This window comes from Stenotrophomonas sp. PS02301 (assembly GCF_029959485.1).
Classification (GTDB): Bacteria; Pseudomonadota; Gammaproteobacteria; order Xanthomonadales; family Xanthomonadaceae; genus Stenotrophomonas; species Stenotrophomonas maltophilia_Z.
This window is the reverse complement of the sequence record NZ_JASCOO010000003.1, coordinates 57,672-114,530: the sequence shown is the minus strand read 5'-3', so window position 1 is coordinate 114,530 and position 56,859 is coordinate 57,672. Positions and strand designations below refer to the sequence as shown.

General features: G+C 58.3%; 58 protein-coding genes (2 of these 58 running past the window's edge). 49 read left to right on the top strand and 9 right to left on the bottom strand.

Annotated elements, in window-relative coordinates:
- Nucleotides 1-809: the start of a bifunctional diguanylate cyclase/phosphodiesterase gene (locus QMX81_RS01815; protein ID WP_121043460.1), read on the bottom strand. The gene continues 1,255 nt to the left of window position 1, outside the view; 809 of the gene's 2,064 nt are visible here — the first part of the coding sequence; it begins with the start codon at nt 807-809; the stop codon falls past the left edge of the window.
- Between the two features lie 148 nt (nt 810-957).
- On the opposite strand from QMX81_RS01815, the gene radA reads away from it, so the two are divergent.
- The 3 genes from radA to QMX81_RS01800 all read left to right on the top strand — a co-directional run bounded on the left by radA (nt 958) and on the right by QMX81_RS01800 (nt 6,710).
- Entirely contained in the window at nt 958-2,337 is a 1,380-nt protein-coding gene (gene radA, locus QMX81_RS01810) for a DNA repair protein RadA (protein WP_121043463.1), read from the top strand.
- Nucleotides 2,338-2,498: 161 nt separating this feature from the next.
- On the top strand, nt 2,499-4,355 hold the full coding sequence (locus QMX81_RS01805) for an ATP-binding protein (protein ID WP_282257844.1): 1,857 nt from the start codon (nt 2,499-2,501) through the stop codon (nt 4,353-4,355).
- A 48-nt stretch (nt 4,356-4,403) separates the two neighbouring features.
- Nucleotides 4,404-6,710 carry a hypothetical protein gene (locus QMX81_RS01800; protein WP_121043469.1) on the top strand — a complete coding sequence of 769 codons (2,307 nt, stop codon included), beginning with the start codon at nt 4,404-4,406 and terminating at the stop codon, nt 6,708-6,710.
- Between the two features lie 43 nt (nt 6,711-6,753).
- On the opposite strand, the gene ccsA is transcribed toward QMX81_RS01800, so the two are convergent.
- Nucleotides 6,754-7,548 carry a cytochrome c biogenesis protein CcsA gene (gene ccsA / locus QMX81_RS01795; protein WP_121043472.1) on the bottom strand — a complete coding sequence of 265 codons (795 nt, stop codon included), beginning with the start codon at nt 7,546-7,548 and terminating at the stop codon, nt 6,754-6,756.
- 130 nt (nt 7,549-7,678) lie between these two features.
- Between ccsA and ffh the strand changes: the two genes are divergently transcribed.
- The 8 genes from ffh (at nt 7,679) to QMX81_RS01755 (ending at nt 13,772) form a co-directional block, all read left to right on the top strand.
- Nucleotides 7,679-9,058, top strand: coding sequence for a signal recognition particle protein (ffh, locus tag QMX81_RS01790; RefSeq protein ID WP_019184491.1), 1,380 nt, complete (start codon nt 7,679-7,681; stop codon nt 9,056-9,058).
- A gap of 76 nt (nt 9,059-9,134) precedes the next feature.
- Nucleotides 9,135-10,211 carry a nitronate monooxygenase gene (locus QMX81_RS01785; RefSeq protein WP_282257838.1) on the top strand — a complete coding sequence of 359 codons (1,077 nt, stop codon included), beginning with the start codon at nt 9,135-9,137 and terminating at the stop codon, nt 10,209-10,211.
- Nucleotides 10,208-10,996 carry an aminotransferase class IV family protein gene (locus QMX81_RS01780; protein WP_282257836.1) on the top strand — a complete coding sequence of 263 codons (789 nt, stop codon included), beginning with the start codon at nt 10,208-10,210 and terminating at the stop codon, nt 10,994-10,996. The genes QMX81_RS01785 and QMX81_RS01780 overlap by 4 nt, the downstream gene beginning before the upstream one ends.
- Nucleotides 10,997-11,123: 127 nt before the next feature.
- Complete coding sequence (gene rpsP / locus QMX81_RS01775; protein ID WP_017356068.1) at nt 11,124-11,384, top strand: 30S ribosomal protein S16; 261 nt, start codon at nt 11,124-11,126, stop codon at nt 11,382-11,384.
- A 42-nt stretch (nt 11,385-11,426) separates the two neighbouring features.
- Nucleotides 11,427-11,939 carry a ribosome maturation factor RimM gene (gene rimM, locus QMX81_RS01770; protein WP_121043481.1) on the top strand — a complete coding sequence of 171 codons (513 nt, stop codon included), beginning with the start codon at nt 11,427-11,429 and terminating at the stop codon, nt 11,937-11,939.
- A gap of 5 nt (nt 11,940-11,944) precedes the next feature.
- Complete coding sequence (gene trmD / locus QMX81_RS01765; RefSeq protein WP_282257822.1) at nt 11,945-12,703, top strand: tRNA (guanosine(37)-N1)-methyltransferase TrmD; 759 nt, start codon at nt 11,945-11,947, stop codon at nt 12,701-12,703.
- A 155-nt stretch (nt 12,704-12,858) separates the two neighbouring features.
- Nucleotides 12,859-13,266, top strand: a complete 408-nt coding sequence (gene rplS / locus QMX81_RS01760) for a 50S ribosomal protein L19 (RefSeq protein WP_019184486.1) — start codon at nt 12,859-12,861, stop codon at nt 13,264-13,266.
- A gap of 128 nt (nt 13,267-13,394) precedes the next feature.
- Nucleotides 13,395-13,772 carry a DUF6404 family protein gene (locus QMX81_RS01755; protein WP_282257814.1) on the top strand — a complete coding sequence of 126 codons (378 nt, stop codon included), beginning with the start codon at nt 13,395-13,397 and terminating at the stop codon, nt 13,770-13,772.
- Here QMX81_RS01755 and QMX81_RS01750 read toward each other — a convergent pair.
- Nucleotides 13,769-15,256 (bottom strand): MATE family efflux transporter, encoded by a 1,488-nt coding sequence (locus QMX81_RS01750; protein WP_282257811.1) that lies wholly within the window; start codon nt 15,254-15,256, stop codon nt 13,769-13,771. The two genes, QMX81_RS01755 and QMX81_RS01750, sit on opposite strands and share 4 nt — an antisense overlap.
- Before the next feature lie 133 nt (nt 15,257-15,389).
- On the opposite strand from QMX81_RS01750, the gene QMX81_RS01745 reads away from it, so the two are divergent.
- Together QMX81_RS01745 and QMX81_RS01740 are read left to right on the top strand one after the other, a co-directional pair.
- On the top strand, nt 15,390-15,662 hold the full coding sequence (locus QMX81_RS01745; protein WP_282257810.1) for a hypothetical protein: 273 nt from the start codon (nt 15,390-15,392) through the stop codon (nt 15,660-15,662).
- Nucleotides 15,655-16,059, top strand: a complete 405-nt coding sequence (locus QMX81_RS01740; protein ID WP_282257809.1) for a S4 domain-containing protein — start codon at nt 15,655-15,657, stop codon at nt 16,057-16,059. Before QMX81_RS01745 ends, QMX81_RS01740 begins: the two co-directional genes overlap by 8 nt.
- A gap of 68 nt (nt 16,060-16,127) precedes the next feature.
- Here the strand turns inward: QMX81_RS01740 and katG are convergent, their stop codons facing one another.
- From katG to mutS, 3 genes are all read right to left on the bottom strand, one after another.
- Entirely contained in the window at nt 16,128-18,362 is a 2,235-nt protein-coding gene (gene katG / locus QMX81_RS01735; RefSeq protein ID WP_282257808.1) for a catalase/peroxidase HPI, read from the bottom strand.
- Between the two features lie 199 nt (nt 18,363-18,561).
- The gene (locus tag QMX81_RS01730) at nt 18,562-19,176 is read right to left on the bottom strand and encodes a DUF937 domain-containing protein (protein ID WP_282257807.1); all 615 of its coding nucleotides are present in this window, start codon (nt 19,174-19,176) and stop codon (nt 18,562-18,564) included.
- Nucleotides 19,177-19,334: 158 nt separating this feature from the next.
- Nucleotides 19,335-21,890: a DNA mismatch repair protein MutS gene (gene mutS, locus QMX81_RS01725; protein WP_121043600.1), complete on the bottom strand. Its 2,556-nt coding sequence runs from the start codon at nt 21,888-21,890 to the stop codon at nt 19,335-19,337.
- A 221-nt stretch (nt 21,891-22,111) separates the two neighbouring features.
- Between mutS and QMX81_RS01720 the strand changes: the two genes are divergently transcribed.
- The 25 genes from QMX81_RS01720 (at nt 22,112) to QMX81_RS01600 (ending at nt 41,223) form a co-directional block, all read left to right on the top strand.
- Complete coding sequence (locus QMX81_RS01720) at nt 22,112-24,016, top strand: integrase family protein (protein WP_282257803.1); 1,905 nt, start codon at nt 22,112-22,114, stop codon at nt 24,014-24,016.
- Nucleotides 24,016-24,426 carry a hypothetical protein gene (locus tag QMX81_RS01715; RefSeq protein ID WP_282257802.1) on the top strand — a complete coding sequence of 137 codons (411 nt, stop codon included), beginning with the start codon at nt 24,016-24,018 and terminating at the stop codon, nt 24,424-24,426. The genes QMX81_RS01720 and QMX81_RS01715 overlap by 1 nt, the downstream gene beginning before the upstream one ends.
- A gap of 1 nt (nt 24,427) precedes the next feature.
- Entirely contained in the window at nt 24,428-25,168 is a 741-nt protein-coding gene (locus tag QMX81_RS01710; RefSeq protein ID WP_282257801.1) for a hypothetical protein, read from the top strand.
- A complete protein-coding gene (locus QMX81_RS01705; protein WP_282257800.1) occupies nt 25,155-25,646 on the top strand; it encodes a helix-turn-helix domain-containing protein in 492 nt (163 codons plus the stop codon). Before QMX81_RS01710 ends, QMX81_RS01705 begins: the two co-directional genes overlap by 14 nt.
- A gap of 1,015 nt (nt 25,647-26,661) precedes the next feature.
- Nucleotides 26,662-26,886 carry a hypothetical protein gene (locus QMX81_RS01700; RefSeq protein WP_282257797.1) on the top strand — a complete coding sequence of 75 codons (225 nt, stop codon included), beginning with the start codon at nt 26,662-26,664 and terminating at the stop codon, nt 26,884-26,886.
- Between the two features lie 58 nt (nt 26,887-26,944).
- Nucleotides 26,945-28,537: a DUF5906 domain-containing protein gene (locus tag QMX81_RS01695; RefSeq protein WP_282257795.1), complete on the top strand. Its 1,593-nt coding sequence runs from the start codon at nt 26,945-26,947 to the stop codon at nt 28,535-28,537.
- The gene (locus QMX81_RS01690) at nt 28,518-28,856 is read left to right on the top strand and encodes a hypothetical protein (protein ID WP_282257793.1); all 339 of its coding nucleotides are present in this window, start codon (nt 28,518-28,520) and stop codon (nt 28,854-28,856) included. The genes QMX81_RS01695 and QMX81_RS01690 overlap by 20 nt, the downstream gene beginning before the upstream one ends.
- A 142-nt stretch (nt 28,857-28,998) precedes the next feature.
- Nucleotides 28,999-29,208 (top strand): hypothetical protein, encoded by a 210-nt coding sequence (locus QMX81_RS01685; RefSeq protein ID WP_282257791.1) that lies wholly within the window; start codon nt 28,999-29,001, stop codon nt 29,206-29,208.
- A complete protein-coding gene (locus tag QMX81_RS01680) occupies nt 29,205-30,305 on the top strand; it encodes an ArdC-like ssDNA-binding domain-containing protein (protein ID WP_282257789.1) in 1,101 nt (366 codons plus the stop codon). Before QMX81_RS01685 ends, QMX81_RS01680 begins: the two co-directional genes overlap by 4 nt.
- A gap of 7 nt (nt 30,306-30,312) precedes the next feature.
- Nucleotides 30,313-31,311 carry a zincin-like metallopeptidase domain-containing protein gene (locus QMX81_RS01675; protein ID WP_282257788.1) on the top strand — a complete coding sequence of 333 codons (999 nt, stop codon included), beginning with the start codon at nt 30,313-30,315 and terminating at the stop codon, nt 31,309-31,311.
- 17 nt (nt 31,312-31,328) lie between these two features.
- Nucleotides 31,329-31,955 (top strand): hypothetical protein, encoded by a 627-nt coding sequence (locus QMX81_RS01670; protein ID WP_282257786.1) that lies wholly within the window; start codon nt 31,329-31,331, stop codon nt 31,953-31,955.
- Nucleotides 31,956-32,023: 68 nt separating this feature from the next.
- Nucleotides 32,024-32,410 (top strand): ankyrin repeat domain-containing protein, encoded by a 387-nt coding sequence (locus QMX81_RS01665; protein WP_282257784.1) that lies wholly within the window; start codon nt 32,024-32,026, stop codon nt 32,408-32,410.
- A 50-nt stretch (nt 32,411-32,460) separates the two neighbouring features.
- Nucleotides 32,461-32,958 (top strand): hypothetical protein, encoded by a 498-nt coding sequence (locus tag QMX81_RS01660; RefSeq protein ID WP_282257783.1) that lies wholly within the window; start codon nt 32,461-32,463, stop codon nt 32,956-32,958.
- Nucleotides 32,959-33,081: 123 nt separating this feature from the next.
- The gene (locus QMX81_RS01655) at nt 33,082-33,231 is read left to right on the top strand and encodes a hypothetical protein (protein WP_282257781.1); all 150 of its coding nucleotides are present in this window, start codon (nt 33,082-33,084) and stop codon (nt 33,229-33,231) included.
- Nucleotide 33,232: 1 nt separating this feature from the next.
- Entirely contained in the window at nt 33,233-33,616 is a 384-nt protein-coding gene (locus QMX81_RS01650) for a hypothetical protein (RefSeq protein ID WP_282257779.1), read from the top strand.
- A 13-nt stretch (nt 33,617-33,629) separates the two neighbouring features.
- On the top strand, nt 33,630-34,127 hold the full coding sequence (locus QMX81_RS01645; protein ID WP_282257777.1) for a hypothetical protein: 498 nt from the start codon (nt 33,630-33,632) through the stop codon (nt 34,125-34,127).
- 67 nt (nt 34,128-34,194) lie between these two features.
- Complete coding sequence (locus tag QMX81_RS01640; protein WP_282257776.1) at nt 34,195-34,386, top strand: hypothetical protein; 192 nt, start codon at nt 34,195-34,197, stop codon at nt 34,384-34,386.
- Between the two features lie 74 nt (nt 34,387-34,460).
- Nucleotides 34,461-34,787: a hypothetical protein gene (locus tag QMX81_RS01635; protein ID WP_282257772.1), complete on the top strand. Its 327-nt coding sequence runs from the start codon at nt 34,461-34,463 to the stop codon at nt 34,785-34,787.
- Nucleotides 34,788-35,236: 449 nt separating this feature from the next.
- Nucleotides 35,237-36,076, top strand: coding sequence for an ankyrin repeat domain-containing protein (locus QMX81_RS01630; protein WP_282257770.1), 840 nt, complete (start codon nt 35,237-35,239; stop codon nt 36,074-36,076).
- Between the two features lie 14 nt (nt 36,077-36,090).
- A complete protein-coding gene (locus QMX81_RS01625; protein WP_282257768.1) occupies nt 36,091-36,402 on the top strand; it encodes a hypothetical protein in 312 nt (103 codons plus the stop codon).
- A gap of 76 nt (nt 36,403-36,478) precedes the next feature.
- The gene (locus tag QMX81_RS01620; RefSeq protein WP_336619078.1) at nt 36,479-37,114 is read left to right on the top strand and encodes a fimbria/pilus periplasmic chaperone; all 636 of its coding nucleotides are present in this window, start codon (nt 36,479-36,481) and stop codon (nt 37,112-37,114) included.
- Complete coding sequence (locus QMX81_RS01615) at nt 37,111-39,342, top strand: fimbria/pilus outer membrane usher protein (protein ID WP_282257764.1); 2,232 nt, start codon at nt 37,111-37,113, stop codon at nt 39,340-39,342. Before QMX81_RS01620 ends, QMX81_RS01615 begins: the two co-directional genes overlap by 4 nt.
- Before the next feature lie 33 nt (nt 39,343-39,375).
- Nucleotides 39,376-39,924: a hypothetical protein gene (locus tag QMX81_RS01610; protein WP_282257762.1), complete on the top strand. Its 549-nt coding sequence runs from the start codon at nt 39,376-39,378 to the stop codon at nt 39,922-39,924.
- 110 nt (nt 39,925-40,034) lie between these two features.
- Entirely contained in the window at nt 40,035-40,430 is a 396-nt protein-coding gene (locus QMX81_RS01605; protein ID WP_282257761.1) for a hypothetical protein, read from the top strand.
- A gap of 109 nt (nt 40,431-40,539) precedes the next feature.
- Entirely contained in the window at nt 40,540-41,223 is a 684-nt protein-coding gene (locus QMX81_RS01600; protein ID WP_282257760.1) for a hypothetical protein, read from the top strand.
- A gap of 39 nt (nt 41,224-41,262) precedes the next feature.
- Here the strand turns inward: QMX81_RS01600 and QMX81_RS01595 are convergent, their stop codons facing one another.
- Nucleotides 41,263-42,552: a hypothetical protein gene (locus QMX81_RS01595; protein WP_282257758.1), complete on the bottom strand. Its 1,290-nt coding sequence runs from the start codon at nt 42,550-42,552 to the stop codon at nt 41,263-41,265.
- Nucleotides 42,553-42,810: 258 nt separating this feature from the next.
- Here QMX81_RS01595 and umuD point away from each other — a divergent pair, with 258 nt between their 5' ends.
- The 6 genes from umuD to QMX81_RS01565 all read left to right on the top strand — a co-directional run bounded on the left by umuD (nt 42,811) and on the right by QMX81_RS01565 (nt 50,286).
- Nucleotides 42,811-43,251: a translesion error-prone DNA polymerase V autoproteolytic subunit gene (gene umuD, locus QMX81_RS01590; RefSeq protein ID WP_282257756.1), complete on the top strand. Its 441-nt coding sequence runs from the start codon at nt 42,811-42,813 to the stop codon at nt 43,249-43,251.
- A 22-nt stretch (nt 43,252-43,273) separates the two neighbouring features.
- On the top strand, nt 43,274-44,149 hold the full coding sequence (locus tag QMX81_RS01585) for a hypothetical protein (protein WP_282257754.1): 876 nt from the start codon (nt 43,274-43,276) through the stop codon (nt 44,147-44,149).
- Nucleotides 44,150-44,212: 63 nt separating this feature from the next.
- Nucleotides 44,213-44,536, top strand: coding sequence for a hypothetical protein (locus QMX81_RS01580; RefSeq protein ID WP_282257752.1), 324 nt, complete (start codon nt 44,213-44,215; stop codon nt 44,534-44,536).
- A gap of 11 nt (nt 44,537-44,547) precedes the next feature.
- Nucleotides 44,548-45,810 carry a Y-family DNA polymerase gene (locus tag QMX81_RS01575; RefSeq protein WP_282257750.1) on the top strand — a complete coding sequence of 421 codons (1,263 nt, stop codon included), beginning with the start codon at nt 44,548-44,550 and terminating at the stop codon, nt 45,808-45,810.
- Nucleotides 45,811-45,955: 145 nt separating this feature from the next.
- Nucleotides 45,956-46,912, top strand: coding sequence for an IS1595 family transposase (locus QMX81_RS01570; RefSeq protein ID WP_154329546.1), 957 nt, complete (start codon nt 45,956-45,958; stop codon nt 46,910-46,912).
- Between the two features lie 65 nt (nt 46,913-46,977).
- A complete protein-coding gene (locus QMX81_RS01565) occupies nt 46,978-50,286 on the top strand; it encodes an N-6 DNA methylase (RefSeq protein WP_154329545.1) in 3,309 nt (1,102 codons plus the stop codon).
- 103 nt (nt 50,287-50,389) lie between these two features.
- On the opposite strand, the gene QMX81_RS01560 is transcribed toward QMX81_RS01565, so the two are convergent.
- Complete coding sequence (locus QMX81_RS01560; RefSeq protein ID WP_282257745.1) at nt 50,390-50,941, bottom strand: hypothetical protein; 552 nt, start codon at nt 50,939-50,941, stop codon at nt 50,390-50,392.
- A gap of 155 nt (nt 50,942-51,096) precedes the next feature.
- On the opposite strand from QMX81_RS01560, the gene QMX81_RS01555 reads away from it, so the two are divergent.
- Nucleotides 51,097-52,401, top strand: a complete 1,305-nt coding sequence (locus QMX81_RS01555; RefSeq protein ID WP_282257744.1) for an ankyrin repeat domain-containing protein — start codon at nt 51,097-51,099, stop codon at nt 52,399-52,401.
- Nucleotides 52,402-52,449: 48 nt separating this feature from the next.
- On the opposite strand, the gene QMX81_RS01550 is transcribed toward QMX81_RS01555, so the two are convergent.
- Nucleotides 52,450-52,785 carry a hypothetical protein gene (locus QMX81_RS01550; RefSeq protein ID WP_282257743.1) on the bottom strand — a complete coding sequence of 112 codons (336 nt, stop codon included), beginning with the start codon at nt 52,783-52,785 and terminating at the stop codon, nt 52,450-52,452.
- A 590-nt stretch (nt 52,786-53,375) separates the two neighbouring features.
- On the opposite strand from QMX81_RS01550, the gene QMX81_RS01545 reads away from it, so the two are divergent.
- The 4 genes in view from QMX81_RS01545 to QMX81_RS01530 are tightly spaced (at most 56 nt apart) and all read left to right on the top strand, a layout consistent with a single transcriptional unit that may run on beyond the window.
- Nucleotides 53,376-54,956 carry an LA2681 family HEPN domain-containing protein gene (locus QMX81_RS01545; RefSeq protein WP_282257742.1) on the top strand — a complete coding sequence of 527 codons (1,581 nt, stop codon included), beginning with the start codon at nt 53,376-53,378 and terminating at the stop codon, nt 54,954-54,956.
- A 56-nt stretch (nt 54,957-55,012) separates the two neighbouring features.
- Nucleotides 55,013-55,819, top strand: a complete 807-nt coding sequence (locus QMX81_RS01540; protein WP_282257740.1) for a hypothetical protein — start codon at nt 55,013-55,015, stop codon at nt 55,817-55,819.
- Complete coding sequence (locus QMX81_RS01535; RefSeq protein WP_282257738.1) at nt 55,816-56,640, top strand: hypothetical protein; 825 nt, start codon at nt 55,816-55,818, stop codon at nt 56,638-56,640. Before QMX81_RS01540 ends, QMX81_RS01535 begins: the two co-directional genes overlap by 4 nt.
- Nucleotides 56,637-56,859 carry the start of a hypothetical protein gene (locus tag QMX81_RS01530; protein WP_282257736.1) on the top strand. 581 nt of this gene lie beyond the right edge of the window, so 223 of the gene's 804 nt are visible here — the first part of the coding sequence; its start codon is at nt 56,637-56,639; the stop codon falls past the right edge of the window. The genes QMX81_RS01535 and QMX81_RS01530 overlap by 4 nt, the downstream gene beginning before the upstream one ends.

The window sequence follows — 56,859 nt, the reverse complement described above, 5'->3', positions numbered from 1 at the left end:
TGGGTCAGCGGGTCGTGCAGGGCCGCCTGCATCAGCTTCTCGTTGGCCTGCGCCAGCGAATCGGCGAGCAGGCCGGTGCGGGTACGCATCTGGCGATCGAACACCGAGGCGATCAGCGCGATGCCCAGCGTGGCCAGTGTCGTCACGATCACCAGTACGGCCAGCCATTTGGTATCGATGCCCTGGCCGTAGGCCGCGCCGCACAGCGCGCCCTCGGGGAAGTTGGCTGCGGCCATGCCGGTGTAGTGCATGCCGACGATGGCCAGGCCCATCACCAGCGAGGCCAGCCCGCGCAGCAGGAACGGCCGGCGCTGCTCCAGGCGCAGCCGGAAGGCGATCCACAGCGCCGCACCGGCCGCGCCGATCGCGATCAGGATCGAGGCGGCAAACCACACTGGGTCGTAGTCGATGCCCGGCTGCATCTCCAGCGCGGCCATGCCCAGGTAGTGCATGGCCGCGATGCCCAGCCCCATCAGCACCGCGCCCGCGCACAGTCGCGACCACGGCAGCTGCGCACGCGAGACCAGCCACAGCGCATACGCCGAGGCGCCGACCGACACCGCCAGCGAGTACAGGGTGATGGCCAGGTCATAGCCGACCGGGATCGGCAGGTGGAAGGCGAGCATGCCGATGAAGTGCATCGACCAGATGCCCAGGCCCATCGCACCGGCGCCACCGGCCAGCCACCAGCGGGCGACCCGGCCGCGGGTACTGGCCAGGCGACCGGCCATGTCCAGCGCGGTGTACGAGGCGAGGATGGCGACCAGCAGCGAGAACACGACAAGACTCTGGCTGTAGGTGCCGGTCATGGAGAAGCCTGGAAAAGGTTGAAGGAGGGCAGTGGCCCGCCGGAGTATCGGCATCGCGGCCGGAATCTTGAGCAGGGGCGCTCGGCGTCTCGGTTGCTGCGACGCGGCTCGGCTATCCTGCCCCATCGATTCTGAAGCGGAAGTGGACATGGCCAAGCGACTCACCGCTTACGTCTGCAGTGAATGCGGCGCCGAATACAGCAAGTGGCAGGGCCAGTGCACCGAGTGCGGGGTCTGGAACACGCTCAGCGAAATCACACTGGAAAGCGCGACGCCCACCAAGTCCTCGCCGGCGTCGCGCCGTTCCGGCTGGGCCGGCAAGGTCGATGCGCCGAAGATCATGGCGCTCAAGGACGTACAGCAGACCGAGCACCTGCGGGTGAGCACGGGCATCGGCGAGTTCGACCGCGTGCTCGGCGGTGGCCTGGTCGAAGGGGCGGTGGTGCTGGTCGGTGGCGATCCGGGTATCGGCAAGTCCACCCTGCTGCTGCAGGCGGTGGCGAAGATGGCGGCCAGCTTGCCGGTGCTGTACATCACCGGTGAGGAATCGCTCTCGCAGGTCGCTGGCCGCGCGGTGCGGCTGGATCTGCCGCTGGACAACGTCAACGCGCTGGCCGAAACCCAGGTCGAGGCGATCCTGCAGCATGCCAGCGTGGCCAAGCCGCGGCTGATCGTGGCCGATTCGGTGCAGACCCTGTGGACCGAATCGCTGACCGCCGCGCCCGGCTCGGTCAGCCAGGTGCGTGAGAGCGCCGCGCGGCTGGTGCGCTTTGCCAAGGAAACCGGCACCGCGGTGTTCCTGGTCGGGCACGTGACCAAGGAAGGCGGCATCGCTGGCCCGCGCGTGCTCGAACACATGGTCGACGCGGTGCTGTACTTCGAAGGCGAGAGCGGCAGCCGTTTCCGCCTGCTGCGGGCGTTCAAGAACCGCTTCGGCGCGGTCAACGAGCTGGGCGTGTTCGCCATGGGCGAGAAGGGCCTGAAAGAGGTCTCCAATCCCTCGGCGATCTTCCTCTCCGGCGGCAGCACCCAGCAGCCGGGCAGCTGCGTGATGGTCACCCGCGAAGGCACGCGCCCGTTGCTGGTGGAAGTGCAGGCACTGGTGGATGCCTCACCGCTGTCCAACCCGCGCCGGGTGGCGGTGGGGCTGGAGCAGAACCGCCTGGCGATGCTGCTGGCGGTGCTGCACCGCCATGGCGGCGTGCTGGTGGGTGACCAGGACGTGTTCGTCAACGTGGTGGGCGGCATCCGCGTGCAGGAGACCGCCGCCGATCTGCCGGTGCTGCTGGCGGTGCTGTCCTCGCTGCAGGACCGGCCGCTGGCCGAGAAGACGATCGCCTTCGGCGAGGTGGGCCTGTCCGGCGAGATCCGCCCCGTGCCCAACGGTGAGGACCGCCTGCGCGAGGCGGCCACGCATGGCTTCAAGCGCGCGATCGTGCCCAAGGCGAACGCGCCGAAGACCGGCAGCGTGAAGGGCATGGAGGTGATCGCGGTGGAGCGGTTGTCGGAGGCGATCGACGCGCTGTGACCGGGGCCGGGCCGAGGCTCGGTTGTCGCGCCCCTGTGAGCTGAGCCCATGCTCGGCTCACCCATGACGAATGGGTCTGCGGTCAGCCAGCCTGTGCTAGTTTTCCGGGCTCGACGAAGGCGCCCTCCGGCGCTTTTCCGTGGCAAGGAGTAATCGATTACATGCAGGACCCGATGTTCAGCACCCCCGCTGCCGAAATCCGCCGCGCCGGGGTCGATCTCAATGGACTGATGACGGTGCTGGGCAAGCACCTGTATTCCACCCCGATGGTGGCGCTGCGCGAACTGGTGCAGAACGCGCACGATTCGATCATCCGTCGCCGTATCGAGCAGCCGGGCATCCCGTGTGTGTCGCGCATCGACGTGCAGGTCGATGCCGCCGCCGGCGTGCTGCGCATCACCGACACCGGTGCCGGCCTGGCCCGGCAGGAAATCCACGATTACCTGGCCACGGTCGGCGTGGGTTACACCCGGGGCCTGCGCCAGGAGGGCGAGGACAATGACGGCTTGATCGGCATGTTCGGCCTGGGGTTCCTGTCGGCCTTCGTGCTGGCGCGCCGTGTCAGCGTGCGCACCACCTCCTACCAGGCGCCGGAGCTGGGCCACCTGTACGTGTCCAGCAACGCCGAGCAGTACACCGTCAGCGACGTGCCGGCACGGGTGATCGGCACCGAGGTCGAGCTGGAGCTGCATCCGGACTTCCTGCCGCTGGCCAACGAAGCGCGCCTGCACGAGGTGCTTGGCCGCTACTGCGCGCTGCTGTCCGAACCGATTTTCATCGGCGCTGCCGCCGAGGCCATCAACCCTGAACCGCCGCCGTGGCGCGGGCAGGGTGATGTCGCGCTGCATCCCGTGCAGGCGCGTCGCCAGGCGCTGCAGTTCGCTGCCCGTTTCGAACACGATTTCGAGCCCATCGTGACGATGCCGCTGCAGTCCGATGGCAGCAGCGATGCCATCGGCATGCTCTGGGTGCAGGATGGTGCCACCTACGGCACCAGCGACAACCGCAACCTGTCGGTGTTCGTGCGCGGCATGCTGCTGGACGACGATGCACGCGACCTTTTGCCGCCGTGGGCCGGTTTCATCGGCGGGGTGATCGAGTCGTCGAAGCTGACCCCGACGGCCAGCCGCGAGGATCTGCAGCGCGATGATCACTATCGCGCCGTGCAGCACGCCCTGCTGGAAGCGCTGATCGATGGCCTGGCCGACGTCGCACGCCAGCAGCCCGAGGCCTGGCGGCGTGTGCTCAGCCGGCACAATGAAGCCCTGCTGGGCGCAGCCCTGTGCGATGAGCGCCTGTTCGACCTGCTGCTGGAACACGTGCGCGTGCCGACCTCGCAGGGTGACCTGCCGGCCAGCGCGTTGCCGGCGCGTGGCGCGGTGCATGTGATCCTCGACAACGGTGGCGGCTTCGAGGAAATGCTGTTCCGTGCGATGGGCGTGCCGGTCGCGCATGGCCATCGCTATGCAGTGGTGCCCTTCCTGCGCCGCTGGGCCCAGGCCAAGGGCCTGCGCCTGGTTGAGCTCGGTACCGAGCAGGGCAATCGCGCACTGTTCCGCACTGACCACAGCCTTGACGATGCGCAACTGGCCTGGCTGCGTGAACACCTGGGCGATGGCGAACAGCTGCTGCCGGCGCGCTTCAGCCCCGAGGCGCTGCCGGTGGTGGTGGTGCCCGACCGCGAAGCCGAGCTGAAGCAGCGCCTGGAGGACGACGAGAACGACAAGCGCGTCTCGATGGCCGCCTTGCGCCTGGCGCGCCAGTTCACCGCGCGAATCGAGGCGCGTGCGCCGTCACGGCTCTACCTCAACCTGGACAATCCAGCGGTGCAGGCATTGCTGCAGGCCCAGCGCGATGGCCACCCGCAGGCCGCCTCGGCCGCACGCCTGCTGCGCTCGCTGAAGATCATCGTGTCCGCACAGGGCCGGCCGTTGCAGCGGGCTGCGGCAACGCCGGGCCCCGATCTCAATGGTGCATTTACCGATATTGCCGGTGCCCTGCAGCAGATGCTGCGCTGAGCACCGCCCCCTCTCATCCAGCCTTCGCTAGACAGGAGCATTCCCCCCATGGATATCTGGAACTGGGTTGAAAAACTGCAGGAAGACCTGCGTCAGGCCGGGCAGGCACAGAACGCCCACCTGCTGACCCGCCTTGCCGATGACGTCAGTGAACTGCAGGTCGACCGCGTCGATGCACTGCTGCCCGAAGCGCGCGCGCTGGGCAAGGCACTCGACAATCCCTGGGTCGACGTCTATGTCGGCCATTGGGCGCTGCGCAACCGCGTCGGCAACCGCATGGAAGGTGAAAGCGCACTGGGCGAGTCGGTGGCGCTGTTCGAGCGCGCACACCGTGCCGATACCCTGGACTGCCCACAGTCGATCTGCGTCACCCAGGATCTTGCCGCCTGTTACGGCAACATCGATGGTCCGGGCTGGGTGCCCGAGCGCATCGAGGTCTGCGACGAGACGCTGGGCCGCATCGACCCAAGCTGGGCCTGCTTCCAGTGCCTGAGCTGCGAGAAGGCGGACGCGCTGCTGGACGACGGCCGCGGCCAGGACGCGCTGGAGTACCTGCAGGTGCAGGCGGCGGCGATCCAGGCGCGTGGCAAGGAGGTGTTCGACAGCTTCCCGGAAATGCAGATCAAGATCCTGCTGGCCAGCGGCCGTGCGGAGGAGGCGCTGGCACTGATCGAGCAGCGCGAGGCCGAAGTGGCTGCTGCAGGCGACTACGAGCCGGCCAACTGCACAGTGCCGCGCCGTCTGTCCAAGGCCTGGGCGCTGGCGCAGCTGGGACGTGATGAAGACGCACTGCAGCAGCTGGTGGCATGGAACGAGCTGACGCCGAACCACTGGCGGTTGTGGGCCAATACCGCCTCGACACTGTGCAGCCGGGATGGTGCACGCAATACCTGGGATCTGGGGACGCGGTTCAACACGATCATCGAGCACTTCGCCGCGGTCGGCGCGCATCGCTTGGTGATCGAGATCGCTGCATTGAGCCTGGAACTGGCCCTGCAGCGTGGTGCGCGCTGGGTGGCGCAGCGCCAGCTCGGTCTGGCCCGGACCCATCTGGCGCAGCTGCGGCAGGATCGTGGCGCTGCCGCGCTGGTGGCCGGCTTGGCCGCACGGATCGAGGCACTGCCGGAGATGGCACCGCTGCCGGTGCCCGCCGATGAACTGCTGGCATGGCTGCAAGCGCAGGGCGAACAGCACCAGTCGCGCGATCCCGAGCGTGAAGCGCAGTGGCTGCTGCAGGCGCACGCCGAGCAGCCCGACGACGACGCACTGGCCGAGGTCGCAGCCTCGGCGCTGCACGCCTGCGGCGCTACCACCGAAGCCATGGCGCTGCTGTGGGACTTCGTGCGCGGCCACGCGCAGGAAGATGGCGCGGCGGCCTACACCCTGATGCGTTGGCTGGCCGAGCAGGGCGATGATGATGGCCTGCGCAGGCTGGCCGCGACCTATCGCGACAGCGTGCCGGTGTTCGCGCACTGGTGCGAAGTACAGCGTGCACGGCGCGCGTCCGACTGGCCGGCGATGGAACAGGCCGCGCAGGCGTTGTTGGCGTTGTCGCCGGGCTCGAACGGCGCACGCCGGACGCTTGCCAGCATGTACATGGAGACCGGCCGTTTCAGCGATGCGCAGGCCTGCTACGCGCAGTTGGTGGAGACGCTGGAGGAGCCGAATGCCGCGCACTGGGACCACATGAGTGCCGCCAGCGCGGCGCGCGACTGGGATGCAGTGCGCCGCTCGGCGGCCGCGATCGGCATGGAATTGTCCAGCCAGCAGGGCGTGGTCGAAGAGCCCTGGGGCTGGGTGATCATCCGCAGCGAAGACGGCGGCGAGCCGGTGGAGTACTACGCCCGCCGCAGCGGGCCGGTGACCGCGCGCATCGTCGAGAACGCACCGGCCAACCGCGCGCAGCAGGTGGGTGACTGGGTGGTGTTCGACGCCGGCCTGGTGCACCCCGCACCAGAAGATGAAGCCGAGCGCGAGCACTTCATTCCGACCTATGCGCAGGTGCACGTGCTGGAGCGGGGTGGATTCGCCCGCAGCTGGCTGGTCGACGGCGCGCATCCGGGCGAGGCGGCATGGAACGCGCTGGTGGAAGCGGCCGAGGCGCAGGGCTGGAAGGTGTGGTCGCACAGCCGTGCGGACTACACCGTGACCGATCCGGATGCCGAAGACGGGGCGCTGCCGGGGCTGCTGTTCACGGTCGCCCAGCCGCAGGATCACGCGCCGCTGGCACTGCATCGCTTCCTGCAGCAGGCGACGGCGGAGTGGGCGCACCCACACTGCTGGCTGCGCCTGGCCGAGGCCTGCGACCAGGACCGGCAGCCGCATCTGGATGCGATCGAACGGTACGGGTTGTAGTCAGAGGATAGCGGGTGGGTGCCGACCGTTGGTCGGCACGCCGCTATCGCGTGCGTCCGAACACCAGTTCGATCACGAACTGGCTGCCGAAGAACGCCAGCAGCAGCAACGCCATCGCGGTCAGGGTCCAGTGCACCGCCTTCGCGCCGCGCCAGCCGTAACGGCGGCGCCCGATCAGCAGCGTGCCGAACACGATCCAGGACAGGATGCTGAGCACGGTCTTGTGCACCAGCTTCTGCGCCAGCAGGTCATCGACGAACAGCACGCCGGTGACCAGGGTCAGCGTAAGCAGCGCAAAGCCGACCGCGATCACCCGGAACAGCAGCGCTTCCAGGTCCGCCAGCGGGGGCAGGGCGCGCAGCCACGGGCGGAAATCACGGCGGCGCAGGGCGCGTTCCTGCAGCCACAACATGATCGCCAGCAACGCGGCCACGCTCAGGGTGGCGTAGGCGAGCAGCGCCATCCACGCGTGCGTGGCCAATTGCCAGCCCAGCGGCTTGCTCGGCTCGTGGCCGTAGGCGTGATAGATCCACAGCACTACGGCGGCCATCGGGAACACCAGCACGCCAAGCGCCGCCATGCGCCCGCGCGCGGCGACCAGCGAGGTCAGCCACGCCATGCCCAGCCCGACCAGCGACAGGGCGGCGAAGAAGTGCATGTCCGGGCCGCCGCTGGTACGCATCGCCACCAGCACGTGATAGCCGCCGTGCAGCAGCATCGCCGGCAGCGCCGGCCACAGCCAGGCCGGGGAGGTCACCGCATCATCGCGGACGACCGCGCGCACCAGCAGGCCGGTGGCGGTCAGGTACAGCAGGGTCGCGATGAGAACGATTGTCATCGTGTCAGTTTCGCATACCCCCGGGGTGCTGGCGATGCCCGCAGCGCCGCCGCCGGGGCCGGTCCGGGAGCCGGGGCGGAACCGTTATACTGGCGGTCTCATTGTCTTTTGTTCTGAACAGGTCGCTTCCATGTTCGAGTCCCTGACCCAGCGCCTCTCCGGCACCATCGAGCGGCTGCGTGGCCGCGGTCGCCTGACCGAGGAAAACATCCGCGAGGCCACCCGCGAAGTCCGCATCGCGCTGCTTGAAGCCGACGTGGCGCTGCCGGTGGTGCAGGCGCTGGTCGAACGCATCAAGGTGCGTGCGGTGGGCCAGGAAGTGCTCAAGTCGCTGACGCCCGGCCAGGCGCTGATCAAGGTCGTGCGCGACGAGCTGACCGCGGTCATGGGCTCGGCCGCCTCGGACCTGAACCTCAACGTGCCGGCCCCCGCGATCATTCTGATGGCCGGCCTGCAGGGTGCGGGCAAGACCACCACGGTGGGCAAGCTGGCCAAGCACCTCAAGGAAAAGCGCAAGAAGAAGGTGATGGTGGTCTCGGCCGACGTCTATCGTCCGGCCGCGATCGAGCAGCTCAAGACCCTGGCCGACCAGGTCGGCGTGCTGTTCTTCCCGTCCACCGCCGACCAGAAGCCGGAAGCCATCGTCCGCGCCGCGATCGATGACGCGCGCAAGTCGTTCGTGGATGTGCTGATCGTCGATACCGCCGGTCGCCTGGCCATCGACGAAGCGATGATGGCCGAGATCAAGGCGCTGCACGCCGCGGTCAACCCGGCCGAAACGCTGTTCGTGGTCGATGCCATGACCGGCCAGGATGCCGCCAATACCGCCAAGGCCTTCGGCGATGCGCTGCCGCTGACCGGCGTGGTGCTGACCAAGACCGACGGTGACGCCCGCGGCGGTGCCGCGCTGAGCGTGCGCTACATCACCGGCAAGCCGATCAAGTTCGTTGGTGTGAGCGAGAAGCCGGACGGCCTGGATGTGTTCCATCCGGACCGTATCGCCAGCCGCATCCTGGACATGGGCGACGTGCTGTCGCTGGTGGAGCAGGTCGAGCAGCAGGTCGACAAGGACAAGGCCCAGAAGCTGGCCGAGAAGGTCGCCAAGGGCAAGAAGTTCGATCTGAACGACATGCGCGACCAGCTGGAGCAGATGCAGAACATGGGCGGCATCGGCGGCCTGATGGACAAGCTGCCGGGCCTGGGCCAGATCCCGGAGCACCTCAAGCAGCAGGTCAGCCAGGGCAAGGAAGTGCCGCGCATGATCGCGATCATCAACTCGATGACCAAGAAAGAGCGCCGCAACCCGGGCCTGCTCAACGGCTCGCGCCGTGCCCGTATCGCGCGCGGTTCCGGCCTGACCCCGGCCGACGTCAACAAGCTCATGAAGCAGTTCCAGCAGATGGAAAAGATGATGAGCAAGATGGCCGGCGGCGGCATGAAGGGCATGATGCGCAGCATGAAGGGGATGATGGGCGCCATGGGCGGCCGCGGCGGCATGCCGTTCCGCTGAGTCCTGCGCACGTGCATTCCGGGCAGGGGCGGTGCGGCGTATGCTGGCACCGTCTCCTTCCACAGGTGCGCCGCGCGTGAATGGTTCCCCGCTTCTCGAACGCGCCGACAACTTCTGTCGGCGTTTTGCATTGCAGGCCCCGATCCTGCTCGCACCGATGGCTGGGGCCTGCCCCGTGCCGCTCTCGGCCGCGCTGGCCAACGCGGGCAGCATGGGCGCGATGGGCGCGGTGCTGTCCCAGCCGCAGGACATCGTGGCGTGGATGACCGATTTTCGCGCGCAGTCCGCCGGGCCGGCGCAGGTCAACGTCTGGATACCCGACCCGCTGCCGTCGCGCGATGCCGATGCTGAAGCGGCGACACGCCGCTTCCTGGCGCAGTGGGGCCCGGAGGTGCCGGCCAGCGCTGCCGATGCCGGGCCGGCCGATGTCGACGCGCAGTTCGATGCCTTGATCGAGGCGCGCCCGGCGGTGGCCTCCACCATCATGGGCGTGTTTTCTCCGGCACAGGTGCAGCGGCTGAAAGACGTGGGCATTGCCTGGATCGCCTGTGCGACCACCTTGGCCGAAGCGCGGGCCGCGCAGGCGGCCGGTGCCGATGCGGTGGTCGCACAGGGGTTCGAGGCGGGCGGCCATCGTGGTGCGTTCGATCCGGACGCAGCCGAGCGGCAGCTGGTCGGATTGTTCGCGCTGCTGCCGCGGCTGGCCGATCATCTGGATATCCCGATCATCGCGGCCGGTGGCATCGCCGATGGGCGCGGCATCGCAGCAGCCCTGACGCTGGGGGCGAGTGCGGTGCAGGTGGGCACCGCGTTCCTGCGCACCCCGGAGTGCCATCTGAATCCGGCATGGTCACAGGCCTTGGCCAGTGCCGAACCGGAAGACACCTGGCCGACGCGCGCCTTCAGTGGTCGCCTCGGCCGTGGCCTGGCCACCGCGTATGTGCGCGCCGCGGCGTCTGCTGATGCACCACCGCCGCGGCCGTATCCGGTGCAGCGTGGGCTGACCGCGCCGATGCGCGCGCAGGCGGGCCGCGACAACGCGCTGGATGCGATGCAGGCCTGGGCGGGGCAGTCCGCGTGGATGGCCCCGGCGCGCCCGGCGGCCGAGGTGCTGCAGCAGATGTGGGCCGATGCGAAGGCGTTGCTCGGATGAGGCTGTACTGCAATGGCCGCGTTGCCAGCGCCGATGATCTGGCCGGCGCACTGACCAACTACGGTCATTTCACCTCGCTGCAGGTGCGCAATGGCGCGGTGCAGGGGCTGGATCTGCATCTGCAGCGTCTGCAGGAGGGCACGGTGGCGTTGTTCGGCACCGCGCTGGAGCCGCTGCAGGTGCGCGCCTGGATGCACGCCGCGCTACAGGCCGAAGGTGCGCTCGATGCCTCGCTGCGGGTGACCGTATTTTCGCGGCAATTCGATTTCCGGCGGCCGCTGCAGCCGGTCGCCGGCGATGTGCTGGTCGCCGTCGCGCCACCGGTCGATCTGCCGGCGATAGCGCGGCGGCTGCGGACGGTGCGTTACCAGCGCGAACTGCCGCAGGTGAAGCATGTCGGTACGTTCGCGTTGTTCCAGCAGCGCCGCGAGGCCTTGCTGGCAGGGGTGGATGACGCGCTGTTCGTCGGCGACGACGGCCTGGTCAGCGAAGGCACCACCTGGAACATCGCCTTCGCCTCGGGTGACACGTTGATCTGGCCGCACGCGCCCGCGCTGCGCGGTACCCACGAGCGCCTGCTGCAGGCCGGGTGGGGCAGTGATCAGCAGGTGCGGCCGGTCGCGCTGGCGGACCTGGCCGGGTTCGATGCGGCCATCGCCTGCAACGCAGCCGGCATCTGGCCGATCGCGGTGATCGATGGGGGCGTACTGGCCAACTCGGCGGCGCTGTGCGCCAAGGCCCGGGAGGTGCTGGCGGCCGCGCCCTGGCAGCCGTTGGTGGCCTGAACCGCCTGATCTGCAGGCCCTGTTCAGCTTTCCCGGTCTTCACAGGCTTGGAATGACCGGAGGCCGCCGCTATAATCGCCGGCTTACCGCGCCATCCTGGCGACTGGGCAATTGAGGAAACAACACCATGGTCAAGATTCGACTGACCCGCGGCGGCGCCAAGAAGCGTCCGTTCTACCACATCATCGTGACCGATTCGCGCAGCGCCCGTGATGGCCGCAACATCGAGCGCGTCGGTTACTACAACCCGGTTGCCCAGGGTGCCGAGTCCCGCATCGTGCTGGACCTGCCGCTGGTCGACAAGTGGGTCGCCAACGGCGCCCAGATGACCGACAAGGTTCGCAACCTGTACAAGGAAGCGACCAAGGCCCAGGCCTCCGCGGCCTGATCCTGAAGGGCCGCGCCTGCCGCGGCCCATCGGTCTATACAGATGAAAGATACCGAGCGCCGCATCCTGCTGGGCAGGATTGTCGGCGCTTTTGGTGTGCGAGGCGAGATCAAGCTCGAGTCCTGGACCGAGCCGCGTACCGCCATTTTCCACTATCAGCCCTGGATCCTGCGGACCCCCGCCGGCCAGGAGAGCACGCTCACCGGTGCACGCGGACGTCAGTCCGGCAAGCATCTGGTCGCCGTGTTTCCCGATATCACCGACCGCGATGTGGTCGAGGCGATGTACGGGACCGAAGTCTATGTCGCGCGCAGCGCGCTGCCGCCCCCGAAGCCCGATGAGTATTACTGGGTCGATCTGGAGGGCTTGCAGGTGCGTACCGTTGAAGGTGTCGAACTTGGGCGGGCGTCACACCTGTTCTCGACCGGCTCCAACGACGTGCTCGTGGTGCAGGGGGATCGTGAGCGGATGATTCCGTTCGTGCAGCCCGAATTCGTCGTCTCGGTGGATTTCGAGGCCAACCTGATCGTGGTCGACTGGGATCCGGAGTTCTAGGCCGGATGCGTATCGACGTCGTCACGTTGTTCCCCGAGTTCATGGCGCAGTCGGCCGCGCTGGGCGTGGTCGGCCGTGCTGCCGAGCGCGGTCTGCTGGACCTGCACGGCTGGAATCCGCGTGACTATGCCGAAGGCAATTACCGACGGGTGGACGACCGTCCATTCGGGGGTGGGCCGGGCATGGTCATGCTGATCGAGCCGCTGCGGGCCTGTCTGGCGGCCGCGAAAGCTGCCGATCCGGCGCCCGCGCCGGTGATCTACCTCAGCCCGCAGGGCAGGCCGCTGACCCAGGCCAAGGTCCGGGAGCTGGCGGCACTGCCGCGCATGATCCTGCTCTGCGGCCGCTATGAGGGCATTGACGAGCGCTTCCTCGATGCCGAGGTCACCGAGGAAATTTCCCTCGGCGATTACGTCCTGTCCGGCGGTGAGCTGGGCGCGGCGGTGATCGTCGATGCGGTGACCCGCCTGCAGGACGGGGCCCTCGGCGATGCCGAATCGGCCGCGCAGGACAGTTTCGAAGGCCCGCAGGGGCTGCTGGACTGCCCGCATTACAGCCATCCGGCCCAGCATGAATGGGGCACTGTCCCGGATGTGCTGCGCTCGGGCAACCATGCCGCCATCGCCCGCTGGCGCCGGCAGCAGTCGTTGCTGCGCACGGCGCTGCGGCGGCCGGATCTGCTCGACGAAGGCCAGTTGTCCAAGGCCGACCGCGTCCTGCTGGAGCAGGCACGGCAGGCCGTTGCCAAGGATCCAACCCCCTAGCGCGGGGGCGGGATCTTGTTTACAATTCGGGATTGCCATCGGCCTTTTGGGGCTCGTTGGCAGGAACCCCTACAAAAAACGTGCAGCACAGTCCGGTGACTGCATGAGCCCACGTTGTCGAACGACACGATCACCCGAACATTATCGGTGCACCCATGAGCAAGCTGAACAAATCCATCCTCTCGGACTTCGAATCCGCCCAGATCACCCGCGAGCTGCCGAAGTTCAGCCAGGGTGACACCGTCGTCGTCAACGTGAAGGTGAAGGAAGGCAACCGTGAGCGCGTGCAGGCTTACGAAGGCGTCGTCATCGGCACCAAGAACGCCGGCCTGAACTCCGCGTTCACCGTGCGCAAGATCTCGCACGGCTACGGCGTCGAGCGCGTCTTCCAGACCCACAGCGCCATCATCGACTCGGTCGAAGTGAAGCGTCGTGGTAAGGTCCGCGCCGGCAAGCTGTACTACCTGCGTGGCCTGGAAGGCAAGGCTGCCCGCATCAAGGAAGATCTGGCTGCTGCTGCACAGGCCAAGGCCGCGCGCCTGGCTGCCAAGGCTGCCCAGTAATTCCCGGCCGACAACGTTGGTTGTCGCCTCAAACGGCCACCTTCGGGTGGCCGTTTGCGTTTGTGGCCTGCATCGCGGGCTGACGCTGTTTTTTTTGCTGGCTTTCCCTTCCTGCTGAGGAGACCGAGATGGACCGTTATCCCGCCGATGTTCGTCACGCGTTGCAGGCCATGGCCGACGCCAACGTGCCCGCCGGCATGCGCGCACCGCCGATGCATCGGCTGTTGTGGCGCATGGGGCTGCGCGTGCCGCCACCGCTGCTCGCCAGCTTCAGTGCCAACCTGTTCGTGATGGGTGGGCTGTTTGGCGTGTTGTGGGGCGTGTTGTGGCGCGCCTTGATGTGGCTGGTCCTGGACCTTGGCTCGCTCACGCTCGGCATCACCGTTGGCAGTGCTGTCATGGCCGGGCTGTTGTTCGGCGTGATGATGGCGCTGCTGATGCGCTACCAGCGCCGGCGCTTCGGACTGCCGGCCTGGAAGACCCTGCTGCAGGGGCGCGTGGCTTAATCCGGGCGGGCAGTGCCGGCCCGGGCCGGTTGCAGCGGGGTGGTCGGGTTCGGATCCGCCACCGGGGAGGGCGGCGAGGCGGGCACCTCGGCCGGGGCGGCCAGTTCCTCGCGATGACTGGGCAACATCCGCGCCTTGCGCCAGCCGCCCCAGCGGTAATACGCCAGCGACATCAGCATCGCGCAGAACGAGCTGACCGGGAAACTCCACCACACCGCGTCGGCCCCCCAGCGGTCCTGCAGCAGCTCGGCGAACGGCACGCGGATGCCCCACAGCGAGGCCGCCAGGATCAGCAGCGGGGGAATCACCGCGCCGGTCGAGCGCACCACGCCGGAGATCACGAAGTTCACGCCGAAGAACAGGAACGACCACACCGCGATGTGGTTGAGGTGGCGCGCTACCTCCAGCGCCTGGCTGCCCTCCGGCAGGAACAGGGCGAGCGTGTAGCGGTCGAGCAGGATCAGCGGCAGGATCAGCACGCCGGTCAGCAGGAAGTTGTAGAGCACGCCGCTGCGGGCGGTGCCGCGCACGCGATCCCAGCGCTGCGCGCCGACGTTCTGCGCGGCCATGGTCGAGCACGCCGCACCGATCGCCATCGCCGGCATCTGTACGTACGTCCACAGCTGCAGCGAGGCGCCATACGCGGCGGCGGTGTCGGTACCGTAGCTGTTGACCATGGTCATCATCAGGATCATCGACAGCGAGATCAGCACCATCTGCAGACCCATCGGTACGCCCTTGACCACCAAGGCGCGCAGGATCTCGCCATCGATCTTGAACAGCGCCATGTCCTTGCGGCCCAGCCACAGCACATGGCGCTTGTTGCGCATGTACCAGAGCAGGCCGAGCAGCGAGAGGGTCTGCGCGATCAACGTGGCCCAGGCCGCGCCCGCGATGCCCAGCTGCGGGAACGGGCCGATGCCGAAGATCAGCAGCGGGTTGAAGCCGATATCCAGCACCACCGAGAGCAGCAGGAAGCGGAACGGCGTGCGTGAGTCACCGACGCCGCGCAGTGCCGAACTGAGGAACGCGAAGGCATACAGCGTGGGCATCGCCAGGAAGATGATGCGCAGGTAGGCCTCGGCCAGCGGCAGCGATTCGGCCGGTGTGCCCATCGCCGCCAGCAGCGGATGCGACAGCCACCAGCCGGCGATCGCGATCACCACCGACAGGCCGATGAAGAAGGTCGCACTGGTGCCCATCACGCGCCGGGCCTGGGGCAGGTCACGCGCGCCCATCGACTGGCCGATCAGGATCGAGGCAGCCATGCCGATCCCGAACACCGAGCCGATCAGGAAGAACATGATGTTGTTGGCGTTCGCGGTGGCGGTCAGCGCCGCCTCGCCGAGGAAGCGGCCGACCCAGATCGCGTTCACCGAGCCGTTCATCGACTGGGCGATGTTGCCGGCCAGGATCGGCAGGGCGAACAGGAACAGATTGCGCCCGATCGGGCCCGTGGTCAGGTCAAGCGGCGCTTTGGCCATGTGCGCTGGAGATCAAGCTCAGAGAGCGGCACACTAGCACCAAGCCCATCAAGGGGATATCGCGATGCGCACTTCATCGTCTCACCGCACGTCAGCCACTCCCCCGGTAGTGCCGGCCGCTGGCCGGCTGCAGATGCTCCCGGCTGACCGGTTCATCCCCGCCGCGCTGGCCCTCTTGATTGGCGCCGCGCTGACCGCATGTTCGAGTACGGACGACCGCCTGCGCGATGCGCAGGTGCGGCCGATGGACCGACCGGAATGCCAGGTCGGCAGCCAGCGCCGCGAACTGGATGCCGGGGTACCGGCACTGATCGGTGGCACCGGGTGCCGCGGTAATCCGGACGCGACGCACCCCCTGAACCGACAACCGGCCAACGCCGTGGAGCTGGGTAGAAAGCATGACTGATGCAACACCGGTGGCCGCCGTGCGGCTGGATGTGTGGCTGTGGGCCGCACGGTTCTATCGAACCCGCAGCCTGGCCAAACAGGCGGTGGAAACCGGCAAGGTGGAGGTCGCCGGGCAGCGCCCGAAATCCTCGCGCGCGGTGCGCGTGGGCGAAGCGCTGCAGATCAGCCGTGGCGATGAAGTGTTCGATATCGAGGTGCGTGGCCTGAGCGAGATGCGCGGCCCGGCGCCGGTGGCGCAGCAGTTGTATGCCGAGAGCGAGGCCTCGCTTGCACGCCGGGCGGAACTGCGCCTGCAGCGAGCGGCAGCGAAGAACGGTTACCAGCCGCCGGAGCACAAGCCGGACAAGCGTGCGCGTCGGTTGATCCGCGCGCTGGGGGATCTGGACGCGCTGTGATCTGCGTGCTGCACGCATGAAAAACCGGGCCATGCGGCCCGGTCTTTGTCTGTGCCTACGGTGTTGAATCAACGCAGGTCGTAACGGTCCAGCTCCATCACCCGCGCCCAGGCGGCCACGAAGTCGCGGACGAACTTCTTCTCGCCGTCCGCGCTGGCGTAGACCTCGGCCAGGGCGCGCAGCACCGAGTTCGAGCCGAACACCAGATCCACGCGGCTGCCGCTCCAGCGCTGCGCGCCGGTACTGCGGTCGCGGCCGCTGTAGCCATCGCCACTGGCGACCCACTGCGTGCGCATGTCGAGCAGGTTGACGAAGAAGTCGTTGCTCAACGTGCCGACGCGATCGGTGAACACGCCCTCCTTGCTGCCACCGAGGTTGGTGCCGATCACCCGCAGGCCGCCGACCAGCGCGGTCATCTCCGGTGCGGTCAGTGTGAGCAGCTGCGCACGGTCGATCAGCAGCGCCTCGGTGGGCACGCTGTAGCGACCTTTGACGTAATTGCGGAAGCCATCGGCATACGGCTCCAGCACGGCGAAGGACGCCACATCGGTCTGCTCCTGGCTGGCATCGGTGCGGCCCGGGTTGAACGGCACGCTGACCTCATGGCCACCGGCCTTGGCCGCCTGCTCGACGCCGACATTGCCGGCCAGCACGATCAGATCGGCCAACGAGACCTGCCCGCCGCCATTACCCTGGAAGCCGGCCTGGATCTTTTCCAGCGCGGCAAGCACCTTGCCCAGCTGCTGCGGCTGGTTGACCGCCCAGTCCTTCTGCGGGGCCAGGCGCACACGCGCCCCGTTGGCGCCGCCACGCTTGTCCGAGCCGCGGAAGGTCGAGGCCGAGGCCCACGCGGTGGAAACCAGCTCGCCCGCGCTCAGGCCGGCCGCGCCGATCTGCTGCTTCAGCGCGGCGATGTCCTGCGCGCTGAGCGTGGTCTGCGGGGCCGCCGGCACCGGGTCCTGCCAGACGAATTCTTCGGCCGGGATCTCCGGGCCGAGGTAGCGTGCACGCGGGCCCATGTCGCGATGGGTCAGCTTGAACCACGCACGGGCAAAGGCATCGGCGAAGGCCTGCGGATCGGCCAGGAAGCGGCGCGAGATCTTTTCGTAGGCCGGGTCCACACGCAGCGACAGATCGGTGGTGAGCATGGTCGGGCGGTGCTTCTTCGAGGGATCGTGCGCGTCGGGAATGATCGCCTCGCTGTCCTTGGCCACCCACTGGTGCGCACCGGCCGGGCTCTTGGTCAGCTCCCACTCGTGGCCGAACAGGATCTCGAAGAAGTCATGGCTCCACTGCGCCGGGGTGCGCGTCCAGGTCACTTCCAGGCCACTGGTGATGGTATCGCCGCCCTTGCCGGTGCCGAATCGGTTGGCCCAGCCCAGGCCCTGGCTTTCCAGGCCCGCCGCTTCCGGTTCCACATCGACGTTGTCGGCCGGGCCGGCGCCGTGGGTCTTGCCGAAGCTGTGGCCACCGGCGATCAGCGCGACGGTTTCCTCATCGTCCATGGCCATCCGGCCGAACGTATCGCGGATGTCGAAGGCCGCCTTGAGCGGATCGGGATTGCCATCCGGGCCTTCCGGATTGACGTAGATCAGGCCCATCTGCACCGCGGCCAGCGGGTTCTCCAGATCGCGCGAGTGGATGTCGCCGTCGGCGTCATCATCGGAGACCAGCACGCCGTGGTCTTCCTGCACGCCTTCGGAGCCATGCGCATAGCGCACGTCGCCGCCGAGCCAGGTGGTCTCGCGGCCCCAGTACACATCCTGGTCGGGTTCCCAGGTATCCGGGCGGCCGCCGGCGAAGCCGAGTGTCTTGAAGCCCATCGATTCGAGCGCGACGTTGCCGGTGAGCACCAGCAGGTCAGCCCAGGAGATCGCCTGGCCGTACTTCTGCTTGATCGGCCACAGCAGGCGGCGTGCCTTGTCCAGGCTGACGTTGTCCGGCCAGCTGTTGAGCGGGGCGAAGCGCTGCTGGCCGCGGCCGGCGCCGCCACGGCCATCGCCGATACGGTAGGTGCCGGCGCTGTGCCAGGCCATGCGCACGAACAGGCCGCCGTAGTGCCCGAAGTCGGCCGGCCACCAGTCCTGGGAATCGGTCATCAAGGCCTTCAGGTCGGCCTTGAGTGCTGCGTAATCCAGGCCCTTGAAGGCCTCGGCGTAATCGAATGCCTCATCCAGCGGATGCGAGCGGGTCGAGTGCTGGTTGAGCAGGTCCACCCGAAGCTGCTTGGGCCACCAGTCGCGATTGGTGGTGGCATCGCCGACGAGGGCGTGGTTGAACGGGCACTTGGCTTCGCTTTTCATGGGTATCTACCTGTGTACTGGCGAACGTGGCCGCCATCGGCGTGGGGGAGGCGATGGCGACGTCGGGAAGGTTGCCTGCACATCGGGCCGTGAGGCACCGGGATGAAGGCGTGCCCACACGTTAATCACTGCTGTTCATTCGGTACATTCGAATGAATCAACTAATGCGATAGGCGCAGGCTATTTCGAGCAATGGCCTTCAGCGCTTGCCGAACAGCCCGCCACCGAGCTTGAGCAGGTCGCCGACGCCCAGCTGCCCATCCCCGTCCTGGTCCAGCACGGAGGTCAGCAGGCTACCGCTGTTGGCGCTCTGCGCTTCCTGGCCGAGGGCCTGGCTGAGCTGGTTGGGATTGGCGTTGCCGCCGCTGGCGAAGCGCTGGGCGAGATAGGACATGACAATCGGGGCGAGGATGGCCAGCAGCTGGCTGGTCTTGCTGCTGTCCAGCCCGGTGGCTTGGCTCAGGCCCTGGGTGGCGCGGTCGGTGTTGCCGCCGAAGACATGGCCGAGGATGCCGGCGCCATTGCTCGCATTGCCGCCCCCGCCGCCCAGCACGCTGCCCAGCAGCCCGCCCAGATCGAAGCCGCCCCCGGCACTGGCCGGTGCATGGTCACGCTGCAAGGCGCCCAGCAGTGCCTGTGCGCCTTGAGGTTCCTGCGCATTGCGGCCCATCGCGCCGAGCAGCAGCGGCAGGGCAGCGCCCACTGCGGTGCTGGCCTGGTTGGGGTCGATGCCCAGCTGCTGGGACACCTGCTGCAGGCCTTGGCCCTGCTGCAGTTGCTGGAAGAGGGACGCGGCAAGTGATTCGGTATTCACGGCGGACTCCAGGGCAGGGATGGGAACCGCCCGAGCATAGCGCCGTGTTCACTACGGGAATGCGAAGAATTCACGCGGGCCCGCGCGGACACCCGACCAACGGTCGGGTGCTACCGGCTCCGTGGGGAGCCGGCCAGCGGCCGGCACGACCGGCATGGTTAGAGCAGCGTCTTCAACCGGTACAGCGCTTCCAGTGCCTGCTTCGGGGTGAGCTCGTCCGGATCGATCGCGGCCAGCGCATCCTGCGCGGCGGTATTGGGCGCGTTGAACAGGCCGAACTGCTGCGGTGCATCCAGCGCCTGCGCGGCCACCACGGCGGATTGTGTCTCGTGGCTGCGCTGCTCCAGCTCGGCCAGGCGACGCCGCGCCTGGGCGACGGTCGACTTCGGCAGGCCGGCCAATGCGGCCACCTGCAGGCCGAAGCTGCGGTTGGCCGGGCCATCCTTCACGGCGTGCATGAACACCAGCGCGTCGCCGTGTTCCACCGCATCCAGGTGCACGTTGGCGATGCCGCTGGCGCCGCCTTCGTGCTGTTCGTCGGCCAGCGCGGTCAGTTCGAAGTAATGCGTGGCGAACAGCGTGTAGCAGCGATTCTGGTAGGCCAGATGCCGTGCGACCGCATCGGCAAGTGCCAAGCCGTCATAGGTGGACGTACCGCGGCCGATCTCGTCCATCAGCACCAGCGACTGTGCGCTGGCGTGATGCAGGATGTAGCTGGTCTCGGCCATTTCAACCATGAAGGTCGACTGCCCACGGGCCAGATCGTCGCCGGCGCCGATGCGGGTCAGGATGCGGTCGATCGGGCCGATCACCGCGCGGGTGGCGGGCACGAAGCTGCCGATGTGGGCCAGCAGCACGATCAGTGCGTTCTGGCGCATGTAGGTGGATTTACCGCCCATGTTCGGGCCGGTGATGACCAGCATGCGGCGGTCCGGATGCAGGTCCAGATCGTTCGGCTCGAACGGCTGCTCGCGTACCGCTTCCACCACCGGATGACGCCCGCGCTCGATCTTCAGGCACGGCCCGGTTTCCAGTTCCGGGCGCGCCCAGTCCAGCGCCTGCGCGCGTTCGGCGAAACCGGCCAGCACGTCCAGTTCGCTCAGCGCGGCGGCGCACTGCTTGAGCGGCTCCAGCCCGCTGGCGAGGATGTCCAGCAGTTGTTCGTACAGGAACTTCTCGCGGGTCAGCGAGCGTTCCCGCGCGGACAGCACCTTGTCTTCGAACGACTTCAGTTCTTCGGTGATGTAGCGCTCGGCATTGGTCAGCGTCTGGCGGCGCGTGTAATGCACCGGCGCCTTCTCGGACTGGCCCTTGCTGATCTCGATGTAGTAGCCGTGCACACGGTTGTAACCGACCTTCAGCGTGGCGATGCCGCTGCTGATGCGCTCGCGCTGTTCCAGATCGATCAGGAACTGGTCCGCATGCGTGGAGAGGCGACGCAGCTCGTCGAGCTCGGCGTCGTAGCCTTCGGCGATCACACCGCCATCGCTGAGTTTCAGCGGCGGGGTCGGGGCGATCGCGCTGGCCAGCAGATGCGCGCATTCGTCATGCGAGCCCAGTGCATCGTGCAGCGCGATCAGCCGTGGCGAATCCAGCGGTGCGAGCACCGCGCGCACCTCGGGCAGCAGGCCCAGGCCATCGCGCAGCGTGGAGAAATCGCGCGGGCGCGCCGAACGCAGCGCCACGCGGGTGAGGATGCGTTCCAGATCACCCAGTGCACGGAAGGCATCGCGTACGTCGCCCTCGGCGCCGCGATCGATCAGCGTGGCGACCGCATCGTGGCGGTGCACCAGCACCTCGCGCAGGCGCAGCGGGCGGTGCAGCCAGCGCCGCAACAGGCGACCGCCCATCGGCGTCACCGTGGTATCGAGCACGCCGAGCAGGGTGTTGCGGGTATCGCCATCGACGCGCGTATCCAGCTCCAGATGGCGGCGCGTGGCCGCGTTCATGGCGATGGCCTCGCTCGCGGTTTCGGTGGCGATCGCGGTGAGGTGCGGCAGGCGTTGCTTCTGGGTTTCTTCGACATAGCCGAGCAGGGCGCCGGCCGCCGCGGTGGCGCGCGGCTTGTCGTCGATGCCGAAGCCGGTCAGGTCATGCAGCTTGAAGAAATTCAGCAGCTGGCGGCGGCCGCTGTCGGCATCGAACAGCCAGGGCGCGCGACGGCGGATGCCATTGCGGTACTGCAGGAAGGCCGGCCAGTTTTCTTCATCGGGCACCAGCAGTTCGGCCGGCTCCAGGCGGGCCAGCTCGGCTTCCAGCGCATCGTCCGAATCGACCTCGTTGACCAGGAAACGGCCGCCGGCCAGATCGGCCCACGCCAGGCCATAGCCGTTCTTCCCCCGCGAGAGGGCCATCAGAAGCGTGTCGCGGCGCTCGTCCAGCAGCGCCTCATCGGTGACGGTGCCGGGGGTGACGATGCGCACCACCTTGCGTTCCACCAGGCCCTTGGCCAGCGCCGGGTCGCCGATCTGCTCGCAGATCGCCACCGACTCGCCCAGCGCCACCAGCCGCGCCAGGTAGCCCTCGTAGGCGTGCACCGGCACACCGGCCATCGGAATCGGCGCGCCGCCGGAGCTGCCGCGCTGGGTCAGGGTGATGTCCAGCAGCCGCGCCGCCTTGCGGGCGTCGTCGTAGAACAGCTCGTAGAAGTCGCCCATCCGGAAGAAGAGCAGCAGGTCCGGGTAGTCGGACTTGGCGGCGAAGAACTGCTTCATGGCGGGAGTATGACCTTTTAAGTCATTGTTTTCCATGGAAAATGTATATCTATCAGTAGGTTAAAAGGATGGGTCAAGTGACATTTTGAGACACCATGGGACGGTTTGAGGCGCTCTAAGCCGCCAAAAGTGTCCATCTGGTGTCCATGGAAGTTGCCAACCCCGAAACCGTGTGTCCACGGACGTTTTGCATAGTACAGTCGGCGTGTGCAGCGCGAGCCATGGACACAACCAATGTGTTCACGACAAGGGTGACAGAGATGATCAAACAGGGATACCGCCTCAACGAGCGGCAGTTGAGGGCATTAACAACCAACGAACGACCGGCTCTGGATATGCAGGGCAAGACGGTCATTGAACCAAATCCTGACCCCAAACCCTACCGCTTCCAGGATGGAACACCGGGGGCTCCCACCGGCTTTGGCATCTACGTAGGCAAGAGCGGCAATTCGTTTGAGATCCGCAAGCGAATGGGGGAACGAGTGATTCGCTTGGCGTTGGGTTCTGTTGATGACATGACGATTGCCCAGGCGCATGAGAAGGCCCGAGTGCAATTGGCGTACATCATGGAAACAGGGGGCGAGAGCCCCAAGCGCCGGGATGAGCAAATCCGACGCGAAACAAAAGCGAAGCACATCACTGTGCGCGAATGTATGGATCGTTACATCCAGCGCATGGAAGCCCAAGTTGAAGCGGGGAAGCGCAAAGCCAATAGCGCAAAAGCAATTCACAACAGTCTGGCACGGCTTGCGCGCGATGAGGTTGGATTGGCTGACGTGCAGATCCGTGATTTGGACCAAGAGCAAATCGCGAGGGGTTGGAACGCATTGCGGACATCGGCGATGCTTAAATCAAATCGGATCCCTGCCGAGATTAAGCCATTGCTTGCCAAAAAAGAAAAATGGTGGGCGCTGGCTGTGGACGAATACACAGCAATGGGTTTGAGTGGGAAATACATTCAGCGGGCAAAGTCCGCTGGCATTGAAGCCGTTGAGCATACATTTGCCGACCTCAATCGCTCTATCGAATTGGTTTTGCGGCAAGAGCGTTTGGACGCCCAGCGTGAGGGGCGCAAGGTGGTGATTGAACACAACCCCGTCGAAGCGCTGTTTGATTTGGAGTTGTGGCGTGGGGCAAAAGAAAAGCGTGAGCACTACCGCAAAGCGCAAGTGCGCAATCCATTGGGGAAGGAGGACGGCTCGCTGCCCGCTGTTCTCAAAACATTGGTGTTCCGTCGCAATTTGCAAAACAAGCATAACGCTGTTGCGGTTGACTATTTGCTTCTGACATTGCTGTGGGGTGCTCGCCGGAATGAAGCAGCGCAGTTGCAGTGGTACGATAAAGCTGGCAAAGATGACATCGCGAACGAAAAGGTTTCGTGGGTTTGGCTTGCAAACACACCTGAAAAAATCAACCCCACTACGAAACGTCCTGGCTCCCAAGTGTTTTTCCACGACACTAAAAATGGCGAAGTTCGTTTTTTGCCCGTTGCATACTTTGCTGAGCGCGTGTTGATCCAGCGCAAACAAGATGCATTGGAAATCGAGCAGCAATTGCCGACAGATCTTGTGCGCGCAGAGCAGGGTGTTCGTGAAGTTAAAAAGGAAACAAACGACTACATGCGTATTGCCAAAGCTCAGCGCGAAGTGCACCGCGTTGAGCAAAAGGCGGAACGGATGAAGTGGGTGTTTCCCGCGCGTTCCACGCGCTCCAAAGACGGGTACTACAGTGACAGCAAGTCCATCATTAAAAATGTCCGTGTGGATGCGGGAATGCTCGATTTGCGCCAAGAGATCGATGTCGGGCTGACTCCCCATGATCTTCGCCGAACATTGGGGCGCTTTGCGGAAGCGCTTTTGACCGGCCGTATTGTTTCAGACATGCTCAATCACAAAGTTCACAACGGTACGGCAAACGTTACTGATCTGTACAATGAGCAGGAATGGGGTGTGCTGCGTGATGCCTTTGCAAAAGTGGAGGAGGTAATGATCTCCACCAGTCCGCGCGTGTGGAACATTTTGAAAGGTACAGACAGGCCTTTTTTGGATGAAGTTAACGACGCGCCCCCTGCTGTGCATTCGGGTCAGCGTGGCCGCAAAATCAAGGACGATAGCGAGGAAGAATGATGGATAGCCTGTTGTTGGTTCAAGCAGCGTTTGAAAAAAAGAAGTGCAGAGAGCACACGGTTGAAGAATTGCGCGTGCTTTACAGCGACGTGCGGGATTTCAAGCGGTTGGTTGAGGATGCGAAAAGGATGGATAAGCGAACCGCCGACACCACTTACACAGCCTTTGCACATTCAAGATTTCAAGAGTTGAGGCGGAACTTTAGCTTTCTTGATGAGCGGCTTAAGTTGCTCGACAATGACGACATACGAAGGTCGCGCAGTTGGATCTTGGAGAACTTTTCCAATGCGCTGACCGTGAAGCGCAAGAACAGTCTCACAGGTAAGATGGGTGCGGTGATTTCGAGCCTGTCGTGCATACTTGACGAAATTCAAAGCATTGGCATTGACTTGCAAGTTCAGGAGATTTGAATTGAACGACATCACAATTCAGCGCGATGGACCGCAGTATCAGTCATTACGCAACGCTGCACTTGAAGAAGAGATTGAACGTGCACGGGCTGGATCAATTCAATCGGTAGGCCGGGAAGCAGCGGCGTTCTATCTCAAGATCCACACCCGCACGCTCTCGCGTTACAACGCACAAGGCGTTGGTCCGAAGTCCACCAGTCTGAGCAGCGGAGGAGGGATGGGGCAATCGGCCAAGGTGTTCTATCGCCTTGAGGATTTGGATGAGTGGCGCGAGGGTCTTTCGTCCTCATCATTCAAAGAACGCAAGTTGAAGATGGAAGCCGGAGCAAAGCACAAAGAAGTGGAAACACTGCGACTTGAGATCGAAGTCAAAGAGCTCAACGCAGAAGTCGCTCGACTTAAAAGGCTGTTATCCAAGAAATCAATGGGCTTTGCTGGGATCAACGACGCAACCGCAGATATCTCATGGGTGCTGGACGAGCAGGGACGCGTCCTGGGCACGGTATACGACCTTACCGACACGCAGGTGCAGTCCGCGCTCAGGAAGGCGCAGGTTGAGCGCTTGACGGCGCTGGAAGCCTTGGAGCTGCAGTGGGCTGATATCAATGCGTTCGTGCAGTGGGCAGAAGCCGTCCATGTTGCTCTGACCTCTGGAACGCAGGATTTGGACGAGTTGCGCGTGTCCAGGGTCCAGCGGCACGAACTGATGAGTCACGTTGGATGCGGCGATGGCGAAGGTTGACGAACAACAGCGCCAAGCGCTGGCCCAAGCACCTGGGGATCTTCACCTGACCGCTGCACAAGCCGCTGTGTTGATGCAGGTCAGCACCAAGACGTTGCAGCGCCTGCGCAATCAAGGTATGCCGCCGCCGCCCATCGGGGAGCGCCCTGCACGCACTGACGAGCGTTGGTCCACTACGCCAGTGCGCTATAGAAAGAGCGACGTGGACGCATGGCTACAGCATCCCGTAATGCCCAGCGTGCAATTGCATGCGTTCCAAATGGCAAACGGGATCATCGTGAACCACACAAATGTTCTGGACGACAGCACAGTTGTGGGCTGTATTTTTGATTTGCTCACAGAGTGTGTGTGGGGTACCACAGAAATGATGATCGAAGCACAACAGGCGTTGTTGGATGAGCAACAGCAGCAGCGTGATGTGGTGCAGGAGCGTATTGCTGCGCAGGAGAGGAGCGTCATCACGAACGCATTGAGATAAGGCGGCGTTAAGCCCCAGTCCCTAGTTGTCCCTTGCAGTCCATTGCAGCCCCCAATTTGGGGGCTTTTTTTTTGTGGCCGATCAACTGCTGCATGCGCATCATATTCACTCCTCAACTGCAAAGGATATACGAATGGCCGTTTACAGCTTTTTCTGTGGAAGCAAAATTGATGCGCACAATAAATCGTCGGCTGAATGGATGGCGTTGTTCGCAGCAAGTGATGCGGCGTTTGTGGCCGCAATTAAGGCGTTCTCAACGCACGACCATCCAACTCCGCAAATTCGCAGCAGGCGCATTAGGTTCTTGATGCGGTATACGCGGTGCACGGTGTCGCCAGACGACAATTGGGTGCGCTACTACATTCGTCACTCGGACCGATCATCTATTGTCCAGGGGTTTGGAGACTACTGGGAGCATAACCGGAATAATTTTTTTCAAAAATAGTGGCTCGAAAATGGGGTTAGTTGAAAAACGCAATACAAATTATTCATTAAGTAGGGTGATTCAAATGTGACCCTACTCAATGAAATCATTGTGGCAGTAAGGCTGTAGGTAATGAGTTGGTGAGTGGGGTGATTGTTGAGATATATATAAGGAAAAAAGCAGAAATAAGCCATAATGACGTATTCAAATGAAAGTTTAATTGAGTTGACCCTACTCACCCTACTCAAATTGTTTAAAAGATATATGTGGCAATGGTTTTGGATGAGTAGGGTGATTTCTAAAGACCCTACTCAACCCCTACTCATTGCCCTACTCACGCAATATTTTGTCTTGCAGAATATAGGGTAAAAATCGGCTGATCCTTACTGCTGCAATGGATTTGGGCTGTTGTTTGTGGATTGAAAAAAAACGGCCGCAAAAGTGACGGCATTTGACATGATATTTTGATTTGAAAACAATCCGAATCCTTTGTGGTCTAAGCCTTTTGAATTTTGTCTTGCAAAATACTATTGACAAAAGGAAGTTATGTATTAAAACAAATTCATGTTTGAATTATTTCGGAGGATGTATATGGGCGATGTTCTGCAATTCACCGTGGCGAAAAAGCGTAAGCCATACCGGCGTCGCGCTCGCCCACAAAAGGTCAGTCGCACAATGCGGTTTGATCAGGAGAAGTTGGCTTTATTAGAAGAAGTTGCACGGCGCAGCGGAATGACGGTTTCACAATACATCCGTGAGCTTACCGACTTGGCCGTGCGTGACACTTGGCTGTTTGAGTCCACCAAAAAAGCATAAATAAACCGCTTGGCTGCTACCAAGCGGTTCATAAGAGGTATAACTATAGGAGAAACAAATGTCTACGAACACACTATCAAATAGTGCAGTTGTGTCAACCCCGTCCCCCACGGTTGTAAAGCAAACCAAGCCTAAGGCTGGTCAGCCGAAAATCAAGAAGATCAATAGCGCCAATATCATCCCATCAAATACACCCGCGTGGAATTGGTTGAATTATTTGAACAGTGGGAAGTGTGGCGATTGGGCGAAGGCCAATGGGCTGGCGTACAAATGGAACGGCGTGTTTTGGGATACGGTATCGCTGTCCGAAGGCACCGCGTTGGCATCCCGGTTCCTGTTCAATCATATGCCGGACAAGGCCACCAACGCCGCGTCCATGGACTGCTTCAAATTCGCCGTCAATTCGCTTGAACCACTTCCTGAGCGGGACGGATCCACCTTTGTCATCGCTGCAAAGAACGGTTACCTGCACGTGGGCAAAGATGGTGCGATTTCAGTTCTCCCCGCCGACAAAAAGCTCGGGCTCACGTTCGGCGTAAACGCCACTGTCAGTACGTCTTACAACAAGCGCCACACACCTCAAGCGGTTCCCGCCAACTCGCTGTTTGGGCGCTTCCTTGCCAGCGCATTGCCTGATTTGGATATTCGCGCCCTGGTGCAAGAGCAGTGCGCCTTGACGCTGATCCCCGGTCCTCATCAGCTGGTCTGGTGGTGGGTGGGCACCGGAGGCAACGGCAAGGGCGTGATGTCGTCCATTGTTCGCGGCTTTCACCACCGCACGGCGCAAATCTGGCTGGATAAGTGTGGCGAGCCGCAAGCGTTGGCAAGCTGCATCAATTCAAGTCTGATTTTCACTCCCGAAGTGAAAAGGGGCGCACGCGGTATCGATCAAGAGGCATTTAAAGCGCTCAGCGGCGGCGATTTGCTGACAGCCAAATTCTTGTATCGAGACATGATTGAATTCGTTAATACATCCTGCCACATCGTCAGTTCCAACGACGAACCCATGATTACCGACGCAACCGACGGCATGTATCGCCGCTTGTGTGTGGTGAAGTGGAACCAACGCCACGGCACGTACGTCAAGATCCCCAACCTTGCCGAACGCATTCTGAAAGAAGAAGCGCACATTGTTCTCGATTGGCTTTTGGAAGGGGTCAGTCGCATTGTCAAACGCGGTGGCTTTTTGCCAGAAAACGAATGGCCCGAAGCTACACAGATGTTCAAGAAATCCATTCGTAATAAAAACGATTGCGTGGGCGCGTGGCGTGAAGAGGTGGGAATTGTTCCCGACGCCCAAACCCTGACACCCAAGAAGGATGTGTACAAGTCGTACGTCCAGTTCTGCGAAGGGGATGGGCGCTACGTGCTCAATGAATCCCAATTTTGGACGCGCTTTTGGGCCATGCCGGGGTTTGAACGCCCACAGTCTGCGCGGGGCGACACACAGCGTATTGCGGGGGTCCAGGTCAACTGCGTACGCGCACGCATTCCTGCGGAAATTTCTTGGGAACTTCCAACTGGGGAAATCATTGTCCAACGGCCTATCAAGAGCGCGCCGCCAACTGTTGAACCAAAGGCGGCTGACAACGAACCGATGCTGATTACGCTGCCCGATAAGGACTTTTCCGATGAACAGTGGAGCTTTTGATATGTGCACTAATAAAGACATTGAAGAAGCTTTTTGCGCGGCATTCAGTCATCTTTTTGATGACGGTGATGAACTTCTGGAACGGGCTAAGTGGGTTGCACGTGGTTTCTTTTATCTTGACGATCAAAAGGTAGGTGGCAGCGCTACCTGGGATGCTCTTATTTTGCAGCGCTATGAATTCAAAGTGGGGCATGGGAAAACCACTCCCGAATTGGATGTGCGATTGCTTGAGCTTGTTTACAGTAAGGCCAATCATGGACATGCAATCAATCTTCTGAACACGTTGAATAAACATTGTGCGCCCAGTGGCGTGGGGTAACTCAATTGCAAAGCAGAACAAGAACCAGCCGCCGAAATGCGGCTTTTTGTTTTTTGAAAAAAAAGTAAATTTCATTTTTCTTTGAGCTTGACTTCCAATTTTCCGCTCGTTTAATGATTTCACGTTAATTGGAAATATCGACATGGATCATGAAGAGGATTGGTGGGACGACCTGATCTCAGCGGAACGCTTTGCTGTGCATCGTGTCAACGGTGAGGTGAAGATTTTGCTGCACCACGATTTTGATGACTCTACTATTGAGCTTCAAACAATTGACGACGTACTTCACCGGATCCGACAAGCGTTGGAGCGTGGAGTAATCATTCGTATCAGTTTGGAGAAATACATATGAGCGCTGCAAACGAACTCAAGCAAGAGATTGCAGAGAAATTCTACGACCAGCTTAAAGAACGTCGTTCCGTCTTGGACTACGGGTTTAACGAAAAGGAAACGCCCTTGCCTGTCATCGGTGGATGGCCCATCGGATCCAGTGGCTATGCATTTAAAGATTTTAACGCTCTGCAACTCATGACTGTGGCGCTGGACCGTGGTTTTACGAGCGCAGTGTTTATGAAGTCTGAGCAGATCAAGAAAAACGGCTACTACATTGCAAAGGGTGAAGCCAAAGCCACAAAAATTGAGAGCACATACAAGCAGGAAGACGGCGAATTGAAGTCGGTGATGTCCGTTTGCTTCAACGGCGACCAGATCAAAAATCTTCCAAGATCTGAGCACACACGTGTGTGGCAGGGCCGCGCGGACAGTCGAAATGCATTCCTGGAAGATCTGATAGCGAAGTCGGGTGCCACCGTATCCTTTGACACCAACAACGCGCCGTACTACGAGCGCTACACAGATACGCTGTATATGCGTCCGCAATCCGAATACGCATCAAAGCACCCAAAAGGCGTAAGCGGCTACTACGAAGACATGATGTTCCTGTTGGCCGACTGGGCAACACACCCCAGCCGTTACCAGGGCGTTCAACCTGGGGAACAGGGCAGTGAGCAGGACAGCCAGTACCGCCTTGGACGCCAGTTGGCATTGCTGCAAATGGCAAGCCGTTTGGGAATGACCTACGAGCCCGACGACAGCGGGTGGGCGAAAAACTACGTCGAAAGCCGTCCCAACTGGCAAGAGTTGGAGCGCGCCGGACGAGCTGCAGAGGCCATTATCAAGAACATTGGTGTTCCTGAGGTCCAGCAGGAACCAGTGCGCTCAAAGGTCTGGAAGCAGGAAGCTTCGGAGGCGTTCCGTCCGACCGTTAAGCCCGCCGAGCAAGACCAGGCTCAACCGCAGACAGATCCTGTTCAAAAGTTCGTGGACGAAAAGATACAGGTGGTTCACGTCGCCGATAAGCCCAGTAAAGAAGTGGGGAAGTCGGTCAAGAGTGCGGCGGGCAAAAGAATCAATGGCGTGCGCAAGAAAGAACAAACACTGACAATGTGAGGTGGCAATGAGTAAGCAAGACGAAGCGCGGAGCATTGCCGCCGAATACATCATCGAGCAGATGCAGCAGGGTGTAATCCCGTGGCGGCGCGACTGGAAACAGCAAAGCGCCACGGGTGCGTTTGGCAGCCTTCCGTACAACTATGCCCGTGGCAATACCTACCACGGCAGCAACGTCATGATGCTCATGATGGCGCAGGCTGCACAGGGGTATCAAAGCAATGGCTGGCTGACGTTCAATCAGGCAAAGGCCCTGAACGCAACTGTTCGCAAGGGTGAAAAGTCATCCAAAGTAGTCCGTGTCATCAAAGTCAATGACAAGCAAGGCAATCCAGTGCTTGACGAAAATGGTAAACAGAAAATTGCATTGATCACGTCCGCAGTGTTCAACAGTGAGCAGTGCGATGGACTACCAATTCGTGAGACTAAAACACCAAAACCGGTTGAGTGGAGCCACGAGCAGGCCGAGCGCTTGATGCGCGACAGCGGTGTGCAATACCGATTTGGCGGGAACGCGGCGTTCTATACGATGGCGCAGGATTTTGTTCAACTTCCTACCAAGGAGCAATTCCGAAGCATGGAGGGGTTCTATGCGGTTGCGCTGCATGAGACAGGACACGCCAGCGGACATCCAAGCCGGTTGGGTCGAGATCTCTCCGGCAAGTTCGGATCGGAGAAGTACGCCAAAGAAGAACTCATAGCTGAGTGCTTTTCTCTCATTGTAGCTGATCGATTGGGCTTGTCCATGGACCGCGATTACGATCCCGGCAATCACATCGCGTACCTACAGTCGTGGATCAAAGTGCTTAAGGATGATCACTCCCTTATCTTCACTGCCTTTGCAGAAGCTGAGAAGGTGGCGGCGTTTTACAACGTCAAGGAGTACACACGTACAGCCTTTGAAATGGAGCGGGACGACAATGAGGTGCAACCATCGAGTGAGCCCGCCGAGCGACCAAAAATTCAGGTTGTTAGAGGCCCGAGAGCCATTGAAATGGCAGTGTGATTACTGGGAGATTGAGTGTGGAAAAGCCAACATTTGAAGACGAATTGATGCTCACCCGAGGGGTTAAGGAAGCGGCGAGGATGTACGCACAAACGCGTGAGCAATCTGACTTGAAACGGATGGTGGACGGTGTGTGCGAACTCGTGGGTTTACGCTTCCGTTCCAAGGTCGTGTCGGAGGAGCCTTCCCACAGTAAAGATGTGGTCATCGCACGGTGTAAAGGATTGAGCGATGTGGAAATCGGCAATGAGATCGTGTGCTGTAAAGGTGTTGGTGGTACCGAGTTCAGGCGTCAACTCACTGAACGTTACGCGGACCTGATGGACTTGAGCATCCCCACTTTCATGCCAATTTTGTGTGACATTTTCATGGGGCGACTATCGAACCGTTTCAACCTGGGAAGCAACTATGTGGCGACAGTTGAGCAAGAGGGTGGGGAACGGCAACACATAAAGATCGCCAACATTGACGGTGACCGCATCGAGTTCAACGTTCCAGCGGACGAAGAAAATCGCTGGTTCCTACCTTCCAAGGAAATTCGATTGGAAGGGTCAGGCAACTGCATCACGTTGTCGGCCGCATTGTCACAGATGAACTTGAGTTACAAAACACGAAAAACGACGCAACAGCAGATGTTGATTTGACAGGTGAGGGCTATTGACAACCCCTTTCGATCTGCTTTTCTAAATGCAATTCACTCTAGGAGTTGTATATGGAAAATCTGACCCTTCAAGACGTGCGTGTCCTGTTAAACGTATCACCAACACAGTTGGTGTCCGCGCAAGACGCCCAGGGGCGCACGGCCCTTCATTGGGCTGTTCTCAATAAAAGGTTCGATGTCGCTGACGCACTTGTTGCATACGGGGCAAATCCGCTCGCAAAAGATAAGCACGGGAAGACTCCAATGGACTACGCCGATTGCCGTGTGCTTGAGGAGCGTGAGTGGCGCTTGCGCACAAGCGTGATCGCGTTTTACTGGAAGTCGTATGTGCAGCAGATAGAGAGTCCCGGCCAACCTTTTGCGATACATCCCTCTCAGTATGTACGGATATTTGATCAAGAGCGTAGAAAGATCTTGGCGGATGTTCAGCGAGCTTGACAAAATTGCAAAAGGTGTTTGATTAAATTTTTCAATACGAAGGGGGTGTTATGCGTTTAATTCTTACAGCATTTGTCTTGGGTTCGGTATTGATGTCCGGTGTTGCAGTAGCTGGCTCTAATACATCGTCAAAAAACTACAGCCGCGAACAAACACTCACGGTTCGTGACATTCAGGAGGGTGTGGTCGTCATGGTTCGCCCCGTGCACATTGATAACCGCTCCAAGGTCAATACAGGGACGGCTTTAGGGGCTGCAATAGGAGCTGGCGCAGCGCAGAGCGTCAAGAACCGCGACGCACGGACCGCAGCACGGATTGTTGGCACAACCGCAGGTGCTGTTGCTGGTGGGGCCGTACAGCGCGCCATGACAGGTCGCCAGGGGGTGGAGATCTTCATTCGCACACAAGCACGTAATGGTCAGCAGAGCGTGATCTCTGTCGTCCAGGACGCCGACGTTGACATCGAGCAAGGGCAGCGGGTGTTGTTGAGCGGCAGAGGAAAAGACCTGCGCGTTATCCCCGTGCCAATCGCATATCAGTCGCGATGAAGATCGTCCATGTTGAGACTGAAGCCCCCGATCATCGGGGGTTTTTTTTATCAAGTCTAAGGCTTGACAATATTGGGTTCCATGATTGATTGGAATTACATCTAAGAATAACAAGGGGGCTTTATGAACTACATGCGCAAGCAATTGGCGAAATACATTTTATACGTGGGTCTGCCGCTTTTTGTTCTGCACTACGCGGGCGAGGCGTTTGAGAAGGTGGACACCATTCAAGTCTCGCTTCAAAACATCAGCGAACGCGCAAACGGCGGTTGATATGTTCAATTGGGCTGATATCGCTGTTGTGAATGCTATGAGTCTTGCTGCGTTCGGCTTCTACTTTGTTGCGGCAGTACGTTACGGGGTTCGCCGAAACTGGAAATCATCATTGGCAATGGTAGCCTTTTCCACAGTTCCATGGGTGGTCATCATAACCGTTGCAAAGACTTGTTTTTGGTTTTGTGAAGACCTCAATGCACTGTGGATCACATTGGCTGCGCTCAAGCTGTCTTTTTGGTGGACCAGTGCTGTGGCAGTTACCTGCGCGCAGCTGCTTCCAATAAAGGCAATCACTCTTCCGGCATTGTTTGCTGGCATCGCGGTAGCGGCCTTCGGGAGCGTAGTTACCTTTATAGAGCTTTTTCAGAGGATTTCATTGTGAGAGGAGAGCGGGGATGGAGAGACTTGATCGAAACGAATTGGCGTTGTCAAAGGCGATAGCGCGTCAGCCCAGTTGTCCTGAAGCCGTGCGCTGGTACGTGCGCTTAGCACATGAAGATTTTCCTGGGCGCGGGAACAAGATTTGCCAACACGCAATGGGCAAGATGATCCTTTTGGGATCCGAATACATTTTGACGATGATTGACGCAATGATGAGTCGGGGTGAGAAATTGCCGCCGCATGTTCTTCGGTTGATGTGTAAAGAAGGTTTTTTGCAAGGTGCAATGGATCCCAATGCTCTTCACCTTATGCAACGCATTCTCGATGAGGAGGGCGCGGTCGCAATGTATGAAGTTGAGTCAACGCTACTCGCTGCGGAGGCTGTTGAATGTATGGAGGTTGTTGAATTGCTTTCCTTGTATATATCAAAGTGCCGTGCGGCCCAGGCGGTTAGATTGCAGCAGAGTGTCGCGTCGAATGAAGGTGTTGAATGCCCAAGGCGAAGGATCTGATTGGTAATTGCACGTATTGACAATGTTAGCAATTGTGATTGTATGAGTTAAGGCAAGGGAGGGTTTTATGAAAAAGAATACATATTTCTTGTGGAACCATGCGTCGGGTGCAAGTTTTTGGCAGCCTAAAAAAGTCCACGATTGTTTAATTCGGGAGGAGATGACTCGCCGTTACATGAAGATGATCGGTTGGACAGGGCTCAGAAAGAATTTCACTAAAGCCGAGTGGCTGAGCACAAAAATTATGGGGGTGGTATGACTAAAGTTGGTGAGAAAACTTTGCAAACGAAGAAGCAACGAGAAGGTTCTAAGGCCTTCTGCGGGTATCCAATGATGTACGAGACGATTTCGTATTACACGGCGTTGGACGATGTCGCGTCGCAGGAAGGCAAGCGTATGGCGGTGAAATTTCGGGAAATGGTCTGGGACTATATTGAAGATCCTTATTTCAATCATAAAGAGTTCATTCGCTTACGTTGCGATGCGCAGATGAGAGGGCCAAAAACAGGAAAGGATCGGGGCAGGGAACTTCGAGAGCACGCGATATCGGCGTTTCCAGATGCAAGACTTGTCGTTGAAAAGTTTGAGGCGCTGGCAAACAAGTACGGAGTGACGAAATCGAGCTTGCTGCGTTATGTGCTGCGTTCGCGTTTGAGTTAGAAAAAATTGAGCAATTCAGATAGGCCCCAGGTTAGGGGCTTTTTTTATGGGTCATCCTCCGGACCGCGCTCCCAATTTTCAATCCGCGCCACGGTCGCGGCCCTTCGGGTTGGATCGCTTGCCCTATTTGTCAAGTTGTGGGCTTGACAATATTCGGATCCATGTTTGATTGGAATTACATCGATGAATAACAGGGGGATTTATGAGGGCGCTGATTTTTATCATTCTCGGGTTGTTATCTGAGTCATCCTTTGCTCAATCCGCACGGGGGAGTTTTCTTGTCTCAATGACGATAGCTGAGTCGTGCCTCGTTCTTGATGCAGGTGTCTTCAAATGTACTGCGGGGATGCGGGAGCCTGTTGTCCGTAAAGAAAGTGCTGAGTTCATCAGCCAAGGATTGAAAATTCAACGATTGATCACTGTGATCATCTACTAAATCAAGGAGTTCTATGAATAAAAAATACGACAATAATCAAACCAAAGCCTACATTCGGGCCATCGCAGAGATTGACCCTGTGTCTGTGCGACGGGCGCTGATCAACAACGCAGATCCAAGTCCATTATTCAAAATTACAAATCGGGTGTGGACCGCACAACTGTTTGTGTCTGCGGACGAGGTGCAGGCGCACAACGCGTGCAGTCAGATTGATAAGGCGAGCGGATTTCTCGCCGACTTGCTTCCGGTTGATGACATGAAGTCGGTTAAGTGGTTGGGCCTGGCGGGATTCACGCCAATTTCAAGCGCCGACGCAAACGTGGTGCGCGTGGGCCCGGATTCGTACACCAACGCGGTGAGCGCCGCACTGTTCGACATGTTCGCTTCAATAGTGGTGTCCCAGCCGGACAACTACAGTGATGCCAAAATCGAGGAAATCGCCCGTGCACGTGACGTATTGCAAGTGTGCATGGACTTCAATGCAAACATCGCGGGATCAGACGCACGGGGCATGACCCTCTTGCACTGGTGCTGTGCTTTGTACGACGACCAAGAGCTCATTGCGCGGTTGGTCAAGTGGGGCTGCAATGCAGACACACCAGATCATGCGGGTGTAACGCCAATTGAAGTTGCGGCTCAGCACGGACATGTCAATTCGTTTGCGGGCCTGGGTGTTGAGCAGGTTGAAAAAACCAAACCTGTAGAGCCTGCCGACATTGCGAGCTGTCAGGACGAACCTGTGATCCCCCAAGAGGTTCCCTGTGAACTGACACAGCAGCCGCAATCAATGCTCCGGCGGTACATCAATGTGCTGTTGGGTCGAACTAGCCCGCTTGACAACACACAACACTGACCAGGAGGTTTGACATGAAAAACGTGATCTTTGCTCTAAGTGCTGTACCCATGCTTGCTATCGGTGCCCAATCATCCCCAATTGGATCGTACTTGTCCGTTTCCGAGACGTGCGCCTATCTCAGTGGAGAAGCGGCCCAATACCTCAATTGTGATAACGAACGCGTTGATCGACAGCAGTTGCCAATCTATTTCAGCGTCAAGCGAAATGCAGATGCCTACAGCGGCGAAGATCTTCCGTTGTGGTGCAACCGCGAGGAGTGCGTTGCAAACACAGGGCCGTTCATCATCACGGCAAATTATGGAGAACTGCGTCAATGGCCTTAGAAATTTCTCATGTTGTGGTGTTGACAATATTGGGATCCGTGATTGATTTAAATACAACTATAAATGGAGGTGAGAAATGATATATCGAGTTCTGTTAGGTGCGTGCTTATTGACTGTCTCGTGCTCAGCGATGGCCGTGTCAGTTGGTCCCACGTCGGCCGTGTACAGCCCATCCGAAACAACAGGGGTACTCACTGTTGACAACAGTAATGGGGATGGTGAGGTGACTTACCGAATATCTGTTGATGAGGTTGTGGTGATAGACAGTAAGTCTGTGCGCCAGCCCAGCAACAAGATCCGTTTTGCCCCCGCACTCATTACCGTGCAGCCCGGAAAGACTCAGACCGTTCGCTACCTGCGCGGTAGTTCAGGAGCTTCTGAGGAAGTCTATCGGATCAAGATGACCCAGCTGCCTAATCCTGGCGCGAAAGGAATTCAGACGCTTGCACATCAAGACTTGTCATGGATTTGGCGCAAAGACTCTTCAAAGCCGATCTTGGTGGGGCGCTTAAACGCGAAGCAATGGTCTGTGACAAACAGTGGTGACGCCACAGCCCAAATTGTGTCTCCAACGACGGGTGGATCCACTCAGTCTGGATTGATGGGGTACGTGCTGCCGGGTGAAACCCGTGTGTTTCAGGTGCCCAATCTCTCTGGTGGGCCGGTGAGCGCAATTGTCAATGGTCAACGGATGGAGATCAGTGAAAGATGAAAATTAACGCCACCGCATTCGCCGTGGCGTTGTCGTTGTCTTTCATCTTAGGGGTGGCTACAAACGCGCGCGGGGCAGACATATCGGAGACGACACTTGCAGCCATTGATATCAACGGCAAGCGTGTAAGCACCGTTGAATTGGTGCAGTTGTCCAGCAATGGTGCCATTGGATTTACCCGTGCGCGTTGGCAAGAGTTCGGCGTGGTTCTTTCAAGCGATGTTCCAGGCGAGGTGGTCTATACACTTGATATCGGCGCGCAAGTTCACTTCAATGGATCGACTCAAACGTATGAAGTGTCCGTTCCAGCGAAGTTCTTGCCCAATCAAGACATTGGCGCGTCTTTGGGACTTTCAACAGAAATCACCAAACCTGCAAAGGGAGTGATGCTCGGGTATGACGTCGCGGTGCTGCAACAGGAGTCACAAACGTTTGGCTCCCTTGGCTATGACATCCAATCAGACATCCTGGGCGGTTTTCTTCTGTATACCGCCCAATTCAATGTTGCGCCTTCCAGTCGCCAGCACAGCCGTGCACTGACGACGTGGAGCAAGGACTTCTACCAACGCCGATTGCAGATACAAGCCGGTGACGTATTTGCGACCAATCCCTATTCAAACTTGGTTCGCACCGTCAATCTTGCGGGGGTTTCCATTGGCACCGATCGGCAGTTGTCCGGATCTCCGTTTTATCCTGTTCCTGTCGTTGGCGGCGTTGCGGATACACGCTCCACGGCCGAGATCATCGTGAATGATCGGAGTGCATCAGCAGAGCTAAAGCCTGGCCCTTACCAATTCTCAAATTTGTCGTACACGACGGGACTGAATGACCTGTCGCTGGTCGTCCGTGATGAGTTTGGTCGTGAGGCGAGAGTTGTACGAAGCTTTTATGTGTTGCCGAATTCTTTGAAGGGTGGGTTGAGTGAATGGGGCGCGCAAGCGGGTCTTGTTCGTGAGGGCTCATTGGGCAACGAGTACGGAGCCTTTGCCGCAAGCGCGTTCTACGCACGCGGCCTGACGGACCGGTGGACCGTCAGTGGCGGCATCGTGCGGTCACAGGGCGAAACAAACATCCAACTGGGCAACACGTGGAACATGGGTGTCGGTGGCGCGCTGTCGTTATCAATCGCCAAATCCGGCTCGGGTTCCGCTGCAACAGTGGCTTACGAGCGACGCAGCAGGGCGTGGTCGGTCCACGCCAGTCAGACGCGCGTTTGGGGGGACTACTGGCAGCTTTCGGATCCACGCGGTTGGTCGTCAATCCCCATGCGAACCACGACATTGGGAGTGGGAGGCTTTGTCGGGAAGGTGTCCGGGGATCTCAACTACACGGAAATCCTGTACCAGGAGGAGAGGGCTGCACGTGAATATTTCACCGCACGGCTTCGCTACAGGATTTCGACAAGCGATGAACTGAGTTTGTACGCTCGGTACGAGCCTGCAAGCTCCACCAAGGATGTGATGCTGTCGTGGCGTCATCGATGGGGAACAACCACAAGCATCGTGATAGCCCGCGCCGCCCCCGACCTGACGATCAATGGCCAACTCAATGGAAGGGGTGTGGTTGCCGGTGTGCCGGTCACTTGGCAGGCGTCTAATACCGACATTGGCGCGGGCAGGACTACCTATGCATCGGGTTCTGCTCAGTTCAAAACGGCAGACGTGACGGCAGGGGCGTCAGTAGGGGCGTTGCCGATGGGGCACGCGCGCGCAAGCGGTGCTGTATGGATCGGGGAGGGCGGTTTCGTACCCACCCGCCGTTCTTACGGATCATGGGCTGTTGTGCGCGTTCCAGGGCAAAGCAACGTCAGCCTGACCGCCGCAGGGCAACGAGCGATCACAAACAAGAACGGCACGGCTGTTCTCACCAACTTGGTTGGCCTGCACCGCAACACAGCGTTTTTGGATCAGCGAACACTTCCTGACGACGTTCTCATAGAAAGCGGAAAGCTTGGCTTCACGGCTCCACGCCGAGGTGGTGCGTTGATTGATTTCCCGACACGCAACAACACGATGCGTCAATACCAAATTGTGCGTCATGGTGCGCCATACGCGGTTGATAAATTGGCCTATAAAGGCAGCGATGTGCGGGTGAGCGAAGGCTACTTTGTTTTGGATAACCCTGAGGCCAATTCTGTTGTTGTCGCCGTCACACCTGATGGATCGTGCGAGGCGGAGTTGGTGGTCGATGCAGATTTGTATTCTATTTCTGATATTGAGTGTAAATAAGCTTGACAGACTATATGTTTTTGATTAAATGAGTTGAGCGAACATTATCGCTATACTTTTTCAATCATTCTTAAGGGGGTAAAAATGTACAAATCAACTATCTTGGCATCTGCATTGCTGTTGGCTGCTTCTGGTTCGGCCTACGCTGCACAAAGTGTTTCAATTCCTGTCACTGTCAATGTGACATCTGAGTGTGACATTCAGAACTTTAACGGCGCAACTGTTATCGACGTATCGTTGTCCCAGCGTGGACAATCCGTACCAGGAAGTGTGTTTGTCACTTGCAACGACCAACTGCCTTACAAATTGGAAGCTGACACTTCTGCCGCTGGTGAAATCACTGTAACGGATGACAATACCGGTAAATCGTATCCAGTTAAAATCACCCAGGGCGTTCTGCCTGGAGGTGGCGCAATCTTTAGTACCGATGCAAACAGTGGCGCTATCGCAGGAGTCGGCAATGGTCAAAGCCAGATGCATCAATTCCAAGTTGCGTTCAATATGGATATGTCACAGGGTGCCCAAAAGGTTCCTCAGAGCGGAACGTACAGCGGCTCATTAGAAGTTACGGTGGTGTATTGATTGTAGTCAAGTGGGATGGATTAAAAGGACGCAGAAATGCGTCCTTTTTTGTCTTGACAATATTCGCATCCGTGTTTGATTGGAGGCACACCAATCAAATAGGGGGTTGTATGAATGCTAAGTCAAGTCGGGTTTCACCATTATTGTTCTTGTTCGTTACTGTTCTTTCACCTCTTCTTGGGGTTCTCGTTCAAGTCGTATCTATCTTCAATGCCTTTTCATATTTGCAGCCCCGTGATGTTCTGGCTTTACTTTTGACAAACGCCGTCTGCGCGCTTTCCATTCTGGCTATGGCAGCCCAAGGTCGCTACTTCATATTTAAGCAAGCAGTGTTGGTTGCATTGTTTGCGGTTGTAGCCTGTAACGCACTTATGGATCCGCAATTGGGTCATCTGGTGTTTGCAGCAGTTTTTGTGCTCGCATCACTGTTGAGCACAGTTCATTTGCACTTGCTTGCGTTGCTGCGTTCCGAGCACGACGGCAATGACAGCACGCTTCAAGCGTAAGGGGCGAACACTCATTCACCGATCCAAATCCATTCCTTTGCGAACTTCAAGCTTGACAATATTGAGTTCCGTGTTTGATTGGTTGTATATCAATCAATCAGGAGGTCGTATGGTCAGTAATGAACGTGAAGCGAATGAAATCGAGGGGTCTGGCGATAGGGAGTGGCTGACCGTCGTCGCGTTCAATCCCGCAATGTCATTCGATGAAGATTATGAGGATCAATTCGTCATCGAGCAGTTGAGTGCTGTCTGTAAAGTCGAGTACCTTGATGATGACGGCGACGAGTGCGTGGAATGGTTTGAGGCCGTCTTAAATGATCGGGGCCTGCACTTTGATGGTCCAGACTCTCTTATGGACGATGATATGGCCAGCGACTATCTGTATGAGTGCGTAAGCAGCGCTTTCGAGGACGCAATCGACTCGCGGATCTATGATTTGGGGTGCACTGTTGATCATCAAGTCATTCCCTCTACAGCGCGTGATGCTGAATTGACCTTTGAAATGGTTGGTGCATGCCAACTTCAAGAGTTGGCTGGCGGTTATTATTTATGCACGCGTAAGTTCGCAGAATTCGACTACAAGGGTCCGACGGTCCTAGAAGATCCTGCACCCTATTACTTCATGGAGCGTGACTCTGACTCCATAATCCCCGTTCACTCCATCGCCGACTATGTGTCTGTTGTCAACAATCTTGATGATGAATTCCAGCGCTTGCGGTTACAGCAACACGTCAGTGAAGTTCAACAGGCACCAACTGAGGTGCAACGTTCGGTTCAAACGCGGCGCATGTAGGCGAAGGACGCACTATAGAAAAGCCCTGCAATGCAGGGCCTATAGGTGATTGTCGGCGACCAGTGTGGTCTGGATGTCTGATAGATCTGCTTCGATTGTAAATAGCAACTCATTGAGTTTACTGTTTTCCAGTTGATGTCTTTTTGATGCATAAAGTGCAAGGTTTAAGGATTGAATCATGGATGCAATGAGGCTGACAAATGCAGGGCGGCCTTCATGCGATATTGATTTGCTGCTCATTAGCAGCATGGCTAAGGAGACTGCTCTCGCCAGCCTGTCTGTACTAGAAGCAATTTGGATTTCTAAGTCTTTTAGTATGATGTTGGGTGATTTGTCAGAGTGGAAGCCGAAGTGCATCTTCCCTTCAAGTTTGTTGTACAAGTTTATCGGTGTGGTTGCGATGATCTGTATAATTTCTTTGTCTACTTCTACGAATTTAAGCGCGTTATAGTCCAGTATTGACGTGAGCCCGTCCTTCAGAAGTTTGTCGGCTGCTGATTTGAGTGGATGGGCGATCGGGTGGTTGCTATTGAAGATCGTTGAACATGCTGTTGTTATTTTAAAGTCTGAAACGTTTGTTAATTTGTTGTTTTCAATTCCGTCCACTATTTCTTGAATGGCTTTTTCTGTTTTTTCACGGGTGCTTGCAAAATCGTATTGCGGGGTAATGCAGTAGACGTACAAAACCATTTCGTGCAACCCCCACGCGTCGAAGTTGCAAGGTGAGGGATTTGCGCTGGTTGATCGATGTTCTATACGATTGTGATGAGTTCGCAAAGTTGCTTGTATCACGTCTCTGCAATATTTGGTGTGGGCTTCCTTTATTTCGCCTGTTTCAATGGCTTCTTGGTATATCTCGTTAAATCGTGGATTTTGAAGGTCATGTTCCAGGAGGTGTTCTTGATAAAAACCCAGTTGTGCGATTTGCTTTGCGGTCATGCCGGGAAGCAACTTATTTGTCAGGTACGTGACAAATAAGTCATTCTTTTTGTAATCTGCCCGTGAATTCGGCTGGTCACCCGTTATGAGTAGGTATTCGTTCGGTGGATACTTGAGGATGGGTGTTTCCATCGCGTTGGCGTTGAATAGGTTGCATATCATTGCGTCGAGATTTCCGGAGTGCTTGTGTATAGCTTTGGTTATTTTGCTGATCTGAGCCAATTCAAATTCAGTGTCCGCCAGAAATTTAGCGAAGGCGGATGGCGAGCGGCTGTGCAGGTTTAATAGATCTTTGCAAGCGGACTCAATATCCATTTCTAGAAGGTGGCGGTGATGTTTTTCGTTTGGTTGATCGTTGATTTCCTGCGAAAATCTGTCGTAGTAATGCATGAGTGATTTGAACTCGATGCTATTTAACGTTTCATGCATATCGTCATCCAATTATTGTGTTAGTCCGATCATATCCGTTTGTGGGCTCAGATTCTTCCGTCAAACTCGCTAGACTTGACTCTATAGGCAGGGGCTCTATGGCTGCTTGCCAGAGCAGGCTAGCTTCTAGGTGGGAAGAGGTTAAAGCGTTCAGTAGGCAGGGTTAGTATTCTTACTAACGATGGCTGTACCATACCGGGCCACAGCCAAGGCACGAACATGGCCGCCAGTACCTACACCAAAGCCCACCCGCAGCCCGCTGAGGCCTGCGCCCCGGTCCTGCCTGTGAATGTTACGTGTGGCTTCCCGAGCCCCGCTGAGGACTTCTACGGCGATGGAGACGGGCTGGATCTCAACCGCCACTGCATATCCAATCCGGTCGCTACGTTCTTCGCCCACGCGGACACCGGCACGTCGATGGTGGGCTTTGGCATCCATCCTGGGGACACGCTCGTGGTGGACCGCTCGCGAACTGCACGGCATGGGGACATCGTCCTTGTGAACTGGGAAGGTGGGTTCACCGTAAAGAAGTTGGTTCAACGGCGCGGACAATTTGAATTGCATTCGTCCGCAGAAGACATCCCACCCATTATCGTGCCGCCCGACATTGAATTGGACGTGTGGGGTGTGGTCACGTGGTCCTTCACCCGTCACACTTGACAATATTGGCTTCTGTGTTTGCTTGAATGTATTAAAGGCAAATAAGGGGGTTGATATGGGGGTGTTTCAAAAAATTAAGGATTTTTTGACTGGCGCAGGTTTTGGTGGGGTTGCCAATGCCCCTTTGGTTGTTAAGTGTAATCAGCAGCCTGTTGCGAGCAATTCGGTTATTGATTTGGTGCGCGACAACGACATTGAAGAAGTTGAGCGGGTTTTATCAAGATGCTCCAAGTGGGAGGCTGCCGGGATTTTTATGAATGCGTTGGAATGCGGTGACCGGCTGGAAGTCCTGAGTTTGGCCGCGAGCGCCGTTGAAGAATGCTTTCTATTGCATTTCAGTACGATGGATCCAAATTCACCGGACTTTGAAAAGGGTGTTGACATTTCCATGGCCTTGGTTGGCATGGGTGTTCTTGATCGCCACACTAATATTGGCTACGTTCTTGCAAGAATTTACGATCTTGCCTTCCAGGAGTGCTTTAACGAACGTATTGAGCCATTGATAGTCGCCATAATTCAACGACGCAGTGACCTTCGCTACACCATGCTGCTTGATCAATTGACCCACTCGCCAGCGCGGCATGTGCACAGCGTTTTGCGGATCATGCGCGAGAATGGGTGTGACTTTAGTGGCGGCATTCCCGTGGCCTGCGAAACGTTTCTATTCAACAATTGTCCTGGGTTAATTTCAGACTTGGTTGAGTGGGGTGTGTATGTTGACCGCCCTTCACCAGAATACAATGGAAAGGGATTGTGCAGAGTGGTTGCAAGCATTAACTCGGAAGTTGATGAGGGCGAACGTCGCATTGCCGAACGAGAAGCCACCAATATCAACACGGCGCTTGCGGACGCCGGCCAGACGCAAGATGACGCCCCTAAGCAAAAAAGAAGGATGTGACTGGGCTTGACAATGTTGGCTTCTGTGTTTGCTTGAATGTATTCAATGCAAAAAGGAGTCGATATGGAAATGATTAAATTGGATAGTTCAGCGTCATGTGGCTGTGGAGACTTCAAGCTTGCTCCATTGCCTGCATTGATACAGGAGTGTATTCGCGGCCCCGCGCCTACTAAAACTTTTAAAGAGTGCAGTGTTGTGGTTGTGCATGATGAGGGTTGGGTCGTCGAGCCATACACTATCAACCAACAAATGAGAATGATGTGGGACTCGGTGGCGCGCAAAATGACACCGACGGCGCAGATGATCGCCGAACAGACTGCCGCCAATATCACCCAAGCGCTTTCTGATGAAGGCCTGATGCAAATCAAAGACACCCCTAAGCCATAGAGGAAGATGTGATGTCTGTTGTGCAGCCATTGATTGGATTGGTCGATGGGAACAACTTCTACTGTTCCGTCGAACGCATCTTTGATCCATCGTTGCGCAACGTCCCTATGCTTGTGATGTCGAACAACGACGGTTGCGCAATTGCCCGTTCAAACGAAGCGAAAGCCCTTGGTGTCACCATGGGGCAACCGATCCACCAAATTCCCTCGCATATCCGTAAGCAACTGCATGTGCGCAGCGCCAACTTCGCCTTGTACGGCGACATATCCGCACGCATTGCAACGATCCTGCGCGACCTGTTCGCCGACGTGGAGGTGTACTCCATTGACGAGAGCTTCGTGTCGTTCAAAGGCATCCGCGTGCAGGACAGGCGCAAGGTGGCCGCAGAAGCCCGCGCACGCATTCTGAGATGGGTCGGGGTTCCGTGTTGTGTTGGGATCGGGCCCACTAAGACGCTGGCTAAGATGGGCAACAAGATCGCCAAAGGTACGGAGCAGGGCGTGTGGAACGTCCGCCGCACCGACCTGGGCAAGTTCCCTATTGGCGACGTGTGGGGTGTTGGCCGTAAGTTCGCAGCACGCCTGTTGGCCGAAGGGATCACCACCGCAGACGATCTGGTTGCAGCCGATCCTAGAGCCATTCAAGACCGTTACGGAGTCGTTCTGGTGCGCACGCAAACCGAACTCAACGGAGTGCGGTGCGCCGAGCTGCAGGACGCTGAGCCCGAACGACAACAGATCGTTGTCTCGCGCTCCTTTGGCTCCGAGATCCACTCCCAAAACGACCTGGCGCAAGCAGTGGCTACGTTCGCTCAGCGTGCCGCCGAGAAGTTGCGGGCCCGCAAGCTGACAGCGCACGGGGTGTGGGTGTTCCTGCACACCAACCCATTTGGAAACGCGCAGCAGTACCACCCATCCCGTACGGTTCGGCTGGTGATGCCTACGTCCGACTCGCGGACCATTTTGGAAGCAGCGCAAGCCGCAACAGCGGCTATGTACCGTCCAAACATCGCGTGGAAGAAGGCCGGTGTAGGGCTTGTGGATCTGAGCGCCGAGCACGTCCAGCAAGCCGATTTGTTCGCCCAGGTGCGCAACCCCAAATCCGAACGGTTGATGGCCGTGCTGGATCAGGCGAACCAGAAATTTGGACGCGGCAGCATGTCGTTTGCTTCATCAAGCACAGCGCCAGACACCACCGCAGCCTGGGCGATGCGCCAAGAGCACTTGTCACGTTCCTTCACGACCCGTTGGGATGAGATTTTGACAGCGCGCTGAGCGCTGGCAAATCTATACGCGCAAGGGAGTGCGTGTGTGTGTAACCCGTGTCCCTAAAACTTTTGCTCTGTTAGCGTTCAGTGTTGGTTGTGAGTTGAGTTGATAGACTTTCAACCTGCCCCTTTTGCGGGCTGGGAAAAGGCAAGTGCCGAAGAAGTCCCGAGTTGAAAAGATCCTTCCGGCCATTGGCAACCTGACGGCGGAAGAGTGCTCGAAGTTGAAGCAGGCGTTGAAGGCGCGGGAAAGCCAGGTGGAAGGCTCCGTCGTCCTCCAAAAGCGTGCGGAAAACATCAAGGGCTGTCCGCACTGCGGTAGCGTCTCCTTCCAGAAGTGGGGACGCTATAAGGGCAACCAGCGCTTTCGCTGCCACGATTGCGCCAAGACCTTTTCCCCCATCACGGGAACGCCACTTGTCGGGTTGCGCCATAGCGAGAAGCACATCGCCAATGCGAAATGCATGGTGGCAGGGATGACGGTTCGCGAGACGGCGAAACGGTTGGGCGTGAGTGTTCCTACCGCCTTCCGCTGGCGTCATCGGTTCCTGGAAGCCATGAGCCAGATGAACCCTGTCGAGTTGTCTGGGATCGTGGAAGCCGACGAAACCTTCTTCAAGGAAAGTTTCAAGGGCCGGAGAAAGGACATGCCCCGTCCGGCCAAACACCGTGGCGAACCCGCCAGCCAGCGAGGCCTGTCGCGTGAGCAAATCCCCGTGCTGGTCGCTCGCGACCGCTCCACCGGCAAGACCTTGACCAAGGTGCTCCCCTCGCGCACGGCCAAGGATATTGGCAAGGCTCTGGTTCCCGTTCTGGCTACGGATGTTGTGTTGTGTTCGGACAACGCCAGCGCTTATCGCACGCTGGCCAAGGCCATGGAGATTGAGCTGCGCTGCGTGCCCGCCAACCCCAAGAAGAAGCGCAAGGGCGAGGTCTACCACATCCAGAATGTCAACGCTTACGACAGCCGCTTGAAGGGTTGGATGTTTCGGTTCCGGGGCGTGGCCACGAAGAACCTGCCGAACTATCTGGGTTGGCACCGCTACTTGGATGTGCCGAAAAACCGCCCGACACCTCGCAAGTTCCTCACGGGGGCGCTAGGGGATTAGTCCTGGCCATTGACACTGGCCAGATTTCCGGTAGAAAGATGAGAGTTCACTACCGAGAAGCCCCCATGGCTGGAAAACCTGTTGTCGCACTCGTAGCCGATCCGGCGGCTGTCTTGAAGGCGTTCAAGGACATCGACCGCAAGCGGCGAAAGCCTTGGCATGGGGAAGAGGAAGTTCGGCTGGCTTGGGTTAGCGCGCTGGAACAGGCCACCGGTCTTGATTTTGACGCCGAACGGCAGAAGCGCGACAGCAGCTACAACAATGTGGTCATCGAGTTCAAAGGCCCAGGGCTATTCAAGGGCAGCGACAAGAGCGCCAAGTTCATTGAGGCAACAGACAAGCGTTTGTTGCCCTACATCACGAAGTTGGCCGCCCAGCAAGGACTTCCCGAGGCCGACTTCATCGGCATTGCCATCGACGGCGAACATATCTGCTTTACCCAGGTGCGGGACGGTGCCATCCACGCCGGCCACCTCCTGCCGTTCTCGATCCAGTCCTTTGGTCTGGTAGTTGACGCTTGCCTGGACAGCATTCGCCCAGCAGTTGAATCCGCGAACCTCATCCGGGACTTTGGCCATGGCTCGCCCGTGGCAACCGATGTCATGCAAGTGTTTGCCGACGCACTTTCGGCGGCTCTAAAAGATTCCAAGCGTTCGAAGATCAAGATGCTTTATGAGGAATGGAAGAGCCTCTACGGTCAGGTTGCGGACCTGACGACAGACCAGAAGGAAGCCATCAACAAGACCCTGAACTTCACTTGGACGGGGCCGACAGAACAGAGTTTGTCGGGGCGACTATTCGTTATCCACTCCTATAACTCGCTATTGATCAAGTTGCTTGCTGCGGAGATCGTCTCTGCGCACAACCTTGCTGCGGAGAAAGCCCCCGCTGAAGCCATGTGCGCCCTGCTCACGCCAGACAAGTTGCTCCAGAAACTCGAAACGGACATCGAAGGCGGTCAACTTTTCAGTGCGTCAAACATCAATGGGTTCGTCGAAGAAGCCATCTTCAGTTGGTATCTGGAAGCAGGCAAGGACAAGCGCTTTCAAGCGAACTTGGTTCAGTCGTTGAAGGCGCTGCTGGGCAAATTGTCCCTGTATCGCACCGATCATCTGGATCGCCAGCGCGATACGCTGCGCGACTTCTACCAAGATCTGGTGCCCGAAACCCTGCGCAAGAGTCTGGGCGAGTTCTACACCCCCGACTGGCTGGTTGACTTTACCGTTGATCAAGTCAAGGACGGAGACTGGCTCGGTAAGCGTTATCTCGATCCCACCTGCGGGTCCGGTGCTTTCCTGATTTCGGTATTGAGGCGCAAGAAGAAGGAAGCAATGAGCAAAGGCCTTGGTGTTTTGCCCACAATCGAAGCACTTTGTAGCGAAGTGTGGGGGTTTGACCTCAACCCACTGGCGGTCCAAACCGCGCGCGTCAACTTCCTGATGGAGATCGCCGATCTACTCAAGCAAGCGCCAGGCACCACGGTTGAAATCCCCGTTTTGCTCGCGGACGCCATCTATTCGCCCGCGCCCGATCCAATCGACGGGCAGAAGGTAGTGCCATACGAGATCGGCAGTAGTGAAGCCAACCTGAAGATCAAACTTCCCGCAGCACTTGCTTTCAATCGTGAGCGCTTGGATGAAGTGCTTGAAGTGATGGGGGAGCAAGTCGAGCAAGACCAGGAGTTCCATACCGTCCAGGCATTGCTGCTGTCCTCGGGGCTTGTCTCGGACGAAGAAGGAAAGGAATGGGCGCTGCCGCTACACGAAACCTATGATCAGGTGCTCAACCTTCATCGCAAGAACTGGAATGGCATTTGGTTCCGGATCGTTCGCAACTTCTTCTGGTCTGCCACTGCTGGGAAGTTCGACGCCATTGTTGGCAACCCACCCTGGGTGCGCTGGTCCAGTCTTCCGGAGGCCTACCGCAATCGCGTCAAGTCGGTTTGCGAAGGCTACGACATCTTTTCCAAGACCAAACATCACGGTGGCAACGAGCTGGATATCTCCGCCATGATCACCTACACCACGGGCGACAAGTGGCTGAAGGATGGCGGCAAACTGGCGTTCGTTATCACCCAGGCTGTGTTCCAGAACCCGTCCTCGGCTGGGTTCCGCAACTTCCGGATCAATGAGACAGGCAATCTCGTGCCTATCAGTGTTGACGACTTGAAGGCCCTGAAACCTTTCCCGGACGCAGCCAACAAGACTGCGGTGGCCGTATTTGAGAAGACCAAGCGCGCACCGAAGTATCCAGTTCCGTATTGTGTTTGGGACGCCAAGGAAAAGGACGAGGTTGACACGCACGGACGCAAGAAGCGGGAAAGCCGGTCGATCAATCCCGCGTTGACGCTAGACAAGGTAAAGAGTCTTACGGTTCGCACCGACATGGCCGCCGATCCGATCTCTGGCGGAGGATCACCATGGGCAATCTTGCCCGCCGGCCGGTTTGCCATTTTGCAGCCCATGGCCGAAGTGGAAGAATTGCCTTGGGTTGAGGGTCGCAAGGGGATCACTGTTGACCTCAACGGCATCTATTTCGTCAGGGTTCTCGACGAGAACAAGAACGACAAACTTGTCCAGATCGAATCCAGGCCGAAAGCCGGACGAACAGATATTGGCCCTGCTCGTAAGGCGTGGATAGAGCCAGACTGGCTCTATCCACTAATCAAGGGTGCCGCCGACTTCCAGCCTTGCTACTTGAAGCCCGTCGAAGAACTGTTTGCGATCGTTCCCAACAAGGGGATCAAGAAGGCGGATTTTGAGAAGGCAAAACTTGAATACCAGTCGTTGAAGAAGACGAAGGGCTATCTTGATCACTTCAACAAGAAGGGAAACGAACTACTAGAACAGCGCTCCACTTACCGTGGCCGCATGCTGGCAATGGGCGCCCCCTACTACGCCATCTACAATGTCGGCGACTTCACCTTCAAGAAGTGGAAGGTCATCTGGGCGGAGATGTCCGGCAAGTTCAGCGCTGCAGTGGCTGGTAGTGCCGATGTCCCACTGATTGGAAAACGCCCGTATGTTCCGGATCACAAGATTTTCTTTGTGGCCATGGACGACAAGGTAGAAGCCCACTACCTGTGCGGCATTTTGAACTCGACGACGGTGGCTGAGTTCGTCGAGAGCCACAATGTTGCCATCCAGGTCGGCGACATCTTCAAGCACATGCGGTTGCCGAAGTTTGACCCGGCCAATCAGTCCCATGTTGACCTTGCCAGAGAGGTCGAGGCTGCCCACGAGGAAGCAGACGCAACGAAGCGAGGCGTGCTTGTCGATAAGATCCGTGAGGACGCCGACGCCTTGATGGAAACCTGGCTGGCTGGGCTACGGAAATCCGCTGCGAAGAAGGCCAAAAAGCGCCCTGGAAAGTAGAGAATTTTGGCCTAACTATCTGATTTGAAAAGGGCTTGGAATCAAGCCCTTTTTCTTGCGTGCGTTTGAAAACCAACACCCAACGCTAACAGAGCCAAAACTTTTAGGTGTTGGACGTAGGGATGGGAGGAGGCGTAGATGCTGGCAGTTTGGGCTGGCGGCGGCGGCGAACAGACTCAGGATTGGACCAGCTTGCGGCGACGTCATCCACAAGGTCATAGGCTTTATGTTGGCGTAACGCGTCACCTTCAATGCTTACCTTTTCTTCATTGCGCGCGGTCACGTAATCCTGCTGAAATTGTTCGTGCTGCTCTGGCCGCGACCATTTGAGCTTCAAGGTCTGAATGCTGCGGGAAACGGTTGCACGATCAATGATCACGTCTGCGGCCAGATCGCGCAGCACTTCTCTTTTGTACTCGGAACGCCGCAACTTGTTTTGCAGTTCTTCGATCAGTCGAGATTGCTGCTGGATCTTCTGTACGTTCTCCATTGCATTGCGGTGTTGAAGATCACTTAGACGTGCCTCCTGCTGATCAAGTTTGATCTTCTTAAGCTCGTTGGCATGGGCAGCGCGCTGCGTTGCTTCGCTGAGCAGATTGGATGTGTCCTGGCCGCTGCTGATAATGGTTCGGCCGGTGCTTTCGAGTAAGTTCATATGTATACCTCCCTGTCCGTTTCGCCAGCTATATCAGCAATAATTGACTCTGTCAACGTAGTGCGAGTTGCGTTGCTGAAAAACAATTTGCGCATAGCTTGACAATGTTGAATTCCATGTTTCCCTGAATTCATTACTACTAACAAGGGGGTTTCATGGGAATAATTGAATTTATCACTTTCTCTGTATTTGGATTTATTGTTGGTGCGTGTAGCTATACCGCATATTACTTTTACAGATTTCGAAAAAAGGGGGAAAGTCGATTAAAGACTGAGTCAATCGATGAGGATGCTGTCCAGGACGAACATGTGGTGTATGTTCTCAAGGCAATAGAGCAATCTGAGCGTAAATCAGTGGGTGTCTACTGGGCGCGTGACGCGTACTTGCGTCAGAGTCTTGAAGACTTTACTCAGATCGTTTCGGCGTGCGGTGACGTCAACTATGAATCGGGCGGCGTCGTCAGCGACAAGAGTCATTGTAAGAACGCCACTTTGTTGCACGAGTGCATTAAGGATGGGGCGTATGAATTCGCGAGCGTTTTGATTGGACACGGCGCAGATCCAAATGTTGGCCTTGAGTGTTTGGGTGAACCTACAGAGTATGAGTCCTTGAATAAGACACCCCTTCACTCAGCAGTCCAAGTTGGCAGGATCGACCTCGTAGAACTGTTGATTAAAGCTGGAGCTGATTACAGTGCGGTGGATAGCAATGGAAGCACGCCGTTGTGTGTTGCAGCGACCAACGACAACATTGCTATTGCAAAAATCCTGTTAGCAGCGGGAGCAAATCCGAATAGTGTGCACGAAACCGAGATCTGTCCGCTTCTGTGTACGAAGTCAAATGCGATGGCAAAGCTTCTTGTGTCTCAAGGCGCGGATGTAAATATGATGTTTAAAAATGGTTATCCGCTTCTATCCTTTTTAATTATCAAGAGAAAGCCGAATATTGCCCGTTTCCTGCTTAAGAACTATTCATATAGTTTTGATTTTCGCGACGGCGACGGTGAATTGCTAGAAAGGCATCCGCTGTGGGTGGCTTACTTCTGTAACTGGTATGAGATTTTCAAAGATCTTGCGGACGTTTCGTACTTCAACCAGCCTGGGGCGTTTGATCGTGGAATTCTGGAAGTCACGGTGATGGATGACAACTGTGAGTACGCCAGGGTTTTGCTTGAGCGCATGCTTCGGGGGAATTTCCAAATTGACGGCGAGCTTTTGTACTTGGCCAAGTCACGCCGAATGCAGGAGATGCTTGTTCAATTTGGTGCAGATCCAACGATTAAAAACCCGGAATACGGAATGAAGACATCCGATGAGTACATGGTCTACCGGGATCGTAAATTTGTGTGGCGTGATCTTGCTGATCGTGCTCCACGAATTGTGGCTGAGCACCAGCGTAAGTTGTTGGCCGACGCGGTAGGATTAGAGGATGAACCCAGTCGCGTAAAACGGCGCATGTAACGTCTAAAGAAAAGCCCGCATTGTGCGGGCTTTTGGTTAATAGGGACGTTAGTCTTCAAAGACAGTGGTGAAGCAGTCCAGTTCGTCCTCCGAGTACGTCGGCAGATCCGCTGCGGGTTCCGACTTCACTTCCTTGATGATGCGCTGTGTGTTCATTTGGTCGCGAATTGTGTAGATGGTGTGCGTGCGATTGCACTCGCGCAATGCCAGCACCTTTTCCAAGAACTCCTCATCAATGTCAATGCCTTTCGCTTTGCTGTTGCAAGTCATTGCGATATTGGTGAGGCTTGCACCGTCCTCATGATCCTTGGCAATCCGTGCCATGGAGTGCATAAAGCGTTCGTCAATGTCATGAAACTTTTTGGGTACTGTTTTCTTAGCCATCGTCGTCTCCAGTGGAAGGGGCCGATGTAGGTATATGCGATAAAAAAGTCGCGCACAAGCAGCCGTTAAACAGCACATCAGTGGATGCTTGGGTGGTAGTGAAGCAACCAACCACTAAGTTTTCGGCTGTGGAGTGGCCTACAACCCTAGCGGCTGTGGTCGGGCACAGGCTGAACCATCGTGCACTTTATGAGCATCGGCGTGCCGGAGACGTGGCCGTCGCCCGGGCAATCGAGGGTGACCGACTGTCCAGCGCGCAAACCGGCGAGCTCATCCTTACGGGCTGGGTCCAACACGGCCACAGGCCGGTTGTAGATCTCAGAGCCTTCAAGCGCCACGGAGGGCGAGCGCCTGTAGAGATCAGGCTCTTTGGCTACGACCCCCCTCACGCGAAGCCTCGCGCCCTTGTACCTCTTGTCAGCGCTGGCACTGTCGCGCGCGTACGAAGCAACCAGCACGCTGGACTCCACGGGAACTGGGGGCGAGGGGTTCCCAACAGCCGCCAGAAGCAAAACGGTCGAAATTAGGCTCATGTCGGTGTGTAATGGAGACTAGGAAGCCATGCTACACGCTGACGTTCGGAGAACGCATTGACCGCGCTTATTTTGACCCATGAACAGATGTTTGCGCTTGCTGACCAACTGTCCATTCGGGCAGTGGATGGCTCGATTACGTCCACACAGATCGATCAACTGGGCGCGCTCATCGATGCAGCGGGTGAAAGCAAAGACCTTGATTTGTTGATGCGTTGCGTTAAGGTGATCGGAGAGTTTGGCGAGTTGGACCACCAGCGGCATGGGTGCATGCTGCATTACTTCCACGCCAACGCTTTGGGATGGTTGTACATACATCGTCGTACCGATGACAACGCATTGTCGTGGAACCAGCCGGACAACACCGCTCAGATCTATCAATTGCGCTCGGCTATCGCGCATGAGGGCTATTCGGAACACTCAGCTGAGTATCGTGCGCAGATCCACTCCAACCTGGGTAACGCATTCAACAAGACTGGTCGCGTGTTTGACGCACTTGAACAGTGGCGAAAAGCCCTGACTCTTGACCCGATGCTGGCGATGGCGCAAGGCAATATGGGTGGCGCGTTGCTGTTCTATGCCCGCAACCTGTATGACTCGGGGCACAGCGAATGGATCTGCATTGAGGGCCGCGCCCAACTGCGCGGGGCCGTTGCCATTGGAGCGCATGGCGCTACATATTTTGAGGCCGCAGAACGCTTCCAATGGATGCTGGAAACAGTTGAGAATCGCATGGATCAGTACGGTATTGACCGCGATCCGGATCTCGCCTGGATGGACAAGTTCTCACTTGGCAGGAGCTACCAGGAGAAGCAGTATCGCCGTTGGTGCCTGGACAACAGGCTGTTCCTCAACCCGATGAACGATGGGTACACACGGTCTGTGGCCGCAACCGACTCTCTTGCGCTTCCGACCCATCGTGCGGATGGTGTTGGGATCTCGTACCTCGCAGCGTTCAACCAACTCAAGCAGGAGTACATCTACGCCCGCTGGTGCTTGTTCGCTGGGCAAGATGGACAGGCAACGCACCCGGCCGACCGCGAGGTAATGTTGTCGTCCAACGCCGACAGTGCGCGCTACAGCATCGCAATTGAGCAGACCAAGTCCGCGTTCCGTGCCGCCTACTCGCTGTTGGACAAGGTTGCGTACTTTGTGCGTGACCGCTGGGAGATTGGTGCTAAACGCAAATCGGCTGACTTCGCACGACTGTGGCGGACTGAACCCAAGAAGGGCACAGAGACAACCATTCGCCCGGAGTTTGAAGGCAGTCAAAATATATGGCTGCACGCGCTGTACAGCCTGTCCGAAGATATCTTCAACGAGGACATTAGACAATACGCATCTCCGGACGCTCAAGAACTGCACGTCGTACGTAATGCCTTGGAGCATCGGTTCTTCAAGATTGTTTGGACCCGCTCCGAGTGTGACGAAACATCAATGCACCACGACCGACTGTCGGAACAGATGACGTTGGACGAGTTCCAAGCCAAAGCCTTGCGTGTCTTGACCATGGCACGTTCTGCAATCGTGTACCTGAGCCTTGCAATGCATCGAGCTGAAGTGCAGCGTGCCGAAAAAGATAGTGCCCGATCCGTGTCGTTTGGGGTTCAGTCCATACCCGATGAGCTGAAAGGGTAGCTCACCCATCTTTATCCGTAATCCAAGATATCTAAGGCCACCACAGGGGAAAACGAGTGAAAAGGATCTTCGCTGTAGCAGCATTGATGGGGTGTGGAAGTCTGTCCGCCGCGCCCTTGCCGCTCTCAACGGCGTGCACGCTGGAAGAGGGGGCGACGCTCCCACCAACCTTTGCTGGGCACGACATGGTGGCGGTGTACAACGCATTGAAGTCGATACCTGGGAAGGACGAATTTGAGAGTGAGGCAGATCACGCCACACGCTCCAAGGACGCGGTTGCTGCACTTCCTGCGGCCATCGCTACGGGCCAACTGTGCGCTGGAAGCATGGTGATTAGGGCGCTGGACAACACGTGGAAGTACAACGCTGAGAAGAAGCAGTACGAAGGGGATGTGCTGTATCTAAAGATGCATCGTGTGGGTGGCTACTACGCTCCCCTTTATGGAAAGGAGACGAAGAGGCGTGAGAGTTCTTACATAGGCACCAATGCCTACGGTGTGAGTGCGCGCATCCCCAAAACTGAGCGGCAAACCTACCAAGTGGCGCTACCACAAAAAGCACTCATCACTGCTGTCTCCCATACACAGGGCTTGGAAACGGACTATGAAACCGTCGATGCCATTCTTCAAATGGAACCCGCAGACGCTCGCTCTTACAAGGGCCGTCTGACGCAGGTGTTCCAGTACGAAGTTGTCCCGCCACTCATCACACAGGACACTGAACGCGAATACCCGACTATTGATCGTCCAACCCACTACGAGGACGAGCAGCACTTCATTGAAGGACGCTTGCTCAAGATTGCGGTCGTGGACGTCCAAACCGGCAAGGTGCTCAAGGTGTACGCATTGGGAGACGGACAGTGACGTTCAAGCTCGTTGACGTTGAAGAGTTGATTGCACAGGCCAAAGCGTCGGGCGTAAGCAAGATCAGCGTGGACGTGCCGTTGCTCGCGTCGTACAGCAACGATGCGTGCGTGACACAGACCCAGTGGATGTCAGGTCCACACTGCACCAAGAACTACGCGTGGCTGCATGTGGACGGGGAGGGTGTGCCGTTTTACGCGGGATACGGGCGCGGTGCTTTTGCGTGGCAGAAGAACGGAGGTATCGCCTGGGAGTGGTTCGTCCGCGAACGACTTGGAGGTGAGTACCGCGTGGTGGTCCTGGCCGTTGGCATGTCTGAGGCTCATGCTCAAAGCATCTTTGAGCAGATGCTAGAGATGTACAACACGCGGTTGCTCAATCAGGCCAGCTTCCATCGTGGTATGGACTACGCAGCACTCAAAATTGAAAACGAGAAGAAGGCGGCAATCCGCCCGTACTACCGTATCGTCATGAGCAAGAAGCCAGCTGCAGAGATCTTCCAGGCGGCACTAACGGCTCAACAGATGCAGTACGACCTCAATCCCTACCGAACCGAAAAGGGCCGCTTTGGAGAAGTGTTGAAGGCCATGGACGCGTACCAGCCAATCAATACGTCCTTCATCACTTACATTATTGAGTGGCACATGGGACAGGATGATCTTGCGGCCGCACGTGACGCGCTGGAGGAGTTCAAGAGGCGTGCGCCACGCCACAACGACCACGACCGGGTGACGAGGCTGGACAAACTTGTAGCGCGCGGGCGCTTCTTCCGTCGTCCTCAGTGGTTGGGGCCGGTGAACGAAAAGGACATATCACAATGAGCTGGCTCACTCTTGCCGCCTTGGCAGTTGGCAGCGCCAACGCCGCCACATTGCCACTGTCGCAGTCATGCAATCTGGTGGTTGGTTCTTACGTCGGAGCACATGCCACTCGTGACCTTGTCAAGGTGCTCACACACGCACCTGTGCACGACGAATTCCTGTCCACTGAGCAGCATGCAAAGCAGATTGATGCATTTATCGCCACTCTTCCTCAGGGCG

Coding starts and splice junctions, on each gene's coding strand:
- QMX81_RS01580 (WP_282257752.1), top strand. CDS start 44,213: ATGGAAATGATTAAATTGGATAGTTCAGCGTCATGTGGCTGTGGAGAC.
- QMX81_RS01715 (WP_282257802.1), top strand. CDS start 24,016: ATGGATAGCCTGTTGTTGGTTCAAGCAGCGTTTGAAAAAAAGAAGTGC.
- QMX81_RS01600 (WP_282257760.1), top strand. CDS start 40,540: ATGGTCAGTAATGAACGTGAAGCGAATGAAATCGAGGGGTCTGGCGAT.
- QMX81_RS01780 (WP_282257836.1), top strand. CDS start 10,208: ATGAGGCTGTACTGCAATGGCCGCGTTGCCAGCGCCGATGATCTGGCC.
- ffh (WP_019184491.1), top strand. CDS start 7,679: ATGTTCGAGTCCCTGACCCAGCGCCTCTCCGGCACCATCGAGCGGCTG.
- QMX81_RS01805 (WP_282257844.1), top strand. CDS start 2,499: ATGCAGGACCCGATGTTCAGCACCCCCGCTGCCGAAATCCGCCGCGCC.
- QMX81_RS01675 (WP_282257788.1), top strand. CDS start 30,313: ATGAGTAAGCAAGACGAAGCGCGGAGCATTGCCGCCGAATACATCATC.
- QMX81_RS01660 (WP_282257783.1), top strand. CDS start 32,461: ATGCGTTTAATTCTTACAGCATTTGTCTTGGGTTCGGTATTGATGTCC.
- katG (WP_282257808.1), bottom strand. CDS start 18,362: ATGAAAAGCGAAGCCAAGTGCCCGTTCAACCACGCCCTCGTCGGCGAT.
- QMX81_RS01680 (WP_282257789.1), top strand. CDS start 29,205: ATGAGCGCTGCAAACGAACTCAAGCAAGAGATTGCAGAGAAATTCTAC.
- QMX81_RS01615 (WP_282257764.1), top strand. CDS start 37,111: ATGAAAATTAACGCCACCGCATTCGCCGTGGCGTTGTCGTTGTCTTTC.
- QMX81_RS01705 (WP_282257800.1), top strand. CDS start 25,155: ATGGCGAAGGTTGACGAACAACAGCGCCAAGCGCTGGCCCAAGCACCT.
- QMX81_RS01755 (WP_282257814.1), top strand. CDS start 13,395: ATGGACCGTTATCCCGCCGATGTTCGTCACGCGTTGCAGGCCATGGCC.
- umuD (WP_282257756.1), top strand. CDS start 42,811: ATGGCCGCCAGTACCTACACCAAAGCCCACCCGCAGCCCGCTGAGGCC.
- mutS (WP_121043600.1), bottom strand. CDS start 21,890: ATGAAGCAGTTCTTCGCCGCCAAGTCCGACTACCCGGACCTGCTGCTC.
- QMX81_RS01565 (WP_154329545.1), top strand. CDS start 46,978: ATGGCTGGAAAACCTGTTGTCGCACTCGTAGCCGATCCGGCGGCTGTC.
- rpsP (WP_017356068.1), top strand. CDS start 11,124: ATGGTCAAGATTCGACTGACCCGCGGCGGCGCCAAGAAGCGTCCGTTC.
- QMX81_RS01690 (WP_282257793.1), top strand. CDS start 28,518: ATGAACAGTGGAGCTTTTGATATGTGCACTAATAAAGACATTGAAGAA.
- QMX81_RS01650 (WP_282257779.1), top strand. CDS start 33,233: ATGTTCAATTGGGCTGATATCGCTGTTGTGAATGCTATGAGTCTTGCT.
- QMX81_RS01555 (WP_282257744.1), top strand. CDS start 51,097: ATGGGAATAATTGAATTTATCACTTTCTCTGTATTTGGATTTATTGTT.
- QMX81_RS01550 (WP_282257743.1), bottom strand. CDS start 52,785: ATGGCTAAGAAAACAGTACCCAAAAAGTTTCATGACATTGACGAACGC.
- QMX81_RS01620 (WP_336619078.1), top strand. CDS start 36,479: ATGATATATCGAGTTCTGTTAGGTGCGTGCTTATTGACTGTCTCGTGC.
- QMX81_RS01750 (WP_282257811.1), bottom strand. CDS start 15,256: ATGGCCAAAGCGCCGCTTGACCTGACCACGGGCCCGATCGGGCGCAAT.
- QMX81_RS01645 (WP_282257777.1), top strand. CDS start 33,630: ATGGAGAGACTTGATCGAAACGAATTGGCGTTGTCAAAGGCGATAGCG.
- QMX81_RS01700 (WP_282257797.1), top strand. CDS start 26,662: ATGGGCGATGTTCTGCAATTCACCGTGGCGAAAAAGCGTAAGCCATAC.
- QMX81_RS01800 (WP_121043469.1), top strand. CDS start 4,404: ATGGATATCTGGAACTGGGTTGAAAAACTGCAGGAAGACCTGCGTCAG.
- QMX81_RS01745 (WP_282257810.1), top strand. CDS start 15,390: ATGCTCCCGGCTGACCGGTTCATCCCCGCCGCGCTGGCCCTCTTGATT.
- QMX81_RS01655 (WP_282257781.1), top strand. CDS start 33,082: ATGAACTACATGCGCAAGCAATTGGCGAAATACATTTTATACGTGGGT.
- QMX81_RS01695 (WP_282257795.1), top strand. CDS start 26,945: ATGTCTACGAACACACTATCAAATAGTGCAGTTGTGTCAACCCCGTCC.
- QMX81_RS01560 (WP_282257745.1), bottom strand. CDS start 50,941: ATGAACTTACTCGAAAGCACCGGCCGAACCATTATCAGCAGCGGCCAG.
- QMX81_RS01665 (WP_282257784.1), top strand. CDS start 32,024: ATGGAAAATCTGACCCTTCAAGACGTGCGTGTCCTGTTAAACGTATCA.
- rimM (WP_121043481.1), top strand. CDS start 11,427: ATGAAAGATACCGAGCGCCGCATCCTGCTGGGCAGGATTGTCGGCGCT.
- ccsA (WP_121043472.1), bottom strand. CDS start 7,548: ATGACAATCGTTCTCATCGCGACCCTGCTGTACCTGACCGCCACCGGC.
- QMX81_RS01625 (WP_282257768.1), top strand. CDS start 36,091: ATGAAAAACGTGATCTTTGCTCTAAGTGCTGTACCCATGCTTGCTATC.
- QMX81_RS01685 (WP_282257791.1), top strand. CDS start 28,999: ATGGATCATGAAGAGGATTGGTGGGACGACCTGATCTCAGCGGAACGC.
- QMX81_RS01740 (WP_282257809.1), top strand. CDS start 15,655: ATGACTGATGCAACACCGGTGGCCGCCGTGCGGCTGGATGTGTGGCTG.
- QMX81_RS01720 (WP_282257803.1), top strand. CDS start 22,112: ATGGACACAACCAATGTGTTCACGACAAGGGTGACAGAGATGATCAAA.
- QMX81_RS01635 (WP_282257772.1), top strand. CDS start 34,461: ATGTACGAGACGATTTCGTATTACACGGCGTTGGACGATGTCGCGTCG.
- QMX81_RS01640 (WP_282257776.1), top strand. CDS start 34,195: ATGAAAAAGAATACATATTTCTTGTGGAACCATGCGTCGGGTGCAAGT.
- QMX81_RS01630 (WP_282257770.1), top strand. CDS start 35,237: ATGAATAAAAAATACGACAATAATCAAACCAAAGCCTACATTCGGGCC.
- rplS (WP_019184486.1), top strand. CDS start 12,859: ATGAGCAAGCTGAACAAATCCATCCTCTCGGACTTCGAATCCGCCCAG.
- QMX81_RS01595 (WP_282257758.1), bottom strand. CDS start 42,552: ATGCATTACTACGACAGATTTTCGCAGGAAATCAACGATCAACCAAAC.
- QMX81_RS01575 (WP_282257750.1), top strand. CDS start 44,548: ATGTCTGTTGTGCAGCCATTGATTGGATTGGTCGATGGGAACAACTTC.
- radA (WP_121043463.1), top strand. CDS start 958: ATGGCCAAGCGACTCACCGCTTACGTCTGCAGTGAATGCGGCGCCGAA.
- trmD (WP_282257822.1), top strand. CDS start 11,945: ATGCGTATCGACGTCGTCACGTTGTTCCCCGAGTTCATGGCGCAGTCG.
- QMX81_RS01605 (WP_282257761.1), top strand. CDS start 40,035: ATGAATGCTAAGTCAAGTCGGGTTTCACCATTATTGTTCTTGTTCGTT.